Below are 55,787 nucleotides of genomic sequence, written 5' to 3'. Positions count from 1 at the left end.
GTGGGTGCGCGTAGCGCTCCGCTGGTTGAGCCGTCATTCGTCTGACGGTTGTGTGTGGTTGCTCGCGCCCACGCGGCGGAGCCGCATATTGATACAGCCCCGCGCCCCTTGGTTGGCTGCATGAAGCCTTTCTGAGAAGCCTCAGCCAGCCGCCCTGAACGGCCTTTACATCGGGCATACAGCCTTCTGCCGGGCTTCTCAGGCGGTGCTCAGGAAGCTCTCATGATCGGGCGACAAGCTCATTTCCATGACCGAGAGCTTCCGCCGCAGCGGCGACTACGACAACCCGTACCAGGGCGCTCCCGTGAACCCGGAGTGGCCGCCCCCGCCCGCGCACCAGCCGACGGCACCGACCGCTCTTCTCGCCGAACCCGTCGCCCAGCCGAGGGCACGGCGGCGGCCCCGTGGTCCCGTCGCTCTCATCGCGGCCGTGGCGATCGTCGCCGCCGCGATCGGGGGCGGCACGGCGTACGGCATACAGGAGCTGACCGGCAACGACACCGTCGCGGCCTCCAGTTCCACCAGCACCAACGTCGTCCCCTCCAGCCAGAAGGGCACGGTCTCCGGGGTCGCCAAGGCGGTCAGCCCGAGCATCGTCGAGATCAACGCGACCTCGAACGCCGGGTCCTCCACCGGCTCCGGCGTGATCATCACCGGTGACGGCGAGATCGTCACCAACAACCACGTCGTCTCCGGCGCGACCTCGGTCAAGGTGACCACCAGCGACGGCAAGACGTTCACCGCCGAGGTCGTCGGCACCGACAGCGGCAAGGACCTCGCGCTGATCAAGCTCCAGAACGCCTCCGGGCTGACGGCGGCCACGCTCGGCGACTCCTCCGGCGTCCAGGTCGGCGACCAGGTCGTGGCGATCGGCTCCCCCGAGGGCCTGACCGGCACCGTCACCAGCGGCATCGTGTCCGCGCTCAACCGTGACGTGACCGTCTCGACGGACGAGAGCCAGGGTCAGCAACAGCAGCAGGGCGGCGGCGGTTGGCCGTTCGAGTTCGGCGGCCAGCAGTTCAACGGCGACACCGGGTCGTCGACGACGACGTACAAGGCGATCCAGACGGACGCGTCCCTGAACCCCGGCAACTCCGGCGGCGCGCTGATCGACATGAACGGCAACATCATCGGCATCAACTCCGCGATGTACTCGGCCGCCGGCTCGGGTTCGTCCGACGCGGGCAGCGTGGGCCTCGGCTTCGCCATCCCGATCAACACCGTCAAGTCCGACCTGGCGAAGCTGCGGTCGGGTTCGCAGACCTGACTTCGTAGCGCCCTGAGCTGAAGGAGTACGTCATGATCCAGCAGGTTGAGCACACCGCGACGGGTGCCGGCGCGGCCGACATCGCCCTCGCCCTGGCCGTCGCCGGCGCCCTGCACGCGCCCACGGCCCCGTCCCGGGCGCCGGAGCTGGCGACCGCCCGCCCGGGCGCGGGCCGCAGGGCCGGTGCCGCCCGCGGCCGTCGCCGTACCGTACGAGGCTGACCAGGCCGAGAATCATGCGAGGCTGAAGGCGTTGAGCCGCTCAGCCCACCGTCCCACCGCACCCCGAGGATCCCGAGCCCATGAGCCCCGCCGATGGCGACCGTGACCCGCAGCGCATCCTGATCGTCGACGACGAGCCGGCGGTGCGTGAAGCACTCCAGCGCAGCCTCGCCTTCGAGGGGTACGACACCGAGGTCGCGGTCGACGGCGCCGACGCCCTGGAGAAGGCGATCGCCTACCGGCCCGACCTGGTCGTCCTGGACATCCAGATGCCCCGCATGGACGGCCTGACCGCCGCCCGCCGCATCCGTGGCGCCGGGGACACGACGCCGATCCTCATGCTGACCGCCCGCGACACGGTCGGCGACCGCGTGACCGGGCTGGACGCCGGGGCCGACGACTACCTGGTCAAGCCCTTCGAACTCGACGAGCTCTTCGCCCGGGTCCGCGCGCTGCTGCGACGCAGCTCGTACGCGGCGGCGGGCGCCGGTCCGGCGGAGGACGACGAGGCGCTGACCTTCGCCGACCTGCGCATGGACCTCGCCACACGGGAGGTCATGCGGGGCGGGCGGCCGGTGGAGCTGACCCGTACGGAGTTCACGCTGCTGGAGATGTTCATGGCGCATCCGCGCCAGGTGCTGACCCGTGAGCAGATCCTCAAGGCGGTCTGGGGCTTCGACTTCGAGCCGTCGTCCAACTCCCTCGACGTGTACGTCATGTACCTGCGCCGCAAGACCGAGGCGGGCGGCGAGCCACGGCTCGTCCACACGGTGCGGGGCGTGGGGTATGTGCTGCGGCAGGGTGGGGCGGAGTGAACAGGGTTCTGCGCCGGTTCCGGTCGCTGCCCATCCGGTCACGGCTGGCGCTGCTGGTGGCGGCGGCGGTGGCGTTCGCGGTGGCGGCGGTTTCGGTGACGTGCTGGTTCATCGTGCAGGGGAAGCTGTACGAGCAGGTGGACGAGGACCTGAAGAGGGTCGCGGCCATCAAAGGGCCGCAGCAGATCGCGCAGATCGGGGACGCGTACACCGAGTGCACGCAGACTCCGCAGCAGACACTCAACAACTTCCGGACCACCTACTCACAGGTGGTCAAGGCTGACGGAACCCCCTGCCTCCTCCCGAACTCGCTGGGCGTCGTCAACGTCACGCAGTCCGACCAGGACGCGATCAAGAGGGATGGCGACGGCTTCTTCCGCAACGGCACCAACGAGGACGGCGACGACCTACGTGTCCTGACGTTCCCCATCACCCTCAGGGACTCGGTCACCGGGGCCGAGTCGGACGCCGCCCTCGTGGTGGGCGTACCCCTGAAGGGCACCCAGGCCACCCTCAACGACCTCGCCCTGATCCTCCTCCTCGTCTCCGGCATCGGAGTAGTCGGCGCCGGAGCAGCCGGCCTCGCAGTAGCCCGCGCCGGGCTCCGCCCCGTCGACAAGCTGACCGAGGCCGTCGAACACGTAGCCCGTACCGAGGACCTGAGCGTCCGGATCCCGGTGGAGGACGAGAGCGAGGACGAGGTCGCCCGTCTCTCCCGCTCCTTCAACTCCATGACCTCCGCCCTGACCAGCTCCCGCGAACTCCAGCAGCAGCTCATCGCCGACGCCGGCCACGAACTCCGCACCCCCCTCACCTCCCTGCGCACCAACATCGAGCTCCTCACCCGCAGCGAGGAGACCGGCCGCCCCATCCCCGAGGCCGACCGCAAGGCCCTCCTCGCCTCGGTGAAGGCGCAGATGACCGAACTGGCGGCGCTGATCGGCGACTTGCAGGAACTGTCCCGCTCGGAGGGCCAGCGCGGCGAACGCGTCCAGGTGATCTCGCTGGAGGACACGGTGGAGTCGGCCCTGCGCCGGGCCCGCCTCCGCGGCCCGGAACTGACGATCACGGCCGACCTCCAGCCCTGGTACGTTCGCGCGGAACCGGCGGCACTGGAGCGCGCCGTGGTCAACGTCCTGGACAACGCGGTGAAGTTCAGCCCCGAGGGCAGCACGATCGAGGTCGCCCTGCACAACGGCGTCCTCACCGTCCGCGACCACGGCCCCGGCATCCCCGCCGACGAGCTCCCCCACGTCTTCGACCGCTTCTGGCGCTCCCCGAGCGCGCGTGCGCTGCCGGGTTCGGGGCTGGGCCTGTCGATCGTGGCTCGTACGGTCGAGCAGGCGGGCGGTCAGGTGACGCTGGCGCGGGCGGAGGGCGGGGGGACGGTGGCTACGGTGCGGTTGCCGGGGGCGCCTACGCCTCCGCCGGAGGCAGCGTAAGAGGCTCGGCTTCTTGCCAGAAGACCTCTTCGACCACGATCGTCGGATCGGGTTCCGCAGCGTGTGCAGCCATGATCGGTGTCCGCCTTCGACGCGCCGTGTCCACGACCACAGCCGCACTCATGAGATCACCGTGGCCGAGCCGAACCCATTTCCGTCCAGGTTTCCCGCCCGCTTCAATCGATGGCGTTACGCCTCGTCCCAGCGGAACAGGCGGGCGGCGAGCAGGGTCAGGACGGCGGCGAAGGCGAGCAGGCCGGCGATGACGGGCAGGGCCGCGGACCAGCCTTCCCCGCGGGACAGGACGCCCTGCAGCGCCTCGCCGAGATGCTTGAGCGGCAGGAACTGCGACACCGTACGAAGCCACTGCGGTGCGGAGTCGAGCGGGAAGAAGGAGCCGGAGAGGAAGGCCATCGGGAGGACGACGAGCTGGGCCATGCCGTTGGCGGCCTCCTCGGACTTCGCCCGGGCGCCGACGACCAGTCCGATGGACATGAAGGCCAGCGTGCCGCTCAGGATCAGCGGGAAGGACAGCCACCAGTAGCCGGTCAGTCGCAGGCCGAAGTAGGGCAGGGTGGCCACTCCCAGGAAGATCGCGGTCTGGGCGAGGGCCAGCGCCAGGTTCACGCCGATGCGGGCGCCGATCACCGAGCCGGCGTTGACGGGCGCGAGCCACAGTCGGCGCAGGATGCGTTTCTTGCGCCAGCTGACCAGGTTGAGCGCGGTGCCGAACACCGCGCCCATGGCCACGGCCCAGCCGAGCAGGCCGGGGGTGAGGAACTGGATCGGCTTGGTCGACTCGTCCTCGACCTGCCCCGACGTCAGCGTGTACGCGGGCGGCCGGCCGGTCGCGGCCTGGTTGGCCCGTTCGACGATCGATCCCAGGATGCCCCGCACGTTGCCCGCCCGTACCAGGTCGGCCGCCGAGAAGCGCAGTTCGACCTTTCCCCCGGTCTGGGTGACCGCGGCGTCGGCGTCGCCCTTGCGGACCTTCTCCAGGGCGTCCGCGCGGGCTGCCGCCGAGCCGTCCGTCTTCTCGATCCGCAGCACGTCACGGAGTTGCTCGCGTTCGCTGTCGGGCATCTTGTCCAGGACGGCGACATCGCCGACCTGGATCACCTTCGACTCGGAGACTCCGGCGTCCTTGAGGAGGGTGCCGAGCAACAACAGGAACATCAAAGGGAAGATCAGCATGAAGAAGACGGCTGTCCGGTCGCGCAACAGGCCCAGCGTCATGGCCCTGGTGAGGCTGCGGAAGGACTGAGTCCCCGCCCCCTTCCTCGTCCTCACTCGCGGTACTCCCGTCCGGTCAGCTGGAGGAAGACGTCCTCCAGGGAGTCGACCCCCAGCTCGCGTATCAGGTCGCCGGGCGGGCCGACTCGCAGGACTCGACCGTGGTCCATCACCGCCACCCGGTCGCACAGCGTCTCGGCCTCGTCCATGTAGTGGGTGGTCAGGACGACGGTGCGGCCGTCGGCGTTGATGGCGCGCAGGAGATCCCACAGGTTCCGGCGTGCCTGCGGGTCGAGGCCGGTGGTCGGCTCGTCGAGGAAGACCAGCTCCGGGTCGTGGACGAGCGCGCAGGCGATGGAGAGCCGTTGCATCTGGCCGCCGGAGAGCTTTTCGGCGCGAACGCCGGCCTTCTCGGTCAGGCCGACCTTCTCCAGCATCGCGTCGGCGCGGGCCCCGGGGACGCCGTAGAGCGAGGCGAAGGTGTGGATCTGCTCGCGCGCGGTGAGCCGCTCGAAGAAGGCGGACGACTGGAGTTGGACGCCGATCCGCGGCAACAGGGCCTGGTTGCGCGGCCAGGACGCCTCGCCGAGCACGGTGACGGTGCCGTCGTCGGGCTCACGCAGTCCCTCGATGATCTCCAGGGTGGTCGTCTTGCCCGCGCCGTTCGGTCCGAGAATGCCGTAGAACTCGCCGCGCTCGACCTCGAACGAGACCCCGTCGACCGCCTGGACATCCCCGTACCGCTTGCGCAGTCCTTCGACTGTGATCGCATCGGTGGCCATAACGACCGACGTTAACCCGGAATGATCGGCTCAGGTGGGGAGCGGAGGGTTCCGGTTGGGGATTACGCGGTCTCCTTCACGCCGCGCAGGAACGCGGACCAGGAGGCCGCCGAGAGGATCAGGGGGCGGGCGGTCGGGGTCTTGCTGTCGCGGACGGGGACGACGCCGGGGTAGCCGTCGGCGACCTCGACGCAGTTCGACGCTCCCCCGTCGCTGTAAGTCGACTTGCGCCACACGGCGGTGGCCAGGTCGGGGGTCACACGGATCCCTTCACTCCACGCACAAACGCGGACCAGGACGACGCCGACAGGATCAGCGGGCGGGCGGTCGGGGTCTTGCTGTCGCGGACGGGGACGACGCCCGGGTGGCCGTCGGCTACCTCGACGCAGTTGTTGGCTCCCCCGTCGCTGTAGCTCGACTTGCGCCAGACAGCGGTGCTGAGGTCGGGGGTGTGCTTCATGATCTGTGCTCCTCCAGTACGTCCCGGATGAACGCGAGCGAGTCCAACGGGGACAACGCCAGGTCCCGGAGCCGATCGTAGGACAAACGGTGCCGCAGGACGCCGTCCGGTTCCTCGATCAACTGGCCCCAGTCGTTGCCTTCCGAGTAGGCAACACCGCTTCCGTCCTTCTGCCACAGCAGGGTCAGCGAAGCGCTCATGTGGTGGTGAACGCCTGCCGCGAAGGGCAACACCTGAAGTGTCACGTTCGGCCACATCGCCACGGCCTCAACGCGGAGCAGTTGGTCCTCCCATGTCTTCGGGAGAGCCGCGGTACGCCGGAACGCGTACTCGTCCATGATGATGCGGACGTTGGGCTCCGGCTTCTGCCGCAGTAGGTACTGCCGCCCGATACGAGCCGCCACCTGTTCCTCGACCAGATCGACGTCCTCAGGTGTTGTCTGAGGCCCAGACAACACCTCCCGGGCAAATTCCTCGGTCTGCAAGAGGCCCGGCACACCAGGCGTGAACATCCACATGATCCGAGCCGTCGTCTCCAGCCCCATGAACCGCTTGTACTGGTCCTTGAACGCGTCCAGCCGAGCCGCCTTCCAGTGACTTAAGAGCAGGTCACCGGTGCCGTAGTACCCATCCAGGTCCTCCATGACCGTCACCTTGGACAGCCGCTCCCCGGACTCCAGCCGGCTCAGATAGCTCTTCTCGTACCCGGTTTCGTCGGCCAACTGCCCCAGTGACTTACCGGCCTTCTCCCGCAGAACCTTCAGCGTCTGCCCCAACATCGCCCGCCCGGAAACCGGCTCACCGTCAACCTTTTCGCCCACGTCACCCCTCCCCGTTGCCTGCGCGCCAGACAACACCAAACCTCTTCCGCAGCGTACGCCGAACCTGTGACGATCGAGCCACGAACGGTAATCACCGCTCGTCAGACCCCCGCCATGCCAAAACCCCCGCAGCCGATGCACCTCGGCCCGGGGGCGTGGCCGACGCGTAAAACCCCAAGGAGCGCCGACATGCGCGAACGTACCGCCGGACTCATGAAATCGCTACTGATCGCACTCGTACGAGTACTGCTGCCCAGCCGGGGACGGCATCGAGCGGCCCTGCCCCAACCCCCGCTCATTGAACGGCGGTTGCCCGCACCACCCCACCACCCCGTCCATCCATGCCGCTGCGAGCGCGAACGCATCCTGCAGCGTCGCCGCGCCCTCTGGGCCGTCGCCTACGGCATCGACGCCGGCCCGCGCCGCAACCACGGCGAGGAGGTCTCTGCATGAGCACTGAACTCCGCCTCCTCCCCTGGACCACCCCCGACGGCAAAGTCTGCTACCTCAGCGCCGACAGCGAAGACAGCAGACTCTCCCGGCTCGCCGACGACATGGAGGCGGCCCAGCTGGACTCGGGCGAACAGGTACTCGCCGGAGCCAGGGCCGTCCTCTCCGACGCCAAGGCAGGAGAGCGCGCGGTGCGCTTCGCGCTCACTCGTGCCACGGAGTCCCTGGAGGACGTACTCCGTATCGCGGTCAGCCGTGGTGAACGCATCGAGGCGGGTGAGAGGTGACCCGCCCGGCCCTGCATCGCCGTCCGGACTGGCTGCAGGCCTTCCGAGCAGGACTGGCTCAGCGCGGCGGCCGACTTCGATCAGGCGGCGCTCGGCGCCGTGACCGACAAGTGGTTCCCCTTCGCCTGCGCCTGCGCCACGCCCGGCTATCTGGACGAGGTGGAGATGACGGTCAGGCGGGTGACCGAGGGCCACACCGAAGGCATGGTTCCGTGACGCGGACGGGAATGCCTACGACGCCGACAACCGGCCGATCGACGCGGGCAGGTGTGGGTGAGCGCCCAACCGCCACGTCGTGATCAACGTCAGTAGCTGCTTTCGGTCAGGCCCGGGCTCTCGCAGGTCGCCAAAGCTTCAAGCGGACCGAAGGACAGCGGCTCCCGTAAAGTGCCCGAATGATCGCCGTACCGGAGACGTTCGCGCGCAGCACCATCGAACGCGAGGGGGATCCCGGAGCGGGCTGGATCGCCGAACTGCCCGCCATCGTCGGCGGGTTGCTGGCCCGCTGGGACTGCGTACCGGACGGGGACGTGATGCACGGCGGCGTCGGCGTCATCGTCCCGGTCCGGCACGAGGGCCATGCCGCCGCCGTACTGAAGGTGTCGTTCCCGCACCCCGGAAACGTCCATGAGCCGGACGCGTTCGCGGTGTGGGGCGGGCGCGGGGCCGTGCTGCTGCACAAGCGCGACGACAAGCGGTTCGCGATGCTGCTCGAACGGGCACACACTTCGACCCTGGCCGAGATCGAGGACAGCGACGAGGTCGTGGCCGTCGCCGGTCGGCTCAGTCACCGGCTGGCCATCCCCGCACCGCCCGAGCTGCACGGACTGCCCCGGCTGCGGGAGCGGGCCGGGGCCTGGGAGGAGGAGTTGCTCAGGGACGCCGGGGAACTGGCCCACGTCTTGCCGGGGCGGGTACTGGACGCGGCTGTGGCGACGGCGCGCGAGCTGGGCCGCGAGCGGCTGGAGACCGTCATCCACGGCGATCTGCACGCCCGGAACATCCTGCGCGGCGACCGCGAGCCCTGGCTGGCGGTGGACCCCAAGGGGCTGGTGGGCGATCCGGCCTACGACGGCGGCACCCTGCTCAAGTCCCGCGCGCCGGCCCTCCTCCAGGCGGACGACCTGGAGAAGGCGGTTCACCGCGTCCTGGACGTCTTCGCCGAGTTCGCCGTTCTTGATCGCGAACGGGTACGGCGCTGGGCGCAGTTCCATGCCGTGCAGGCCGCGTTCCATGGTCGCCGTCACGGGTTCCGGGCCGCCCGCGGAGGAGCACGGCGGGACTGGCTCGTCGAATTCGCGGACCGGTTGGCGGAGTTGCTCACGTAAGCACGCCACATGGATATAAGGCATCAAATGGCGTCAGACACTCCCTGAAAAGCTGTCGATGTCCTGTCATCCTCACCTGATTCCGCCCCCTACCCGTGAGTTCTCTGAAATCTTCCTGGCTGTCAGACAGGCAGGTGCCTGCCGGCGCCTGTGCACAGACCACAGGAGTGAGCCACCCCCATGCGACTCATTCGCACTTCGACAACATCGGTGCTCAAGAAGAGCGCCCTGAGCATCGCCTCCGCCGCCCTCGCCATATCCGGCGTGCTGGCGGGTGCCGGTTCCGCCCAGGCGGCCGGTCCCGGAGGCGCCCAGAACGTCCGGGGCGTCGACCCCGGCAACACCGACCTGATGATCGAGCGGCTCTGCAGCCAGGAGGGCAGCCTGACGGGCGTCTACGGCGCCCTCAACGTCGACACCGGCGAGTTCAAGACCCGTGACGAGTACCTGCGGGACGTCGTCGGCCTGTGGCTGCCCGCCGGGCCGTGGGAGCTGTTCCGCGGCTGGTGCGGGTACGCCGAGGCCTCGACCTGGTCCATCAAGGGCGAGCCGGTCCGCACGTCCCGGTGGATCGGCAACCGGGGCTCGGCGGACGACAAGGAGACGTTCGTCAGCAGCTACGGCACCAAGACGTTCGCCAAGAAGAGCGTCGGGGGCACCATCAGCCTCTCCCTCGCCAAGAGCATCTTCTCGGGCAGCGTGGGCGGCAGCGCCGGTTACGAGTGGGGCTGGGAGAAGGAGTCCAGGTTCGAGACCCGCAGCGAGAAGACCATCCCCCCGTGCCGACAGGTGGCCGTGACCTGGACGCCGTACCAGCGCGTGGTGCGCGTGAACCCGGTCTTCTACGTCGAGGACTACCAGTGGAACAAGGGTGACGGCGACGTCACCGCCCACACCTGGCGCGGCCGGGACGCGAGCTGGAAGACGATCTACTCGTACGGGTACTACATCGACGGCGTCTCCGACAAGCTCCTGCCCAACGGCCAGCCCGACGGCCGCGAGGACAAGATCGAGGAGAAGCTGGACCCCAACACCTGCACCAAGTAGGCGAGTAGGGCACTCAAAGGCGGCAACCATTCCGTGCGGGGCGGCGACTGGTCCCCGGATCATCCCCCCGCACGGAACGGATCGCCGCATGAGTGAGCAGCACAGCAAGGCCCGGCCCCGGCACCGCAGAAGCCACAAGGCCCTGGCGGTCGGGGTCCCCCTCGCCCTGACCGCCGCCGGCACCCTCGCCTACGGCACTGACCTCGGCCTTCTCGGCGCCGACGCCCAGCAGCAGGCGTCCGCCGCGACCTCCTCCGCCCCCGCCTGGGCCACCGCCACCGCCGACGGCTTCGCCTCCGTCAACTCCCTCGGACAGAACGGCACTTACGGTGGGCGGGACGGGCAGATCGTCACCGTAAAGACGCAGGCCGACCTGGAGAAGTACGCGACGGCCGCCGAGCCGTACGTCATCGTCGTCGCCGGGACCATCAACATGAACCCGGTCGGGAAAGAGATCAAGGTCCGGTCGGACAAGACCATCGTCGGGGCCGGGACGTCAGGGCACATCGTCGGGGGCGGCTTCTTCCTCGGCCAAGGGGTCCACAACGTCATCATCCGGAACCTGACCATCCGGGACGCGTACCAGGGCATCTGGAACGACAAGGACCACGACTTCGACGCGATCCAGATGGACGGCGCCCACCATGTGTGGATCGACCACAACGACCTGCGCCACATGGCCGACGGGCTCATCGACGTGCGCAAGGACAGCACGAACGTGACCGTGTCCTGGAACAAGCTGAGCCAGAACAACAAGACCTTCGGCATCGGCTGGACCGAGAACGTCAGGACGGACATCACGATCCACCACAACTGGATCCGCGAGACCGAGCAGCGCAATCCGTCCACCGACAACGCCGCCCACGCGCACCTCTACAACAACTTCCTGGAGGACGTGGCGGGGACGGACATCAAGTCGTCGTACGGCAACTACTCGCGGGGCAGGACCAAGATGGTCCTGGAGAACTCCTACTTCCAGGGCATGAACAACCCCGTCACCAAGGACGGCACGGCCGCCCTGGTGCAGAGGGGCAACACGTTCGTCGGGACCAGCGGGCGCAACGAGAGCGGTGGCACGGCCTTCGACCCGAAGAGCTTCTACGGCTACACCCTCGACAAGACGGCCGATGTGCCGTCTCTGCTCAAGTCGGGTGCGGGGCCGCGTAGTTCCATCGGCACGACGGCCACGGCCAAGGCGGCCGCCACGACCCTCACCGTGGCCAAGGACGGCAGCGGGCAGTACTCGACCGTGCAGGCCGCAGTGAACGCCGTACCCGCGAACAACGCCTCCCGGGTCGTGATCGCCGTCAAGCCGGGCACGTACCGGGAGACAGTCAAGGTGCCTTCCAACAAGCCGCACGTCACCATCCAGGGCACCGGAGGCAGCCGCAAGGACACGGTGATCGTCTACAACAACGCGGCCGGGACGCCGAAGCCGGGCGGCGGCACCTACGGCACCGGCGGCAGCGCCACCGTCGCCGTCGAGGCCGACGACTTCCAGGCCCGCAACCTGACCATCTCCAACGACTTCGACGAGAGGGCGAACCAGAACCTGAGCGGCCATCAGGCCGTGGCCCTGCGCACCGCCGCCGACAAGGTGTTCCTGGACGGCATCATCACCGAGGGCGACCAGGACACGCTGCTGCTGGACACGGCCGCGAAGGACAGGCTCGGCCGGGTGTACGTCAGGAACTCCTACGTCATCGGCAACGTCGACTTCATCTTCGGCCGGGCGTCGGCCGTGATCGACAGGTCCGTCATCACGCTGAAGAAGCGCTGGGACGGCACCTCGGCCGGCTATGTGACCGCCCCCAGCACGGCCGCGAACCGCAAGGGCATCCTGATCGCCAACTCGACCGTGAACGGCGACGTCTCCGCGTCCAGCTTCTACCTGGGCCGCCCCTGGCACGCGGGCGGCGACGCGACCCTCGACCCCCAGACGACGGTCCGCAACACGACCCTCAGCGCGGCGGTCAAGTCCACGCCCTGGACGGACATGAGCGGCTTCTCCTGGAAGGACGACCGGTTCGCCGAGTACAAGAACACCGGCCCGGGTTCCGGTGCGGCCGGCTCCAACCGTCCGCATCTGACCGACGCGCAGGCCGCCGGGCAGGAGGTCGCGGACTGGCTGGGCGACTGGACACCCACGGCTTCCTGAGCTCTGCGAGCCGCCGTTCGCCCGTTCAACGTCAAGGCGGACGCGGGGAATCGTCAAGAACGGTCAATCGATCGATCATGAGTTCTCCGCGCCCGCCCATGATTCAGCAAGGTGAAATTCTGGTTCGAATTCCGGGCGTACGTTCCACTCCGTGAACTCTGACAGAGCCAAGCGGCTCGCCCATCCTTCTCCCGCCCGCCGCGCACTCCTGCGGTTCGGGCTCACCGGGACCGCGGCGCTGGGGGCCACCGCCGCCCTCGGCGCCGTTCCCGCCTCCGCGACCCCCACCGCCCCCAGGCGTCACCGCCCCGGCACGCCCGAGGAGGCCCTGCGCGAGCTCGCTGCGGGCAACCGGCGCTGGCGCACCTTCCGTGAACGGCACCCCGACGAGTCGCCCGCCGTGCGGCAGGCCCTGACGACGGGTCAGCACCCCTTCGCCGTCGTCCTCGGCTGCATAGACTCCCGGGTCCCGCCGGAGCTGGTCTTCGACCAGGGGCTCGGCGACCTGTTCGTCGTGCGATCCGCCGGCGAGGTCCTGGACGAGGCCGTCCTCGGCAGCATCGCCTACGGTCCGCTGGAGCTCGGGACACCGTTGATCGTGGTGCTGGGACACCAGTCGTGCGGCGCCGTGACCGCCGCCGTCAAGGCGGACGAGACCGGTGAGCGGCTGCCGGCGCACATCCAGTACCTCGCGGACCAGATCGCCCCCAACATCGATCACACGAAGGAGGGCGACGCCCGCATCGTCTCCACGATCGACGCCAACGTGCGAGCCGTCCGCGCCCGCCTCGCCGCGGAGCCCGACCTCGCCGCGATGGTCGACAAGGGCAAGCTGGCCGTCGTGGGCGCGCGCTACGACCTGACCACGCAGCGGGTCAACCGGGTCGTCTGACCCCGAGAGGGCCGGGGCCGACCGGGCGTGGCGGTCAGCGTCGGAGGACCGGCGTCTCCTCCGTCCACGCCGCCGCCCCAGCCCCCGCTGGAACCGGAATTCACACAGGTCTTATTTCCGAACCCACCGGACCTATTTCCCGCCGATCGCCAGCCCCGTCCCCTCCAACCGCACCCTGATCCCGTCCTCCTCCACCCGCACGTCCCGCAACCGCACCTGCCCGCTCGGCGGTTCCGGGAGGCGGAAGCCCAGGGAGAGCTGGTCGGCGAGGACCGGGCGGGTGAGGCGGGGCAGCGCGTCGAGGAGGGCGGGGTCGAAGCCAAGGAGCCCCAGGAGCTGGGGGTGGTCGAGGGCCAGGTCGATGAGGTTCAGCCGCATGGCCTGGTGGATGAAGCGCGGGGTGCCGGTCAGGTCGGTCAGCTTGGACTCGTTGCGCAGGGCCGCGCGGACGACCGAGTCAGGCACTCCGAGGCGCCGTACGACCGACGGGATCGACAGGAGCGCCTTCGCCTTGCGGGTCTCGTGGGCGAGGCGGGCCGCCGACTTCCGGCTCAGGTGCAGGCCCTCCGACGTGCGGGCGCCGGGGCGGTACGTGGCCAGGTCGCCGATGTCCAGGCGCATGCCGCCGATGTGCGTGGCGATGCCGCGGTCGCCGTTGCGCACGATCCGGGCCTCGGCACGCAGGCTGAGGTCGTGCCCGGCGACCGACAGGGTGCCGCGCGCCCGGACCCGGTCGTGGCCCTCGCCGGTGAACGTCACCTGGGAGGCGCCGAGTTCACGGTTCAGGTCGGCGAAGGAGAGCAGGACGTCGCCCTCCAGATGGGGGACGTCGGCGCCGCGCACCGAGGTCGGGCCGTCGGTGTCGAGGCGTACGTCCCGTGCCGTCGCCGTCACCTGGGCGAGCGAGACCCGGTCGGCGGCCACGTCGGGGACGGTCACCTTCACCGAGTCCAGCCGCTCGTCGACGACCTGGGTGAGGAAGGGAAAGCCGTCGATCTGGACCTCGGGGGCGGCCGCCAGGTTCAGGCGGTCCTTGAGGGTGTCCGCGGCTCTGCGCTCGGCGTAGAGGAGGGCCCAGCGGTCGGCGAGGGTGAGGAAGGCGGCGAGGACGAGGACGCCGACCACTGCCTTCATCGCGAGCGAAAGCCCCGAGAAACGGCCTCGGCGCCGGCGACGGCCGTTACGGCGGTGGTTGGGCGGGGCCCAGGGATCGTCCTGGGCCTCCGCACCGTCCCGCTCGTCCGGCTCTTCCCGTATGTCCTCGTGAAGGAACTCGTCCAGCGGGCTGTCGCCCAGCGGACCGTCGGTCATCGGGCCGTCGGTCGTCGGACCGTCGTCCAGTCTGCCGAGCTCCTCGTAGGGGTTTGTATAGGGATGCGTCGTTATGTGGTGGGGGGAACGCATCGGCCCATCCGACCATGCGCACACCCCCCACCCGCAACCTCTACCGGGGGTTTGCGATCTAGTTCACGCCGGTTCACAAATTACTGCGTTGAACTACTGCACGACCGTGATCCGGTTCGCCGCCGGCGGCGTAATCGGGCTGGTGGCCGAGGAGTTGGCCGTCAGGTACTTCTCCAGCGCCGTCAGGTCGTCCGAGCCGACCAGGTCGTTCGTGCCCTGGCCCAGCGTCGGGAAACCGTCGCCGCCACCCGCGAGGAAGCTGTTCGTGGCGACACGGTAGGTGGCCGTCGGGTCGATCGCCGCACCGTTCAGCTTGATCGAGTCCGCCACCACCCGGTCGGCGCCGGACTTCGTCAGGTCCAGCGTGTACGTCAGACCCGACGACACCTGCAGGACCTTAGGCGAGGCCGCGTTCGTGCCGCTGACCTGCTCCTTGAGCACCTGGATCAGCTGTGCGCCGGTGAAGTCCTGAAGGTTCACGGTGTTGGAGAACGGCTGCACGGTGAAGCCCTCGGCGTACGTCACCACTCCGTCGCCCTCGCTGCCCTTGGCCGCGTAGGTCAGCGGTGCCCGGATGCCGCCGGGGTTCATCAGTGCGAGGTCGGTCTCCGGGTCCAGCTCCTTGCCGTGCGCGAGCTGCGCGTCCGCGATCAGGTCACCGATCGGCGACTCCGTCCCGGTGTTGCCGATGTCACCGGATATGTACCCGATGGCGCGGTTGCCGATGGGCGCCGCGAGGGTGTTCCACCGGTCGATCAGCGCCGTCATGTCGGGCGCCTTGGGGACGTCCCGGGTGACCACGTGGTTCGCGGACTTCACGGCCGTACGGGCGATGTCGCCGGTGAAGCGGTCGTACGTCAGCGTGGTGTCGGTGTAGAGGCGGCCGAAGGACGCGGCCGACGTCACCATGCGGGGCTTGCCCGCCGGGTCGTCGATCGTGCAGACGTACGCGGCGTGCGTGTGGCCGGTGACCAGCGCGTCGACCTGCGGCGTGATGTTCTTGGCGATGTCGACGATCGGGCCGGAGATGCCGTCGCCCGCGCCGGGCGCGTCACAGTCGTAGTTGTACGAGGAGGAGGCCGGGGCCCCGCCCTCGTGGATGAGGGCGACGATCGACTTCACGCCCTGGCGCTGGAGCACCTTGGCGTACTTGTTGATCGTCTCGACCTCGTCCTTGAACTTCAGGCCCTTGACGCCCTCGGCGGAGACGACACCCGGGGTGTCCTCCAGGGTCACGCCGATGAAGCCGACCTTGACGTCCTTCTTCTTCCACACCCAGTAGGGCTTGAGGATCGGCTTGCCGGTCTTCTCGTCGAGGACGTTCGCGGCGAGGTAGGGGAAGTCGGCCCCCTTGAACTTCTTGTCCGTGTAGCAGCCGGCCGTGGGGTGGCAGCCGCCGTTCTGGAGGCGCGCCAGTTCCTTGGCCCCCTCGTCGAACTCGTGGTTGCCGACGCTCGTCACGTCCAGGTCGAGCTTGTTCAGCGCCTCGATGGTGGGCTCGTCGTGGAAGAGGCCCGAGATGAGCGGGGAGGCGCCGACCATGTCACCGCCGGCCGCGGTGATGGAGTACTTGTTCCCCTCCCGGGCCTGGCGCAGATGGGTGGCCAGGTACTCCACACCACCGGCGTCGATGGTCTTCGTCGTGCCGTCGTGCTGCACCTCGGTGACCCGGCCGGAGGAACCGGACGGCGGCTCCAGGTTGCCGTGCAGGTCGTTGAAGGACAGCAGCTGGACGTCCCGGTAGCGGTCGAAGTGGTGTCCGTGGCCGCCCTTGGCCGAGCTCTCCGGCGTCGCCGTCGCGGGGAGCGCCGCGGCCAGCGCGCCGACGGTGGCGAGTCCGGCGGCGGTGGCGACGAGCGCGTACGTACGGCGTCTGCGGTGCTGCTGGTGGGATGTGGCTGACATCCGCCCCCCTGTGAGTCGTGGATGACACGTCGGTCCTGAGCGGCCTGCGTGTCGTGAGTGACATGGCCCCGTCGGGCGGCAGCCTAGAGTCAACGCGCGTAGCGCGACAGGGGGTTCCTGGTTACAGCCTGGTTGCTTCTGTGCCGGGACTTTGCCGGAGGCGCCCCTTACCCTCATACGCATGACCAGCGACGACACCGCACACCCCCTCCCGACCCGTGCCATCGAGACCCGCGCCACGCTCACCCCGGAGCAGACCGAGGCCGTACTGGAGCTGCTCGCGGAGGCCACCCGGACCGACGGGCAGCAGGCGGTGTCCGAGCAGGGCCGGCTCCAGCTGCGCGGTGGGGAGCGCGAGGGCGTCTCGCATCTGCTGCTGACCGTCGCCGGCGAACTGGTCGGCTACGCCCAGCTGGAGGACACCGACCCGGTCGAGGCCCCGGCCGCCGAGCTGGTCGTCCACCCCGCGCACCGCGGCCACGGGCACGGCCGCGCACTGGGCTCGGCCCTCCTCGCCGCGTCCGGCAAGCGGCTGCGGGTGTGGGCCCACGGCGGCCATGCCGCGGCCCGCCACCTCTCCCAGGTCCTCGGCCTCACCCTGTTCCGCGAACTGCGCCAGATGCGCCGCCCGTTGGCGGACCTGTCGCTGCCGGACCCGGTGCTCCCCGAGGGCGTCACGGTCCGCGCCTTCGTGCCCGGCCAGGACGACGCGGCCTGGCTCGCGGTGAACGCCGCCGCCTTCGCCCACCACCCCGAGCAGGGCTCGCTCACCCAGCGCGACCTCGACGACCGCAAGGCCGAGCCGTGGTTCGACCCGGCCGGGTTCTTCCTGGCGGAACGGGACGGCGAGCTCGTCGGCTTCCACTGGACGAAGGTCCACGCCGAGGAGGGACTCGGCGAGGTGTACGTCCTCGGCGTACGCCCCGGCGCCCAGGGCGGCGGCCTCGGCAAGGCCCTGACGACCATCGGACTACGCCACCTGTCCGCCCAGGGGCTCCCCACGGCGATGCTCTACGTCGACGCCGACAACAAGGCGGCCGTGTCGGTGTACGAGCGCCTCGGCTTCACGACGTACGAGACGGACCTGATGTACCGCACGGAGACGTGAACACCCCACGGAACGCGAAGGGCCGGGTGCCCTGAGGGCGCGCGGGACCGCCCTCCCCTTCCCTCACAGGCACCGTGGACCGCCCGTCCCAACGGGCGCGGGGAACTGCGCGACCAGCCACGACGGCGCAGCAGACGACCGACAACCCCTCCGACTTGACTTCCCGGGCCCCTTCCACCACCCTTTCACTACTCAATTAGTGAAAGGGTGGTGGAACGGAATGGTCGACTACCGCATCGACCGACGCTCCGGCGTAGCCACCTACGTGCAGATCGTCCAGCAGACCAAGCAGGCCCTGCGCCTGGGCCTGCTGGAGCCCGGCGACAAGCTGCCCACGGCCCGCGAGGTCGTCGAGGCGACCGCCATCAACCCCAACACCGTGCTCAAGGCCTACCGCGAACTGGAACGCGAGGGCCTGGTCGAGGCACGCCGCGGGCTCGGGACGTTCGTGCGGCGCGGTCTGAACACCGCGCCCGCGGAGTCCCCCCTGCGCACCGAGTTGGAGGCATGGGCCGTGCGGGCCCGCGAGGCCGGGCTGGACCACGACGACGTGGCGGCGCTCTTCACCGCAGTACTGGACACGCACTTCAAGGGGGACGAGTCATGACCGGGACCGCCATCGAGGCGGCCGCGCTCAGCAAGAGGTTCGGGCGACGGCGCAAGCAGGCCCTGGACGGCTGCTCATTCCGACTCCCGGCGGGCAGCGTCTGCGCCGTCGTCGGCCCGAACGGCGCCGGCAAGTCCACCCTGCTCTCCCTCGCCGCCGGACTGCTGCGCCCCACCGACGGCACGATCACCGTCCTCGGCGCCGCCCCGGCCGCGGTCCGCGAACGCCTCGCGTACGTCGCCCAGGACAAGCCCCTGCACCCTCAGCTCACGGTCGCCGACACCCTGCGCTACGGCCGCGAACTGAACCCCGGCCGCTGGGACGACCGGGTCGCCGAGCGGATCGTCGCCGAGGGCGGCCTCGCAGCGGACGCCAGGATCCGCACGCTCTCCGGCGGCCAGCGCACCCGCGTCGCCCTCGCGCTCGCCCTCGGCAAGCGCCCCGAACTGCTGCTCCTGGACGAGCCGATGGCCGACCTCGACCCGCTGGCCCGGCATCAGCTGATGGCCACGCTCATGGCCGACGCGGCCGAACACGGCACCACGGTTGTCATGTCCTCGCACGTCGTGGCCGAACTGGACGGCGCCTGCGACCACCTCCTGCTGCTCGGCGCCGGCCGGGTCCGCCTCGCCGGCCCGCTGGACGACCTGCTCGCCACGCACCGCCTCGTCACCGGCCGGGCCGACGGCTCACTCGACCCGCACACCGTCGTCGAGTCCCGTACGACGGGACGTCAGGTCACCGCGCTCGTACGGCCCGAGGGCCCCCTCGGCGAGGCCTGGCAGTCCGCCGCCCCGACCCTGGAGGAGCTGGTCCTGGCCCACCTGCGCGCCCCCGAGGCCCCGGCCCTGCTGCTCGACGACGTGCGGGAGGCCGCCGTATGAACGCCGTGACGACCCTCGACACGTCCACCGCCGTCACCTCTCCCCGAGGGCCGCGCGGACTGCTCTGGGCGATGCTGCGGCTGCACAGCTGGGCGCTGCGGTTCTGGCTGCTGCTGGTGGCCGTCGGCGCGGGAACGCTGCTGTGGGCGTACGGTCCCGGCGCGGACGCCGCCTGGGCCCAGTACCACGAGATGGGGTGCGACTCGACGCGGGTACCCGGCCTGGGCTGCGACGGCATCGGCCCCGCCTACACCCGGTACGCCACGGCCCTCCGCATCGGCACCGGAGTCCTCGGCCTCGTGCCGTTCCTCACCGCCGCCTGGGCGGGCGCCGCACTCATCGGGCGCGAACTGGAGAGCGGGACCGCCCAGCTGGCATGGACGCAGTCCGTCTCCCCGGCCCGCTGGCTGGCCGCCAAGCTCGCCGTCCCGGCCGTCCTGCTCGTCTCCGGCACGCTCGTGCTCACGCTGCTGCACCGCTTGCTGTGGTCGGCGGACCGTCCCCTGGAGCTGGCGATGGTCTCGTGGGACTGGCACGAGGGCACCATCTTCGAAGCCAACGGCACCCTCGCCACCTCCTACGCCCTCCTCGGCCTCACCGTCGGCCTCCTGGCGGGCCTGCTCCAGCGCCGCGCCCTGCCCGCGCTCGGCACGGCGGTCGTCGGCCTCGCACTCCTGACGACCGTGCTCGGCACCGTGCGTCCGTACCTGTGGCCGCTGAAGACGCTCACGGACAAGCACGAGTACCCGCCGTACATCGGCATGGTCGTCGACGAGGGAGCCCTCACCTCCACCGGCGCCCGCGTCGCGGACCCCATCTGCGTGCACAACGCCAAGTGCCTCGCCGAGCACGACATCGTCGGCTTCTACCGCGACTACCACCCCTCCTCCCACTTCTGGCCCCTCCAACTGGTGGAGACCGGCATCGTCCTCGCCGTCACCGCCCTGGCGGTCCTGATCGCCTTCCAGCTGCTGAAGCGCCGTACCGGAGCCGCCGTATGACCACCGCGCTGTCCGCCACGACGGCCCCCACCACCGGTCGGCCACCCCGCGGCCCCCGCGGCCTGACCTGGACCGTTCTGCGGCTGCACCGCTCGACGCTGATCGTGTGGGCCGTCGTCGTCCTCAGCGGCGCGGCGGTGCTGCTGTGGGCCTACGGACCAGGTGCCCACGCGGCACAGGCGGAGTGGGACAGGGTGTGCGCCGGCCGCGAGGCCTGCGTGTGGGGCGACCCGATCTACGACTTCGACCGCGTCTTCAGAGCCGCCGGGTATGGACTGACCTGGCTCCCCGCGCTCGTCGCCGCGTGGACGGGCGGCGCCCTCGTCGGCCGCGAGCTGGAGAACGGCACCGCGCGTCTCGCCTGGACCCAGGGCATCACCCCCACCCGCTGGCTGGCCACCAAGCTCGCCGTCCCGGCGGTCCTGCTCACGGCCGGCACGACCGTCCTCGTCCTCCTGCACCACCTGGTCTCCGACGCGCACCCCCTCCCGCTGGAGCGGTGGTCCTGGTACACCGACGACAACATCCGGGCCAACGGCACCGCCGCCATCGCCGCACCCCTGCTAGGCCTCGCCATCGGCGCCCTCGCGGGCCTGATCCTGCGCCGCGCGCTCCCGGCGCTCGCCGTCACCCTGGCCGCCACCTATGCGCTGCTGACGCTCGCCACTGTCGCGAGCCGCAACCTGGTGCCCGGGCAGACCATGATCGGCACCCTGGAGTCCGGCCACCAGCTACCGACGCACTACATCTTCGGCGAGTCGGGCGCCCTCACCTCCACGGGCGCCCGCGTCCCCGACCCCCTGTGCGGCGACGACGACGCCAAGTGCCTCGCGGCCCACGACATCGTCGGCTACTACACCGACTACCACCCCGCCGCGCACTTCTGGCCGCTCCATCTCGTCGAGACCGGCCTCCTGCTGGGCACCGCCGCGCTGGCCACCGCCGCCGCCTTCTGGCTGCTGCGCCGCCGCACCCCCTGAGAACCCACCCGTACGTCCCTCCACGGGGGGAGGGACGTACGGGCCGGGCCGACGGACCGTCACCTGGACGCCCGCGAGCCGCCCCCCGCTATCCCACACGCCATGTCTCCGTAACCGTTGGTTCAGACGGGCTTGCGACGCTCGGCCAATGACGCCCGCCGTGCCAGAGCCTTCGCCGCCCCCCGAGGGGACCGCGGGGAACGGGGACGCCCGACGCCTCCCGGTCACGCTCCCGCCCGCAGCTTCCGACGCGCCCGTAATGCTCGCAACGCGGAACAATGGGCACATGAGCCAGCCTTCCAACGCCCAGGCACAGGTCCAGCACGCGCAGCCCTCCGTGGGCTCCATTGCGGCGCACCGCCCGCACACGGTGTCGGCGGTCGTCTCCGATCTGGAGCCCGACATCGACGCCGACCTCGACGCGTACGAGGTCACCGAGATCGAAGGTGTCCAGCTGCCCCAGGGCCGGTTCCTGGACCGGGAGCGCAGCTGGCTCGCGTTCAACGAGCGCGTCCTCGAACTCGCCGAGGACCCGAACACCCCGCTCCTCGAACGGGCGAACTTCCTGGCGATCTTCGCCAGCAACCTGGACGAGTTCTTCATGGTCCGGGTGGCCGGTCTGAAGCGCCGTATCGCCACCGGCGTCGCCACCCGCTCCGCCTCCGGCCTGCAGCCCCGCGAGGTCCTGGAGATGATCTGGGCCCGCTCCCGCGAGCTGATGGCCCGGCACGCCGCCTGCTACCACGAGGACGTCGCCCCCGCGCTCGCGGAGGAGGGCATCCACCTGGTCCGCTGGAACGAGCTGACGGAGAAGGAGCAGGCCCGCCTCTTCACGCTCTTCCGGCACCAGATCTTCCCGGTCCTGACCCCGCTGGCGGTCGACCCGGCCCACCCGTTCCCGTACATCTCCGGGCTCTCCCTGAACCTGGCCGTGCGCGTACGGAACCCCGTCACCGGCACCCCGCACTTCGCCCGCGTCAAGGTGCCCCCGCTGCTCTCCCGCTTCCTGGAGGCCTCCCCCGGCCGCTTCGTCCCCCTTGAGGACGTCATCGCGGCCCACCTGGAGGAGCTGTTCCCCGGCATGGAGGTCCTGGAGCACCACGCCTTCCGGGTGACCCGCAACGAGGACCTGGAGGTCGAGGAGGACGACGCGGAGAACCTCCTCCAGGCCCTGGAGAAGGAGCTCATGCGGCGCCGCTTCGGGCCGCCGGTGCGCCTGGAGGTCGAGGAGAACATCAACCAGGAGGTCCTGGACCTGCTGGTGCGCGAGCTGAAGATCAGCGAGGCCGAGGTCTACCCGCTGACCGGCCCCCTGGACCTCACGGGGCTCTTCCGCATCGCCTCGATCGACCGGCCCGAGCTGAAGTACCCGAAGTTCGTCGCGGGCACGCACAGGGACCTGGCCGAGGTGGAGTCGGCGTCCGCGCCCGACATCTTCGCGGCCCTCCGTAACCGCGACGTCCTCCTGCACCACCCGTACGACTCCTTCTCCACCTCCGTGCAGGCGTTCCTGGAGCAGGCGGCCGACGACCCGGACGTCCTCGCGATCAAGCAGACCCTGTACCGGACCTCCGGCGACTCGCCCATAGTCAACGCGCTCATCGACGCCGCCGAGGCAGGCAAGCAGGTCCTCGTCCTGGTCGAGATCAAGGCCCGCTTCGACGAGCACGCCAACATCAAGTGGGCGCGCAAGCTGGAGGAGGCCGGCTGCCACGTGGTCTACGGCCTGGTCGGCCTCAAGACCCACTGCAAGCTGTCCCTCGTCGTCCGCCAGGAGGGCGAGACGCTACGGCGCTACAGCCACGTCGGCACCGGCAACTACCATCCGAAGACGGCACGGCTGTACGAGGACCTGGGCCTGCTGACGGCCGACCCGCAGGTCGGCGCGGACCTCTCGGACCTCTTCAACCGCCTGTCCGGCTACTCGCGCCGCGAGACCTACCGCCGCCTGCTGGTGGCTCCGAAATCCCTGCGCGACGGCCTGGTCTCGCGGATCAACAAGGAGGCCCAGCACCACCGTGCCGGGCGTCCGGCCTACGTCCGCATCAAGGTCAACTCCATGGTCGACGAGGCGATCATCGACGCCTGCTACGGCGCGTCACGGGCGGGCGTGCCGGTCGACATCTGGGTCCGCGGCATCTGCGCGATCCGCCCTGGCGTGACCGGACTGTCGGAGAACATCCGCGTCCGCTCGGTCCTCGGCCGCTTCCTCGAACACTCCCGGGTCTTCGCCTTCGGCAACGGCGGCGAGCCCGAGGTGTGGTTCGGCAGCGCCGACATGATGCACCGCAACCTCGACCGCCGTATCGAAGCCCTGGTCAGGGTCACCGACCCGGCCCACCGCGCCGCGCTCAACCGGCTCCTGGAGACCGGTATGTCCGACACCACCGCGTCCTGGCACCTCGGCCCGGACGGCGAGTGGACCCGGCACGCGACGGACACGGAGGGCCAGCCCTTGCGCAATGTCCAGGAGATGCTCATAGACGCCCGGAGGCGCCGGCGTGGCACAGCAACACCTTGACCCGACGGACCCCACGGCCGGGGCGGTGACCGGGGACGCCCTCGCGGGCTACCTGCGAGCCCAGGCCACGGAGTTCCTCCGCGCCCTGCGGCTGCACCGGGAGACCGGGGGCGGCGCGTCCAACGGCACGGAGGAGTCCGTCGACGCGGCCCGCGCCCTGCGCCGCTCGGCCCGCCGCATCAGCGCCAGCCTGCACACCTTCCGCCCCTTGCTGGACACCGACTGGTCGGAGGCCATCCGCCCGGAACTGGCCTGGCTCTCCGGCACCCTGGCCCTGGAACACGCCTACGCGGCCCGCCTGGAACGCCTGCTCCTGGCCCTGCACCGGCTGTCCGGAGCACCGGTACTGCCGGCCCAGACGCCGACGCCCGATGTGCTGGGGGCGCGTGCGGGGGGCGGTCCGGCGAGGGTGACCGCGGGAAGTCGCAGCGACCTGTCGGGGGCGAGCGGTCACGCGGCGGCGTCGGGGGACCGCAACGACGCCGCGACGGGCGACCGTCGCGACGCGAGGGCGGGCAGGCTTGGCGACGCGACGGCGGTGAGTCGTGCCGAGGCGGCGGCGGGCGACGTGGGCGACACAGCGGCAGGCAGTCGTGCGGACGCGACGGCGGGCGACCGTGGCGACGCGGCCGTGAGCAGCCGGGCCCACACAGCCGCAAACAGCAGCGCCGACGCAGCCGTCAGCAGCCGTGTCGACGCGGCGGCGAGCAGCCGGGCCGATGCAGCCGCGGCGAGCAGTGCCGACTCAGCCGCAGGCAGCCGTGCCAACGTCGCCGCAGGCAACCGCGCCAACGCAGGCGCGCTCGGCCGGGCCGACCTGGCCACGGGCAGTCGTACCGGCGTAGCTGCGGGCAGCCGGACCGCTGGGGCGGCGACCGTCCCGAAGAGAGCGGCACCCGGCAGCACCGGCTCCCCGACCAACCCCGCGCCCACCCCGGACCGCGGCAACCTGACAGTAGGCGCGGCCAAAGCAGGCGCCCTGCTGGACCGCCAGCTCACCCTCGCCCGGACCCGGGCTCACTCCAGCGCCCTCCAGGCCCTGGGGAGCAGCCGCTTCCACGCCGTCGCGGACAGCATCGCCGTACTGGCCAGCGAGGTCCCCCTCACCCCCGCCGCGGCCACCACCGACCTGCACCCCCTCGCGGCCGCCGCCGAGGAACGCCTCACCGACGCGGTGGCTGCGCTCCCGCTGGTGACCGCCGGCCACCCCTACAACGCGGAGGCCCTGATCCACGGCCTCTCCCCGGACCCGTCCCCGCACCCGCAGGACGCACCCTGGCACCAGGTCCGCCTGCTGCTGCGCCTGCACCGCTACGCCCGCGAGGTCCTGTACGGCGACAGTGACCCGGTGGACGTACGGCTGCTGGCGGCCGGCCAGTCCCTGAACCGGCACCGCGACGCCTCCGAGGCGGCGGCCGCCGCGGCCCAGGCGGCCCGCACCCCGCGCATCGCCCCGGCGACGGCGTACGCCCTCGGTGTGCTGCACGCCGACCAGCGGCACGAGGTGGAGGCGGCACGGTTCGCGTTCCAGCAGTCCTGGCAGCGCCAGACGGTGGGCACGCCCTAGGTGTGTTGTCCGGAGAGGTTGGTGACGCGGCTGGCTGGGGTGTGGCCGCTGATTCCGGTGTGGGGGCGGTGGTAGTTGTACCAGTCCAGCCAGTCGGGGAATGCGGCCTGCCGTTCGGTGTCTGAGGTGTAGGGCCGGTGGTAGGCCCATTCGTCGAGCAGGGTGCGGTGGAAGCGTTCGACCTTGCCGTTGGTCTGCGGCCGCCAGGGCCGGGTCCAGCGGGGGCTGGTGCCCAGCTGGTGGCAGGTGTCGCGCCAGGTGTTCTTGGTACAGGCCCAGGCGTTGTCTGTCAGGACCCGCTCGATGGTCACGCCGCGCGCGGCGGTCAGCGACGCTCACGGTCGACGTCCCCTCCCAGCGGAGCGCTCTTGCTGCTCCGGCATCACAGCCCCCTCGCGTCTCCGCCCTTACCGATGGCGACGAGCGCGACAGGGATCAGATCCCGGTCCCTCTCATGCGTGAGTCGTTCACGGGCGGCGTCGGGCGTGAGCCAGACAAGATCGCTGACCTCCTCGTTCGGCTCGAAGGCACCCTCCCTTGCCTCCGCCACCCAGTAGGAGACCTCTTTGAGGCGCCCCTGATGGTCGGTGTACCGGGATGACGGGAGCCTCGCCCCCAGACGGCACGTGTAGCCGGTCTCTTCCAGCACCTCACGGCGTGCCCCCGCTTCGGCCGCTTCCCCGCGCTTGAGCTTGCCTTTCGGCCAGGACCAGTCAGCCCACTTCGGCCGGTAGACCAGCGCCAGCTCCAGCCCAGCCGACGAGCGACGCCACAACAGGCAGCCCGCGGCACGAACGACATACGGTCGACTCATGTGGTCCATGGTGCCGCCAAGGCCGTGAAGGTGCCCTGACCAGCGACTTTTTTCACCGGTGAACCAAGACGAGGACCACCTGGCCGGCGCGCTGCGCGAGGTCGAGGAGGAGACGGGGCACTCCGCCCGGAGCCGTCTGACCCGGCCAAGAGACCGCCCACTCGTGGACGCCCTGCCGGAGTCGCTTCGGCCGGCATAGTCCGCACCATCTCCGCACAAAGTCTCGGGACGCTCCCGTGTCCTCAACGTAAGCGTTCCGTGACCTCACCGCACCGTCCCCAGGGGTTCACCCCTCGTTCATTTACGCCCATCGGCGGCTTCACCTGTTCTGCCTAATTTCGGCCTTGCACGATGACGGACCGCGCCCCGGGGGGACGGTCCCGCATCACCCATTCTTCGCACGCCGCCGAATTCAGGACGGCGGCTCCTGGAAGGAACTCCCTCAGTGAAGCTTCAGCGCAAGAACCGGCGGGCTCTCGCTCTCGGCGCTCTCGCCGTCTCCGGCGCCCTGGCCCTCACGGCGTGCGGCTCCGACGACACCGGCACCAGCAGCAACGGGGGCGCCTCCAGCGCAGCGGCCGGCAACATCAAGTGCGACGACGCCTCGGGCCAGCTGCTCGCCGACGGCTCCTCCGCGCAGAAGAACGCGATCGACGCCTGGGTCGCGCAGTTCACCGCCGCGTGCAGGGACGTGCAGCTCAACTACAAGGGCGGCGGCTCCGGCGCCGGCGTGACCGCGTTCACCCAGGGCCAGGTCGCCTTCGCCGGTTCCGACTCCGCGCTGAAGCCCGAAGAGGTCACCGCCTCCAAGAAGATCTGCTCCGGCGGCCAGGGCATCAACCTCCCGATGGTCGGCGGCCCGATCGCCGTCGGCTACAACGTCTCCGGCGTCGACAACCTGGTCCTGGACGCCTCGACGATCGCCAAGATCTTCGACAGCAAGATCACCAACTGGAACGACCCGGCGATCAAGAAGCTGAACCCCGACGCGAAGCTCCCCGACCTCAAGATCCAGGCGTTCCACCGCTCGGACGAGTCCGGCACGACGGACAACTTCACCAAGTACCTGATCGCCACCGCCAAGAAGGACTTCCCCTACGAGGGCGGCAAGGCCTGGCAGGCCAAGGGCGGCCAGTCCGCTCCGCAGTCCTCCGGCGTGGCCCAGCAGGTGAAGCAGACCAACGGCGCCATCGGCTACTTCGAGCTGTCCTACGTCAAGGACAACATCAAGGCGGCCAAGCTCGACACCGGCGCCTCCGCCCCGGTCGAGGCCAACGTCGCCAACGCCACCAAGGCCATCGCGGCCGCCAAGCGTGTCGGCACCGGCAACGACTACGCGCTCGAGCTGGACTACAACACCAAGGCCGACGGTGCGTACCCGATGGTCCTGGTGACGTACGAGATCGTCTGCGACAAGGGCAACAAGGCGGCCACCCTGCCCGGCACGAAGGCGTTCCTGACCTACATCGCCTCCGAGGACGGCCAGAAGATCCTCACGGAGAACGACTACGCCCCGATGCCCGAGGAGATCATCACCGAGGTTCGCAAGACCATCTCGAACCTGAGCTGACCCGAATGCGGTCCGGTCCAGGGCCTGAGAAACCCCGGACCGGACCGCATCGTCCGGTGCACCGCCGCCCGGAGCCGTCGCCGATCGCGTACGGCTCCACCGAGCCGCCGCAGACCGTGTGCGGCTCCGCAGACCGGAGAACGTGATGGACACATCTACACAGACGCCTCAAGCCCCTCTCCCCACCCCACGGCCGCCGGCAGCCGAGCAGCAGCGCGCGGCCCGCGGCGCCACCCGACCCGGCGACCGGATCTTCCTCGGCCTCTCCCGCGGCTCGGGCATCCTGCTGCTGGTGATCATGGCCGCCATCGCGGTCTTCCTCACTTACCGCGCCGTCCTCGCGATCAGCGAGGACGAGGGCAACTTCCTCACCACCTTCGAGTGGGACACCAACACGGTCCCGCCGGTCTTCGGTATCGCCGTCCTGGCCTTCGGCACGATCGTCTCCTCGATCATCGCCATGGTCATCGCGGTCCCGATCGCGGTGGCCATCGCGCTGTTCCTCACGCACTACGCCCCGCGCAGACTCCGGGGCCCCATCGCGTACGTGATCGACCTGCTCGCCGCCGTGCCGTCCATCGTGTACGGCCTGTGGGGCGCCATGATCCTCGTACCGCACCTGACCGGCCTCTTCGGCTGGCTGGACGAGTACCTCGGCTGGACCGGCATCTTCTCCTGGGAGGGCGGCGCCCCCCGCTCGATGTTCACGGTCGGCATCCTGCTCGCGATCATGATCCTGCCGATCATCACCAACGTCAGCCGCGAGGTCTTCCGGCAGGTCCCGCAGACGCACGAGGAGGCGGCCCTGGCGCTCGGCGCCACCCGCTGGGAGGTCATCCGCATGGCGGTCCTCCCGTTCGGCCGCTCCGGCGTGATCTCCGCCTCGATGCTCGGCCTCGGCCGCGCCCTCGGCGAGACGATGGCCGTGGCCACCGTGCTCTCCCCCGACTTCATCATCCACGGCAGCCTGCTCAACCCGGGCGGTGGAACCTTCGCCCAGAACATCGCCAGCAAGTTCAGCGAGGCCACCGAGTTCGGCCGGGACGCGCTGATCGCCTCCGGTCTGGTCCTGTTCGTCATCACCCTGCTGGTCAACGGCGCGGCCCGCGCGATCATCGCCCGCCGCAAGGAGTACTCGGGGGCCAACGCATGAGCAACGCCACCATCGCCGACAAGCGCCCCAGCAGCCTGCGCGGCGCCCGCCTGCCCAAGTGGTCCCCCTACGCCATCGCGGCCGGCTCGGTGGCCGTCGCGGTCGGCATCGGCCTGGGCGCCGGCCTCGGCAGCCGCGTCCAGTGGGGCCTGATCGCGGGTCTCCTCTACGTGTTCGGTTCGTACGTCATCGCCGCCCGCGTCGAGGGCCGGCGCCAGGCCAAGGACCGCGTCGCGACCTCCCTGGTCTGGGTCGCCTTCCTGCTGGCGGTCGTCCCGCTGGTCTCCCTGGTCTGGACGACCATCGCCCGCGGTGTGAAGGTCCTGGACGTCTACTTCCTGACCCACTCCATGGGCGTGGTCGCCGACTCCCAGCCGGGCGGCGGCATCTACCACGCCATCCTCGGCAGCCTGGAGCAGGTCGGTCTCGCCACCCTGATCGCCGCGCCGATCGGTGTACTCACCGCGATCTACCTGGTGGAGTACGGGCGTGGCAGCCTCGCCCGGTCCGTCACCTTCTTCGTCGACGTCATGACCGGTATCCCGTCGATCGTCGCCGGCCTGTTCATCCTCAGCCTCATGCTGATGTTCGACATGCAGCCCTTCGGCTTCGCCGGCTCGCTGGCCCTGGCGATCCTGATGATGCCGGTCGTCGTCCGCTCCACCGAGGAGATGCTCAAGCTCGTCCCGAACGAGCTGCGCGAGGCCTCCCTGGCGCTCGGCGTGCCCAAGTGGCGCACCATCCTGAAGGTGGTCCTGCCGACCTCGATCGGCGGCATCACCACCGGCATCATGCTGGCCATCGCCCGTATCGCCGGTGAGACCGCGCCCGTGCTGCTGCTGGTGTTCGGCAGCAAGTTCATCAACGCCAACCCCTTCGAGGGGGCGCAGGCGTCGCTGCCGCTGTACATCTACCAGCAGTACGGTTCCGGCGAGACCCCGGCGTACGACCGCGCCTGGGCGGCATCACTCACGCTGATCGCCTTCGTGATGATCCTCAACATGCTGGCCCGCGGGATCGCCCGCTGGAAGGCCCCGAAGACCGGTCGCTAAAGCATCGACCTGCGGCTACCGCCGCGCGGGGCCACACAGCGACCAACTGATTCTGGAAGTGAAGTAGAGACATGGCCAAGCGAATCGACGTAAGCGGGCTCACCGCCTACTACGGCTCCCACAAGGCGATCGAGGACATCTCGATGACGGTCGAGCCGCGCTCGGTGACGGCCTTCATCGGCCCGTCCGGCTGCGGCAAGTCGACGTTCCTGCGCACGCTGAACCGTATGCACGAGGTGACGTCGGGCGGTCGGGTGGAGGGCAAGGTCCTCCTCGACGACGAGGACCTGTACGGCCCCGGCATCGACCCGGTGTCGGTGCGCCGTGAGGTCGGCATGGTGTTCCAGCGCCCGAACCCCTTCCCCACCATGTCGATCTTCGACAACGTGGCGGCGGGCCTGCGCCTCAACGGCAACTACAAGAAGAGCGAGCTCCAGGACGTCGTCGAGAAGTCCCTGAAGGGCGCGAACCTCTGGAACGAGGTGAAGGATCGCCTGAACAAGCCCGGTTCGGGTCTCTCGGGCGGTCAGCAGCAGCGCCTCTGCATCGCCCGCGCGATCGCGGTGGAACCGAAGGTCCTGCTGATGGACGAGCCCTGCTCCGCCCTGGACCCCATCTCCACCCTCGCCATCGAGGACCTGATCGGTGAGCTGAAGGAGCGCTTCACGATCGTCATCGTGACGCACAACATGCAGCAGGCGGCCCGTGTCTCCGACCGCACGGCCTTCTTCAACCTCGCCGCCGTCGGCCAGCCCGGCAAGCTGATCGAGATCGACGACACGGAGCGCATCTTCTCCAACCCGTCGGTCCAGGCCACGGAGGACTACATCTCCGGCCGCTTCGGCTGACAGACCCCTCGCGGTGCTGCATGGCGGTGCCACTGCGAGGCAGATAAAGGGCCCGCCCCCTGGCTCCCGGGGGGCGGGCCCGTCTTGTTTCACCTCGTCCCCTCGCCGCCGTACGCGGCGCCGCGGCGCCGTGCGGGGCGGCGTCAGCCTGTTGTGTGCCCTTCCGCGTCCGCCCGCGCCAGGCTGCGGGCGCGTCTGGCCGGGCCGTGCCAGCCGCAGGTGCAGCGGGCCGTGCAGAAGCGGCCCTTCTCCACTGTTGTCGTGCGGTGTTCCGCGGGGTCGTCAGGTTTTGCGGGGGAGGTTGGTCCGTCCTGCTGTGCCACATCGACAACGTTACCCAGGGCAAGTAAACGCGACGCCTCCGGTGTGCGTGACGGGGGCACTTACTCGTCGTTAACCGGAACGACAGGGGGCCCGTGACGGACGTACCGGCTGGGGGTAGGCAGGCGATGACGGAGCGGCAGCAGCAGCGCAGGCAGAGGCGTGGGGCGGGCGTTGCGGCGGGAGTCCTGTGTGCCTGTCTGACGGGCAGCGGGTGTGTGGCGGAGAGCGGTGCCGCTGTGGGGGACTCGCGGGACGGGGACGCCGTGCGGGTGGTGCGGCGGGCCGCCGATGCGCTGGTCGGGGCCCGGAGTTCCAAGGCGCGGACGTCGATGGAGATGGCGACGGGTGGGACGCGCGTCACCATTCGCGGTGAGGGTGTCTACGACTTCCAGAAGCGGCGCGGGCGGCTGAAGGTGCTGTTGCCGCAGGATCCGGCGGGCGCCGCCGCGCAGCGGCCGATCATGGAGTTGCTCGCGCCGGGGGCGTTGTTCATGAAGAACCGCGGTGCCGGTGTGCCCGCGGACAAGTGGGTCCGGGTCGATACGCGGTCGCTGTCCGACGGGAACCTGGTCACCGGCGGGGCCACCGATCCGTACGCCGCCGCCGAGGTGCTGCGCGGGGCGCGGACGGCGACGTATGTGGGGAAGACGGACGTCGCCGGTACGGCGGTGCGGCACTACCGGGGGACCGCTGACCTGGCGACTGCCGCGCGGGAGGCCTCCGAGGGGAATTCGGAAGCGCTTGCGGCGGCGGCGAAAGGGTTCGCCACGGACGAGGTCCCGTTCGACGTGTACCTCGACGACGACGGGCGGATCCGGAAGGTCCGGCATCGGTTCAGCTTCGTCAACGGGCAGCAGAAGGACGCCGTCGCCGTGGCCTCGACGACCTTGCTGTACGACTTCGGGGCCCCCGTCGACGTACGGCTGCCGGACGGTGACGACATCTACGCGGGGAAGATCGCCGAGTAGTGAGCGTCGGGGTGTGCGGGCGTGACGGGCGTCAAGAACTAGCCCGTCCGTGCCATGCGCAGTGTGTAGGCCGCTCCCTACTCTAGGAAGTCGGTAACGGCAGAGAAGAGGTGATGCACGTGGCTCCGGTCGGCGGTACGGCAGTTCAGGACCACGTGGCCCTCGCCGAGATCGAGCTGTGCGGAGAGCTCATCATCGCGGCCTCGACCGCCCGCGAGGACCGGCTCAGTCTGGAAAGCATCGACGAGGTGCTGAGGGTCGCGGAGGAGCGGGACGCCGAGGGGGAATGATTTCGGCCACTGGGGCCGTGGCCCTCAGGTGCGCAGCAGCCGGCCGATCGCCTTCGTCGCCTCCGCCACCTTTTCGTCGACCTCCGCACCGCCCTTGAGGGCCGCGTCGGCGACACAGTGCCGCAGGTGCTCCTCCAGCAGTTGCAGGGCGAAGGACTGCAGGGCCTTGGTGGAGGCGGAGACCTGCGTGAGTATGTCGATGCAGTAGACGTCCTCGTCGACCATGCGCTGAAGGCCGCGGATCTGGCCCTCGATCCGGCGCAGGCGCTTGAGGTGCTCGTCCTTCTGCTTGTGGTAGCCGTGGACACCGCGGTCGTGGTCGGTCACGACGGCGGGGGTGCCCTCCGCCTCGGAGGGCGCGGCCGCGCCGGCCTCGGTGGTCGTCATCGCGTCCTCCAGACGTAAACCGCTTCATATACCCCTACTGGGTATATCGTACCGAACTTTGCTGGGTATAGGGCCCTGTGGCCGAACCGCCAACGGCCGTTGGACTGGACCACTGGGCAGCCCCCGTGCCGACCACTGTGCCTGATGGGCGACACTGGAGGACGGCCCATTAGCCGTGGCCGGATGATGCGCCTAGCATCAGCCTGACCGAACCGACGCTTCCTGAGGACCCTCACGTGCGCTTTCGTCTGACCCCCCGGGAGACGAGCTTCTACGACATGTTCGCCGCATCCGCGGACAACATCGTCACGGGCTCGAAGCTCCTGATGGAACTGCTCGGGGCGGACACCGCCGGCCGGGCCGAGATCGCAGAGCGTATGCGGGCCGCGGAACACGCAGGTGACGACGCCACGCACGCGATCTTCCACCAGCTGAACTCCTCGTTCATCACACCGTTCGACCGCGAGGACATCTACAACCTCGCGTCCTGCCTCGACGACATCATGGACTTCATGGAGGAGGCCGTCGACCTGGTCGTCCTCTACAACGTCGAGGAACTGCCCAAGGGCGTCGAGCAGCAGATCGAGGTGCTGGCGCGGGCCGCGGAACTCACGGCCGAGGCCATGCCGAACCTGCGCACGATGGACAACCTCACCGAGTACTGGATCGAGGTCAACCGCCTCGAGAACCAGGCCGACCAGATACACCGCAAGCTTCTCGCGCACCTCTTCAACGGCAAGTACGACGCGATCGAGGTCCTCAAGCTCAAGCAGATCGTGGATGTGCTGGAGGAAGCGGCCGACGCATTCGAGCATGTGGCGAACACGGTGGAGACCATCGCCGTCAAGGAGTCCTGAGACCCTCACATGGACACCTTCGCTCTGGTCGTGACCATCGCGGTCGCGCTCTTCTTCACGTACACCAACGGCTTCCACGACTCGGCGAACGCCATCGCCACGTCCGTCTCGACGCGGGCGCTGACGCCGCGGGCCGCGCTGGCGATGGCCGCGGTCATGAATCTCGGCGGTGCCTTTCTGGGGTCCGGTGTCGCCAAGACCGTCAGTGAGGGGGTGATCCAGACGCCGGAAGGCTCGAAGGGGATGGGGATCCTCTTCGCGGCGTTGGTGGGCGCGATCACCTGGAACCTGGTCACCTGGTACTTCGGGCTGCCGTCCTCCTCCTCGCACGCGCTGTTCGGCGGCATGGTGGGGGCGGCATTGGCCGGCGGGACCACGGTGTACTGGAGCGGGGTCCTGGAGAAGATCGTCATCCCGATGTTCGTGTCGCCGATCGTCGGGCTGTGCGCGGGGTATCTGGTGATGACCGCGATCATGTGGATCTTCCGGCGGGCCAATCCGCACAAGGCCAAGCGCGGGTTCCGGATCGCGCAGACCGTGTCGGCTGCCGGGATGGCGCTCGGGCACGGTCTTCAGGACGCCCAGAAGACGATGGGCATCGTGGTCATGGCGCTGGTCATCGCCGATGTCGAGGACTACGGCGATCCGATTCCGGTGTGGGTGAAGATCGTCTGTGCGGTGATGTTGTCGCTGGGGACGTATGCCGGTGGGTGGCGGATCATGCGGACGTTGGGGCGGAAGATCATTGAGCTTGATCCGCCTCAGGGGTTCGCCGCGGAGACCACGGGGGCGTCGATCATGTTCACCACGGCGTTTCTGTTCAAGGCGCCGATCTCCACGACGCATGTGATCACTTCGGCGATCATGGGTGTGGGGGCTACCAAGCGGGTGAACGCCGTGCGGTGGGGTGTGGCCAAGAACATCGTCCTTGGGTGGTTCATCACGATGCCTGCGGCCGCGGTGGTGGCGGCTGCCGCGTTCGGGGTCGTACACCTGGCGTTCCTCTGACTTGCTCCTCGGGCTGAAGCCCGAGGATTCTGGCCTTCCGTTCCTGCCGTGCCGCTACGCGGCACGGCATTCGGTCGGGAATCCGTGGCTTCCTGTTTCTTCGCGCTGTGCCGGGATCGCTCCTGGTCTTACCGGCGCTCCGCAGGCCGATACCGCCAGTCCGGCGGCCGTCTTCACGTTGATCGCGGCGTTGGTGTCCCGGTCGTGGACAGTGCCGCGGGCGGTGCAGGTCCATTCCCGGGCATTCAGGAGTTTGGGCCCGTTGCCCCGTCCTCAAGCACCGGACGGGGCTGAGTCACGCGGACCGGGGATCGTGCATCCCCACGGGGGCAAAGTACAGGTCAAGGAGCCACCGACATCTGGAACCCGGACCGCGGCCTTCCCGTCTCGTTCCAAGAACCCTTCGTACTGACTGCGCGGGAGTGTCTCCTGTTGCCAGGCCCAGTGCTCAGCCGCGGTCACAACATTTCGACGCGAGAACGTCCGTGCCCGCGCCGTAGCTGCCGCGCTCACTGGCAACGTGCAGCAGCTCACAATTTCCAGGAGGCGACATGGAACGGCGTACCTTCATCGGCGGCACCGCAGCAGCCCTCACCGCCCTGACGGCAACCGCCTGCGACGGCACCAAAGACACCAACTCCGGCACCGGCACCCGCACCAGCACCCGAACCACCGCCACCGGCAACACCGCCGCCTCCGCCCCAGCCAACTGGACCGCCCTCGCCAAGGACCTCGACGGCCGCCTCATCCGCCCGGGCGACGCCGACTGGAAGTCCGCCCGCCTGCTCTACAACACCCGCTTCGACAACCTGAAGCCCACCGCGGTCGCCTACGTCGCCCACCCCGACGACATCCGCACCACCCTCGCCTACGCCCGAGCCCACAACCTCCACGTGGCCATCCGCAACGGCGGCCACTCCTACGCCGGCTGGTCCTCCGGCAACAACCGCCTGATCATCGACGTCTCCAAGCTCAACCGCATCCGAGCCGGCGGCAACACCGCCGTGGTCGGCGCCGGCTCCAAACTCATCGACGTCTACCGGGCCCTCGCCGCCAAGGGCGTCACCATCCCCGCCGGCTCCTGCCCCAGCGTCGGCGTCTCCGGCCTCACCCTCGGCGGCGGCCACGGCGTCACCTCCCGCGCCTACGGCCTGACCTGCGACAGCCTCACCCAGGCCACCCTGATCACCGCCGACGGCAAGCAGCTCACCGCCAACGCCACCACCAACAAGGACCTCTTCTGGGCCCTGCGCGGCGCCGGCAACGGCAACTTCGGCGTCGTCACCGAGCTCCAGTTCAGGACCCACCCCGCCCCGCAGGCCGTCACGGCGTACATGACCTGGCCCTGGTCGAAGGCGGCCAAGCTGATCAAGGCGTGGCAGGAGTGGGGCCCGACCCAGCCCGACGAGATCTGGTCGGCCCTGAGCATCTCGAACCACGCGGGCGGCAACCCGACCATCACGGTCGCGGCGTTCTCGCTGGGCACCTACAACGAGCTCAAGAACGCGGTGGACCGCCTGGCCGACCGCCCCGGCGGCCCCGGCCCCGCGAGCAACGTCGCGATCAAGCGCCGCTCGTACAAGGAGTCGATGGAGCTGTACGCCGGCTGCTCGTCCTTCACCTCGGACGCCCAGTGCCACCTCCCCGGCTCCACCCCGGGCCGTTCCCCGCAGGGCGCGCTGAGCCGCGAGACGTACTCCGCGAAGTCGGACTTCTTCGACCGTTCGCTCTCACCGGCGGGCATCCAGACCCTGATGCGGCAGATGCAGTCGGTCCGCGGCGGCTCCGGCAGCGTCGCCCTCACGGCCCTCGGCGGAGCCGTCAACCGCGTCTCCCCCACCGCCACGGCCTTCGTGCACCGCCGCTCCCGCATCCTGGCCCAGTACATCGCCTCCTGGCGGGCCGGCACGTCCGGCTCCACCGCCCAGTCCTGGCTGACGTCGGCCCACTACGCGATGCGGCCGTACGCCTCGGGTGCCGCGTACCAGAACTACACGGACCCGACGCTGAAGGACTGGCGCAAGGCGTACTACGGGGACGCGGCGACGCGCCTGACGAAGCTGAAGAAGCAGTACGACCCGGAGGGTTTCTTCACGTACCCGCAGGCGCTGTAGCCCTCACGGCTTCCGCCCCCGGTCAGGGACTAGGCCGCGAGGTCCCGCTCCTCGGCGCCCGCGCCCGCGGCCTCTTTCCGGGCACCCGGAATCACGGCCTTCTGCCCGCCCTCGCGGGAGCCTCCCCGCGCTTTGATCAGCCACCCGCCCCTGGGCGACCGCTCGATGGCGGACATCACGGGCGTCAGCAGAGCCATGGCCAGCGGCGACAGCAGCAGCGCGACAGCGGTACCGAGCGCGAACCCGCCCACGACATCGGTCGGATAGTGCACGCCCATGTAGACCCGGCAGAACCCGCCGAGCAGCGCGAGCCCGATCCCGACCAGCCCGAACTTCCGGTTGGCGACGAACAGCCCGACGCCGAGGGCCATGACGATCGTCGCGTGGTCGCTCACGAAGGAGTAGTCGGTCTTGCCGCTCACCAGGACCTCGAGCCCCTGGTGATCGAGGAACGGCCGTGGCCGCTCGACGAACCCGCGGATCGGCACGTTCACCAGGACCGCGATCCCCGCGGCCAGCGGCGCCCACACGAGCGCGGCGACGGACGAGGCGGCGTCCTCGTCGCCCCGGCGTCGCACCGACCACCAGCACCACACGACGAGCAGCACCAGGGCGAGCACGACCCCGTACTCACCGACGTACTCCATGACCCGGTCGAACCAGTGCGGGGCGTCCTTGGCCAGGCCATTGACGTCGAAGAGCAGGTCGACGTCGGGGTTCGACCCGGAATCTGCGAGTCCAGCCATGATGCTGCGGCCCCTTCGTCGTCTCTTGGCTCGGCGCAACTTGCGTACGCCGCTCCGCCCACCCCCGTGGTTGTAGATCCGGCTACGTCACCAGGAACGCACGGCCCCTGTTGATACGTTCCACACTCCACTGAATGATCACTCAGACGTTATCGAAGAGAGACCCATCACCGCAGCTCAGGGGGTGGGTTCACGCTCCGTCTACACGGTCGTGGGCAGCGCTTTCGCGCCATCTTCGGTCACCCGGGTGGCTCCGAAGTAGTCCGGGGTGTCGATCGGGTCGAACCGGATCACAGCACCCGTTCTCGGCGCGTCGATCATGTACCCGCCACCCACATAAATCCCGACATGCCGGATGGCCCGTGAGTTGGTGAGGTCGTCCGAGAAGAACACCAGATCCCCCGGCAACAACTCGTCCCTGTCCGGATGCGGCCCCGCGTTGTACTGATCGTTGGCCACCCGCGGCAACGAGATCCCCACCGTCTCGTACGCGGCCTGAGTCAACCCCGAACAGTCGAACCGCCCACCGTCCGCGGCACTGCCCTCCCCACCCCAGAGATAGGGCGTGCCCAGCTTCTTCTGGGCGTAGTAGATGGCGCCGGCGGCTTGTTTGGAGGGGTCAACCCTGCTGACCGGCGCGGCGAAGCTCTGCTCCAGAGTCGTGATCGTCTTCACGTAGTTCTGGGTCTCCTTGTACGGCGGCACACCCCCGTACTTGATGACCGCGTACGCCCCCGCGTTGTAGGACGCGAGCATGTTCTTCGTCGGGTCGCCCGGTACGTCCTTCACATAGGAGGCGAGCTTGCAGTCGTAGGACGCAGCCGACGGAATCGCGTCATTCGGGTCCCATACGTCGCGGTCGCCGTCCCCGTCGCCGTCCAGCCCGTGCGTGGCCCACGTCCCAGGAATGAACTGCGCGATGCCCTGCGCCGCCGCCGGGCTCTGGGCCTTCGGGTTGAACCCACTCTCCTGATACAGCTGGGCGGCGAGCAAGGCGGGGTTGATGGCGGGACACAGGTTGCCCCACTTCTGCACGAGCGCCGAGTATGCGGCTGGCACGGCCCCCTTGGCCAGCGACTTGGACGCTCCGCCCACGCCGCCCGCGAGGTTTCCGGCGACGACGTAGACCCCGACGACGAGCAGCATCACGAAGCTGAGCCCCGCCGCGACAGCGGCGCCCGCCACGATCCATGCCTTACGCACCGTCAATCGCCCCTCGCCTGACAGGATTCCGCTCGCGCCAGTTTAGGAGCTTCCCACGTGGAAGCCGTCGCAACCGATGCTCTCGTAATCCGTCGGGCTGCCGTTGACGTGGTAGAAGACGACCGTCCAGTCACCTGGGTCGTTGGTGACGGGAATGGCCTCGTAGGTGTCGCCGTCCGCCGAGTGCCCCTGGAAGTCGTCCGGGTACACCAGGTCGACGAACCCTCCGTCCTTCCAGTGCTTGAAGATGTCCTGCGGCTTGCTCGTGTAGCCGACGCCCAGGTTCGGGGACTTGTTCGGCATGCCCGTGTCCAGATCGATGTCGTGCGGCGACTTCACACCGACCGAGACGTAGTAGGGATCGGGCTTCTTGGTCTGCGCGTCCGCGTACTTGAAGCGGAAGGAGATCTTCGCCCGCTGCCGGACGTTCCCGCCGTCGGCGCCATCGGCGTCGGTCGCGCTGTACTGAAGCTCCATCGGCGCTTGGGCCGCGCCCACCTGCTTGCACTCACCGCGCCCCGCCTCCGCCTCGAACGGGTCCTTGGAAAGAGTCCAGTTGTCGACGGATCTTCTGTTGTTCACGATATGGTCCGGGACTTTCGTCGACGCGGACGCGTCACTTCCGGACGGTGACGACGAAGCCGACGACCCGTCGCCCTGCGCCTGCGACCCGCTGCCCTCCTCTCCCTGCCCGTCCAGCATCCGCAGGGTCACAGCGGACGCCGTCCCCACCACCACCGCGACGGCGAGGGCCACGATCCAGGGCGTACGACGCGACCGGCCCTTCTCCGGTACGGCCGTCGGCGCCGACGGCGCGAGCGTCGGTACGTACGCCGGAACGGCCGTCGGCACATAGCCGGGCCCCGCGGTCGGCGGATACGCCGGCGGCGTCGGCGCCCCGTGCCCCGGCGGCACCAGCCCGGCCGCCACCGCCGCCCCGAGGTCCTGGGGCACGGCCTCGGCATCGCTGCTGAGCCGCCCGTAGAACGGGTCCTCGGCCAGCGCGGAGGACACCGCGCAGCGGGTGACGACGGCGTCGAGCCCAGGCCGCCGCACAGGGTCCTTCGCCACGCACTCCCGTATCAGCTCGGCCAGTTCGGGAACGACGCCGTCGACGTCGATGTCCTCGTGCACCACGCGATACGACACCGCGTGCGTGGGTCCGGAGCCGAACGGCGGCCGACCGGTCGCGGCATACGCGAGGGTCGCGCCCAGTGCGAACACATCCGCCGCCGGGCCGACCTGATTGCTGATCAGCACCTCGGGTGCGGTGTACCCGGGCGTACCCGGAGCGAGGCCGGTCTGCGTCAGAGCGGTGTCGGCCGCACCGCGGGCGATCCCGAAGTCGATGAGCTGCGGCCCCTGCGGAGAGAGGATCACGTTCTGCGGTTTGAGGTCCCGGTGCGTCACTCCGTAGCCGTGCACACTCGCCAGCGCCTCCGCCAGACCCGCGAACAGCCGCCGGGCACTGTCGGCCGGGAACGCCCCCCGCTCCCCCACCGCCCGACCCAATGTCGGCCCCGAAACATACTCGGTAGCCAGCCAGTACGGCGCCGCATCCAGCGACGCATCGATCAGGTTGGCCGTATACGCACTACGCACCGCCCGCACCGTCTCGACCTCACGCCGAAACCGCGCCAACGCCTCCGGATGATCCGTGATCTCGTCCCGGATCACCTTGATCGCGACCAGCCGCCCACCCGGCGACCGAGCGAGATAGACCTGTCCCATACCGCCCGCCCCGAGCCGAGCGAGCAGCGTGTAGGCGCCTATGTGCGCCGGATCCCGATCCTTCAGTGCGTCCACTGAACTGACCTTGCCACAGAGATCAGTTCACCGGGGGCCCTCGTTCCCCCTCCACCTCACCCCCGTTCCTCTAGTCCCCCGTTCTCTCCCCCCGCTCCGCCTCCCGATACAACTGCTCCGCCTCCACCCCGAACACCACACTGAACGACACGTCAGCAGTGGCCCCACCCCCGTCATGTCCGCCGAGCACGCCCACGACCTCCCCGTCCCCGTTGACCCAGGGACTGCCGCTGGTCCCGCCGCTGAAGCCGGGACACTCGACGCGCTGCTGGAGACGACTGTGCGGCGTCGGCTTGTCGGTGCACACGATCGGGGCCTGCCGGGCGTTGGGGTACCCGGTCACGGTCACCGCCGTGGCCCCGGTGGCCATCCCCGCGACGAACCGGTTGCCACCGACGACGTCCTCGACCCGGCCGCCCTTCCCATCCCGCCCCGCAGCCACCACCGCGAACGCCACGTCACTGTCCTCGTCCCGCCCGTGCACCCACCCCTCCGGCAGAAACCGCCGCCCGAGTTTCCACACCCCGTACGGCGCCTTCCCGTTCCGGTACCCGGGCACGAACTCGATGTCCGCGTCCCCGGTCCGGTCCAGGCAGTGCGCCGCGGTGACGAGGAGGTCGTGCCGCGGACTGTGCACGACGGAGGCGGTGCAGAAGCGCCGGCCGCCCGCGAACAAGGCCCCGACACGAGCCGTCCGCAGAGTGGCCGCGGCGACGGTGGTGACGCCGAAGGGGCCCGCCCCGTCGTCGGCGGCCGCGCCCGAGGCCGAGGTGACGGAGGCGACGGCGAACAGAACGGCGACGGCCTGGAGGGCGGAATGTGAGGTGCGTTTCATCGGATCCCACCGTTCCCCATGAAGGTGAGAAAAGAGTCAGGCTGCCGGGACGAAGAGGGTCAGGGAAGTCGTCGGCCCATCTTCGCCGACCTCCGGTTGTAACCCTTCGTTTCCCACCACTCCTCCAAATGGGCATGGACGAGATGCACGAGCTGCCGCATTCGGTCGGGAGGGGGCGCGGGCGAGGTGAGTACATCCGCCCAGGATTTGTCCTCCCAGGGCAGAGTGACCACCCAATGCTCGTCCGGGTGGCCCTGGCGGCCCACAGTCAGCCAGTACGTGAATAGCGCGCTGCGGTCCGGACGGTGCTCGACCGACATTTTGTTTACGTCGAAACGAATTCCGTCCGCCGTGGCATACGAGCGACTGAGGATCTGCTCAGCCGGTGTCTGTTCCTCCACGGAAACTCATCGCCCTTCATCGCCCTTCATCGCCTTCATCACGCTTCCGCCTCGGCCCACGCCCCGACCCCGGCCCCGACCTCGCCCTGCCCCCGACCTCGCCGCCCCTACGACTAGCAGCGAACAGCGGCCGCAGCGGCCCTCTGGTCCACCTTGTAGGCCGTCAGCAGGTCGTTGGTCCCCGCCGGGGTACCAATGATGGTGCGGAACTTCTCCACCCGTGGGCACTGGTTGGCGTAGGTGGAGTAACCGCCGCGGCCGTTGGGATCCCCGGACCATATGGCGGCGTCGATCTTCCGGTCCATCGTGCTGTTCCAGCCGTGCCGCGCCTTGATGTGCTTCCAGCCCCACGTGCTGGTACCACAGCGCAGGGTGAAGAACTGGGGCCCGCGGTAGTACTTCTTCAGAACGTAGTTCCGGCTGTGACTCCTGCACTTGGCGTCAAAGCTGTCGGCCCGTACGGAGGCGGCCTTCGCAGCGGCCGCGGATTCCGAGGACGACGCCGGAGAATCCGCGTAAGCGGAACCGGCGGCAGGCATTACCAGTGCCGAAATGGCGACAGCGCCACACAGCGCCGTCTTGACAGAAGTGTTGCGAAGCATGTGTTCCCCTCGTGTTCTCCCCGTGGTCAGCGGGGAGTTGGTGTGAAACGCATCGTCGATGACGCCGTTTCACCGTTTCATCGCCGATCGCACGCCGTCAACCAAGAACAACTAAGGTCGTCCTGACGCGTTTTTCACCATAGGCCACCCCACTGACAATCACCCGGAGCCCAACCGCCGGACCTCAGCAGGTCAGTTCCGTCTGCGGCGGCACACCGGAGACCGGGCCCTGCCGGATGTACCACTCCGTCGCGAACACTCCGAGCAGGCTCGGCATCGACGCGCCCGGCGCGGCCGGCACCTTCGCCATCCCGATCGATCCACCATCCCCGGCTCCGACCACCCACCTGAGTACGCATACTCAGGCACAGCCCAGTCCGCGACGGCAAACTGTGCCCCGACCACACAGCTGACTCGGCTGACTCGGCTGACTCGGCTGGCTCGGCCGACTCAACTGACCGAGCTGGCTTACGACTTCAGGGGGAACGAACGTGAGACGAACCAGCCGCGCCCTGGCCATGACGGCACTGGCGGCCTGCGGACTGACCGGCCTGGGGGCGGCACCCGCCACCGCGTCGACCGATGTCCTGCTGCCCCATCCCGGCCCGGAGGGTCTGGTGTGGGTGCCGGAGCACACCGGAGACGGAGGCGTCGCGTCCGGTGGCGCATGGGACAGACTGCCGACCGTGCTCACCGTGGCGTGCGAGGGCGGCGGCGACGTACGGGTGACGATGTCGCAGGAGTCGCAGATCGCCGCGTTCTCTGTCGACTGTCCGGCCGACGAGGCCGGAGTGGGCTCCGTCACCATGGATCCCGGCGTGGTCCGCCCCGGGTCCTTCGTGATCGGCGTCGACGCGTCGGCGGACAACATCCGCTGGGCCCTTACGGTGACCCAGCCGGAGTCCTGACCTGACCGAACCCTGCCCCAGCCCTGGTCCTGACCCGACCGGGGCCCTGACCTGGTCGGCCCTGGCCGGTGCTCCGAGCCGGCCAGGTCGCCCTACCGCTCGACCGCCACCCGGTCGACGCCACCCCCGCCCCCGACCTCAGCCTCCCCCAACGGCCGGCCAACCCCCGTCAGTTCCTCCGAAACCGTCCACAACCGCCGCGCCACCCCCGCGTCACTCGCCGCCACAGACCGCCCCACCAACGTCGGCCCACCCCGCATCTCGCCCAACCCGTCGGGTCCGACGTAGCTCGCGCCGGGCAGGTCCTGTGTCGCGGCGTACAGCGTCGGCAGCGCGCCCGCCCGGTCGTCCTGGGCGAAGAACCGGTTGCCGATCTTCATGAACCCACGCATCACCGCACTCCCCGCGTGGCTCTGCAGGTTGGTCGCGGCATAGCCGGGGTGCGCGGCCAGGGCGCGGACCGGGGAGCCGGACGCCGTCAGACGGCGCTGGAGTTCCAGCGTGAACAGCAGGTTGGCCAGCTTCGACTGGGCGTACGCGCGGTTCGGGTCATAGCCGGACGTCCAGTTCAGGTCCTCGAAGCGGATCCGGGCGTTGAACCACCGGTGCGCACCGGACGACAAGGTCACGACCCGGTCGGTGACGTACGGCAGGAGCAGGTTCGTCAGCGCGAAGTGGCCCAGATGGTTCGTGCCGAACTGCATCTCGAAGCCGTCCGCCGTCCGCTGCTCCGGCACCATCATCACGCCGGCGTTGTTGATCAGCAGATCCAGCGGCCGTCCCTGCCACGCGTCCGCGAACTCCCGCACGGACGACAGATCCGCCAGATCCAGGCGCCGCACCTCCGTGCTGCCGTTCACCGTCGCGGCCGCCGCCCGCCCACGCTCCGGATCCCGTACGGCGAACACGACGTGCGCGCCCACCCGCGCCAGCGCGTCAGCCGCCCGGAGGCCGATCCCGCTGTTGGCGCCGGTGACGACGGCGGTGCGGCCGGCGAGGTCGGGGAGGCTCGTGGCGTCCCATGTCTGTTTGGCCATCTCGGTCATCTCCTCATTCGACCCTGCGGCGTGATCCGCACCGCAGCCATGCCTCGAATGTAGGCGCCGACAACAATGCTGTCAATGACAACAATGATGGCGGCGCCAACAAAGATGGCACCGCCAACATCAAGCTACGATGAGCCCATGCCCGAGACCCGCCCCTACCACCACGGAGATCTGCGCGCCGCCCTGCTCGCCGCAGCGGAACGCACCCTGCGTGACAAGGGCGCCGCCGCCCTCTCGCTGCGCGAACTGGCCCGCGAGGTCGGCGTCAGCCACGCCGCCCCCGGCCGACACTTCAAGGACAAGCAGGCCCTGCTCAACGCCCTGGCCCTGGCCGGGTACGAGCGGCTCGCCCAGGCACTGAGCGCCGCCGAGGACCCCGCGCTCCCCCTGGAGCCGCGCCTCACCGCCCTCGCCCGGGCCTACCTCGGCTTCGCCATCGACAACGCCGCGCTGCTGGAGCTGATGTACGCCCGCAAGCACGAGCCGGACGCCTCCGAGCAGATGGCCGCAGCGGTCGAGGAGACGGTGGGGAGCCTCGTACGGGTTCTGGCGGACGCCCAGCAGAGGGGCGAGATCATCGACGGCGACCCGGAGGAGCTCAACCTCGTCACCGGCGCCGCCCTGCACGGCGTGGCCGCCTTCATCTCCGCCGGCTGGCTGACGCCGGAGGCCGCGCTGGCGGGCGTGGAGGGCCTGGTGCACCATCTGCTGCACGGGCTGAAGCCCCGCTGAGCCCTGCTGAGCCCTGCTGACGATCAGCTTTGGCGCCGTGCCCGGCGCGGCCGAGGTCCGTATTCGATCAAGGCCGGACATCCAGCGCACGCTCACCCGAGCGCCGCGGGGCGATGACCCGGTAGTGGTTGTCGAACGACAGAACCGTCGGCCGTTGAAGACGCCAGGCGAGGCACGCGTTGACGGCATCGGTCAGACCGATCTGCGGCCTGCCCCATGTAGTCACGCTGGATCTTCTCCGCTTCCCCAAGAAGTTTCGCGTCCACGGCTGGTACGCGTGCCTATCCAGCGGAGACAAGCGCACGCAGGCGGCATACCGCCTCTACGGCTTCCTTCTCCGAGGCCTGCTGATGCAGGAGGTAGTCCAGCTCAGCGGGAACGAGCGGGGACAGGACGGGGATCCTGGCCGTCCCGAAAGCGTCGATCCCATCCTGGTGCCGCCGGTCACGGCGATTGAAGGCGGCGAGCAGGACGCTGGTGTCGGCCACGGCAAGATGGACCGGGGCGGTCACGCAGCGCTCCCGCCCCGCAGGTATTCATGCACACCGCTCGCGAGATCCGGCGGCCCGTCGAAGGGGCCCCAGCCGTCGACCCCCTGCCTCCGTCCCCCGAAACCCCCGCCTGACCCCCGCCCCTGTCGGACCGTCAGCTCACACACCCCACCGACGCCCGTTCACCACAGCCGGATACCCTCACCCGCAGAACACCGGCACGACCCCTCACCCGACCGGCCGTCAGAAACGGCACCCGGCGTGAAGAGGCTTAACGACGCAACCACACGACAGGTTCCGCTCAGGCCTCATTGCCCGGCGTGACCTGCCGTGATACACAGAGTGACCATACGAGGTATTCGTACGAATCCCGCCCATCAATGACGCCAAGTCGACATACGACAGCGCCATTGTCGGCGAGAATGAGGCCTGACCTCTGCGCACCGCAGGGGGACTGCGGAACTACCCAACAGGGGCGGTGACTTACATGCTCTTTGCGGCCGATAAGGGCGACATCAACACCATCATCGGCGGGATCGCTCCGGACTGGGGTCCCTTCGGCGCACTGGGGAACGAAGCGAAGACGATGATCCAGGTCGTCATGGCTGTCGCCATCCTGCTCTGCCTCGGCATCGCCATCTGGGGCGCGGCCAAACAGCGCATCGGCGCGACCGCCCTGCGCGACACCTTCAGCGCCGAGCAGGGCAAGGGGCTGATCATCGCCGGTCTGACGGGCGTCTTCATCATCGGCTCACTGGGCACGCTGTTCACCATCGTGTACGGCATGGCCGTCTAGCCGGCTCCGCCCCGCCCGCCCGCTCCGGGCACTCCCGGTCACCCTCGTCCCCCACCCATCCCGTCGTGCCCACCGGCTGAGGTTGCGTTTCCCTGATGTCGAGTCACCACACCGCGCCCATGCGGGAACCAGCACGGCTACCGTCGTACTCCTACGTGTGTCCGTCCGACGTCGAGGGGGCGTACGCGGAATGAGTCTCGGAGACGAGCGGGAGTCCTCCGGCGAATACGGAGGCACGGGCCAGACCCGCACACGGCTGCCCGACAGCGGCGGTGACGTGTACGGCGGCGCGCGGCGAGGCGGCCGTTCCTCCTCCCGCAGCCTGGTCACCGTCGTCGGCGTGGTCGTCCTCCTCATCGCCGCGATCGCCTTCGCGAACCGTGGAGGCGATGACTCCGGTTCCTCGGCGGGGGACGAAAACCAGCCGAAATCGTCGACTACGGCGGCGAGTGGGACGCGGCCGGTGGACGGGAAGGCGGCGGGGATTCCCGCGAAGTTCGCTCACGACGAGCAGGGGGCGCAGTCGGCAGCTGCGAACTACTCGGTGGCGCTCGGCTCGACCGGCATGTTCCGGACGGACACCCGGCATGCCATCGTCGACACCCTCTACACCTCCGACGCCGCGGCCAAGCTGAAGGGCCCGATGGACCAGGCCTACTCGACCGACTTCCTCAGCAAGCTCGGGCTGGACGAGAACGGCAACCCGCCGGAGGGCAGCACCTTCGTCTCCCGCGTGGTCCCGGTGGGCACGACGACCCAGCACTACGACGGCGACAGCGCCAAGGTCGCGGTCTGGTACATGGGCCTCATCGGCATGTCGGGGGAGAAGTCGACCGACCCCGTCTCCTCGACGTGGAAGACCTGGACGTTCGACCTGCGGTGGACCAACGGCGACTGGAAGATCGTCGCGGACTCCCAGAAGGACGGCCCCGCCCCGGTCCCCGGGGACGACAGAGCCGCCGCCTCCGACGAGATCAGCAAGGCCATCGAGGAGTACGGAGGGTTCACGTATGCGCGCTAACCGCCGCTTCCTCAAGCTCACCGCGGCCTTCGCCGCCGTACAGGCCGGCACAGTCCTGCTGGCCACACGTGCCGTCGCCGCACCCACGCCCACCCCCACGCCGACGGGCAGCAACAACCCCTGCGACCTCATCGTCGGCGAGGCCAAGAAGTACTGCGAAAAGGACAACGGCGGCACCGGCGGCACGGGCGGCGGCTCCACCCTCGACGACCCCACCGCCACCCTCGACCCCCTCTCCTCCCTCGCCAAGGGCTGCGCCGAAGCCGCCGCCTGGACCGTCGACAAGCTCAGCGAGGCCGTGAAGGAGACCGCCAACGTCGACTTCACGAACCCCAAGTTCCTCCAGCAGTACGCCGTCGTCTTCGCGGCGTCGACGATCCTGACCCTCCTCCTCTGGCTCCTGGCCGTCGCCAAGCGAGCCGTCCGAGGAGTCCCCCTCAGCACCGCCATCTCCGAGGCCATCGGCTTCCTCTGGCTGACGGTGCTGGCGTCGGCGTTCACCCCGCTGATCCTCTACACCGTCGTATCGGCCACCGACGGCGTCACGGACGTCCTCGCGAAGACGACGGGCGACCAGACGGACACGTTCTTCGGCACGTTCTCCGGCGCCCTGGAGAAGGGCCAGGACATCGGCGGCGGCCCGATCATGCTGATCGTGGTGTCCCTGGTCTCCATCCTCGCCGCGGGCGTCCTCTGGCTGGAGCTCGTCATCCGAGCCGCCCTGCTCTACGTCGGCGCTCTCCTCGGCACCGTCGTCTACGCGGGACTGGTCGACAAGAACCTGTGGGGCCACGTCCGCCGCTGGGCGGGCATCATGATCGCCGTCATCCTCGTGAAGCCGGTCATCGTCATAGTGCTCGGCCTGGCCGGCGCCCTGTCCGCCGACGACGGCCCGAACGCCTTCTCGGCCGTCGTCTCCGGCCTGGCCATCATCCTGCTCGCCATCTTCGCGAGCGCGATGATCTACCGCTTCGTGCCCGGCTTCGGCGACGAACTCGCCGGCTCCCGCAACAACCGCATCATGCGCGGCGCCGAAGGCAAGGCCGCCGCCGTGATCAGCTCCCCGGCGACCCTCGTCGCCCAGGGCATCAAGACCCACAGCTCCCGCGCGGACAACCAGGGCGGATCGGGCCAGGGCGGCTCCGGCGCCCGTCCCTCCAACCCCGCCTCCGGCGGCGTCGCCGCGCACAGCTCACGCGCCTCGAACGGGGGCGGCGGATCTGTCCCCTCCGCCGCACCCGCACCCCGCTCGGGCAGCCCGGTGAGCACCCCCCACGCCAGCAACACCCGCAACAGCAATCGTTCAGGAGGTGACGGGCGTTGACGACCGAGTCCCACGTGTCCCACGCGGTCACGCCCCGCCGTTCATATCTGATCGGCCGCGCCCGGCCGAACGCGATCGTCGGCCGCAACCGCGAGACCGGCGAGATCACGCTGATCATCGGGGGCGCGTTCCTCGGCATGATGTGCGGGCTCCTCGTCCCCGTCCTGTCCCTGCGCATCGTGCTGCTGATGGGCTTCCCGCTGATCGCGCTGGCCGCGGTCTACGTGCCGTACAAGCACCGGACCTTCTACAAGTGGTTCGAGATCAACCGCAGCTACAAGCGCACCCTGCGCCGGGGCACCGCTTACCGCTCCGGCGCCGTCGAGGCCGGCACCCACCTCGACGGCCGCGAGGTCGAGGTCGGCCCGCCGCCTGGCATCGGCCGCATCACCTGGCTGGCCGCCCCCTTCGGGCCCGACGAGATCGCTGTACTGCTCCACGCGGACCGGCGCACCGTCACGGCCGCCATCGAGATCGAGGGCCCCGGCGTCGGCCTGCGCGACTCCGAGGACCAGGAAGCCCTCGTCGACCGCTTCGGCACCCTGCTGAAGCATGTCGCCAACGGCGACGGCTTCGTCACCCGCCTCCAGATGCTCGCCCGCACCCTCCCCGCCGACCCGGACGCCCACGCCAAGGACGTCGCCCAACGAGGCGACGACCGGGCCCTGGGATGGCTCCAGCAGTCGTACGACCAGCTCCAGTCCATGGTGTCGACGAGCAGCGAGCAGCACCGCGCGTACCTCGTCGCCTGTATGCACTTCACCCGCGAACTGGCCGCCGAGGCCCAGGCGATGGCCCGCGCGGCCCGCCCGCACGGCGGCAAGGTCGACCGGGACGCGGGTCTCGCGGTCGTCATGGCCCGCGAGCTGACCGACATCTGCTCGCGCCTCCAGGAGGCCGACATCCGCGTACGCCAGCCCCTCGGCCAGGGCCGCCTCGCCTCCCTCATCCACTCCATGTACGACCCGGACCACCCGATCGACCACATCCAGGCGATGACGAAGCGCAACGCCTGGCCGGCCGAACTGGACGCCATGGAGCCCACGTTCCTGCAGGCCAAGACCCGGGAGTCGTCCACTCGCGCGCCCTGGTGCCACGCCACCGCCTGGGTGAAGGAGTGGCCGATGACCCCGGTCGGCGTCAACTTCCTGGCGCCGCTCCTCGTCCACACCCCGGACGTCATCCGAACGGTCGCCGTGACGATGGACCTCGAACCCACCGAGGTCGCCATCGAACGCATGCTGACCGAGAAGACCAACGACGAGGCGGAGGCCAGCCGCGCCGCCAAGATGAACCGCACCGTCGACCCGCGCGACATCGCCGCCCACAACCGTCTCGACCAGCGAGGCGAAGACCTCGCGAGCGGCGCCGCCGGCGTCAACCTGGTCGGCTACATCACCGTCTCCTCCCGCTCCCCCGAGGCCCTGGCCCGCGACAAGCGGACCATCCGGGCGTCGGCCGGAAAGTCGTATCTGAAGCTGGAATGGTGCGACCGCGAGCACCACCGGGCATTCGTGAACACACTCCCCTTCGCCACCGGCATTCGGAGGTAGGACCTGATGCGGGACCCGCTGTCCGTCCTCACCGACGCCTTCACGTCCTTCCTCTTCGGGAAGGTCGAGACGACCCGGCTCCCGGTGCGCACGTCGACGGGCCAGGCCCAGGCGGTCTACCTCCCGACCGCCGCCCCCGGTCTCGGCGACTCGGGCGTCATCATCGGCCGCGAGGTGTACTCCGGGAAGGGCTACATCTACGACCCCTTCCAGCTGTACGGCCAGCAGCTCCCCGCGCCCCACTGGCTGGTCCTCGGCGAGTCCGGCAACGGCAAGTCCGCGCTGGAGAAGACGTACGTCCTGCGCCAGCTGCGCTTCCGCGACCGCCAGGTCGTCGTCCTGGACGCGCAGGGCGAGGACGGCGTCGGCGAGTGGAACCTCATCGCGCAGGAGCTGGGGATAACCCCCATCCGCCTGGACCCGATGGCCGCCCTCGACATGGGCATCCGCCTCAACCCGCTCGACCCCGCGATCACCACGACGGGCCAGCTCGCCCTGCTCCGCACGATCATCGAGGTCGCGATGGGCCACGGCCTCGACGAGCGCTCGGGCTTCGCCCTGAAGGTCGCGCACTCCTACGTCAACGAGACCATCCTCGACCGCCAGCCCGTCCTCACCGACATCGTCGAACAGCTACGGCACCCCGAGCCGGAGTCGGCCGAGGCGATGAACGTCGCCATAGACGACGTACGCGCCTGGGGCCTGGACGTCGCACTGGTGCTGGACCGCCTGGTCGACGGTGACCTGCGCGGCATGTTCGACGGCCCCACCACGGTCGGCATCGACCTCGACGCGCCGCTCATTGTGTTCGATTTGTCCCACATCGACCGCAACTCGATCGCCATGCCGATCCTGATGGCGATCGTGGGCGTATGGCTGGAGCACACCTGGATCCGCCCCGACCGGAAGAAGCGCATCTTCCTGGTCGAGGAGGCCTGGCACATCATCAACAGCCCGTTCGTGGCCCAGCTCTTCCAGCGCCTGCTGAAGTTCGGCCGCCGCCTCGGCCTGTCCTTCGTCGCCGTCGTCCACCACCTGTCCGACGTCGTCGACGGCGCGGCGGCGAAGGAGGCGGCCGCGATCCTAAAAATGGCGTCGACCAGGACGATCTACGCCCAGAAGGCCGACGAGGCCAGGGCCACGGGCCGCGTACTCGGCCTCCCACGCTGGGCCGTGGAGATCATCCCGTCCCTCACCCCCGGCATCGCGGTCTGGGACGTCAACGGCAACGTCCAGGTCGTCAAACACCTGGTCACCGAGACGGAACGCCCCCTGGTCTTCACCGACCGCGCGATGACGGAGTCCTCCGCCGACCGCGACCTGGCCGACGACGCCCTGCGCGCCGCCGAACTGGAGGCGGAGGAACGGGCGGCGGCCTTCGTGGAACAGCACCTCGGCGACTCCGAATCGACGGTGGCATAAGCCGGCGCAGGGCAGGGAGGCAGAGTGAGACCGGACGACCGCCGAGCACACCGGGACCACCGGGACGGCCAAGGGGGCATCCCCGACGGCCTGCTCATCGGCATACTCGCCTTCCTCCTCGGCATGACCCTGCTGGTCTGGACGGCCACGGGCCTCGCCGCCCTGCTCGCCCACGGCTCCTGGCCCTCCGGCGTCACCTTCACCCGCACCCCCCTGGCCATGCGCTCCCTGATCGCCCACCCGAACGACATCCCGGGCGCCTGGCCGGAGACACCGAGCGAGCAGCTCTCCGGCTACGGCCTGGTCTGGGGGCTGTTCATCGGCCAGCTGATGGTCCTGATCGTGCTGACCGTGTTCGTGCTGGGCACAGTGGCCCGGTGGCGGGCGGTCAGGGCGGGGCGGCGCGAGGCGAAGGCGACAGCGCCGCCGATACCGCATGAGGCCAGGGCACCGCACGATGTGGTCGCACCGCACGTCGTACCCGCGCCCAGAACGGAACCGGAACCGCAGCCGCAGCCGCAGCCGCAGCCGACGGGCCTTTCCGACGCCGACCGGCAGACGACGGCCACCACGCCCACGGATCTCAGCAAACCGACGGCACCCGGAGCCGACCCCCGAGCGTCTCGGATCCCCGAACGGGTGGGTGGTTGGGAAAGGCTTGTCGTAGCCCCAAGGGAAAGCCGCCAATCAACCGCAACCCAGGCAGTACACGACGCGGAGGGCGCCACCCTCGTAGTCACGTCAAACCCGGCCCTCTGGCAGGACACCAAGGACGCCCGCGCAAAACTCGGCCCCGTCCTCCTCTACGACCCCACCCACCTCTGCGACACCCCGTCCCGCCTCCACTGGTCCCCCACCACAGGCTGCGAGGACAAACAGACAGCGGTCTCCAGAGCCACCGCCCTCCTGACCCCGGTCCGCCCCACCTCCCGCCTCGACCAGGCGGTCAGCGACACCGCCGAAACGCTCCTCCGCAGCTACCTCCACGCCGCCGCCATCGACGGCCGCACGATCCGCCACGTCCACCGCTGGTCCCAGGGCGCCCAGATCCAGGACGCCGTACGCGTCCTCCGTACGAACCCGAAGGCGGCCCCGGGCGCGGCGGGCGAACTCGAAGCCGCCCTCACAGCGCACCCTGAACGCCGGGACATGGCACAGGAATTGACCACCAGAGCCCTCTTGGCGCTCTCCACGGTCAACATCCGGGAGTCCTGCAACCCAAACCGAACTGATGCCCTCACCTTGGATTCCTTCGTCCACGAAGCGGGCACGCTTTATGTGGTGGGTGAATCCATCGAGGACCCCAGAGCCAACCCGGGCGCCATGCCACTCCTGACGGCCCTTGCCGCAAGCGTGGTCGAGCGCGGCCGGCGCATGGCCGAACGGTCATCCTCCGGTCGCCTCGACCCACCACTGACGCTCGTCCTGGACGACGTCGCCGCCGTGGCTCCGCTTCCCCAACTGCCGGAGCTGCTGGCCACCGGAGCGGACCGGGGCATCCCGACCCTGGCCCTGCTCCGGTCCCGGGAACAGGCCCGCTCCCGCTGGCCGCACGACGAACTCCCGGTCTGAACCGACGAGTCAGCCCCGAGCGGCCGGCTCGTCAGGGCCGCTCGATGACGAACTCCAACTCGATGTCGTCCGGCTCCTCGCCCAGCGACACGGTCACCCCGCTCGGCACGAACCCGGCCCTCCGGTAGAACCGCTGCGCCCGTCCGTTCTCCTCGTGCACGATGAGCCGCACCCGCTCGACGCCTCGCGACCACGCCCACTCCAGCCCGGCGTCGAACAGCACATCGGTCAGCCCGCTCCCCCGCTCCTCGGGCTGTACGAACACACCGACGACATGCCCCTGCTTCCGCTCCACCACGGACCCGGCCCAGTCGGTCTCCCCCGGCTCCTCGACCAGCACGGTCAACGTCCCGACCCACACCCCGTCCGGCCCCTCGGCAATGATCTGCTGCGCCCGGTCGGCCCCCTCGCAGGCGTCGGCAGCCCGCTCCTGCCAGAAGGAGTCCGGCCGGGCCACGGCCTGCTCGTAGGTTTCCAGAAAGGCAAGCGGCGCGATGGGATCCCGCAGCGCGGCAAGCCGCAACTCCTTCGCGGCGGCCCACTCGTCGGCACGTATCGACCGGATGACATAGGCCCCGGGGCTCGTGGTGCTCATGGCCGCAACCGTAGTACCTGGGTACGACGTCGCTCACCGTAAATACGGCCTACGGACCCTGTGCCACCTGCCGAAAACCCCGCACGATGGACTCCGTGACGCAAGAGCGAGCGCCGCAAGAACGGGCGCCGGAACCCCTCACCCAGCACGTCCAACGCATCACCCGACGGGTGCGCGCCTTCGACCGACGCCATCCCCTCGTCTGGGACCTGCACCTGACCGGCTTCTGGGTGACGGCGGCCCTGATCGACTACTACGGCGGCGGCTGGCTCAACGTGGCCCGCGACCGCGACAACCCGGGCTGGCTCGTCCTCACCCTGAGCCTCGGCCTCTCCGTCCCCCTCCTCCTGCGCCGCACCCACCCCCGGGCCGTGCTCCTCGCCATCACGCCCTTCGCCCTCGTCAACGCCTGGACAGGCATCGCCCTCCAAGCCTTCCTGCTCCAACTCCTGGTCGTCTTCCACCTCGCCCTGCGCCGCCCGCACCGCAACCTGTGGTGGGCCACAGCCCTGATCCTCACCCCCATCTCCGTGCTGGCCGCCCGCCACCCACAGGGCAGCCCGGACCAGGACATCGTCCCCGTACTGATGTCCATCGTCGTGGCGACAGCCATCGGCATCACCGTCCGCACCCGCCGCGACCACACCGAGGCCCTCGAGGACCGCGCCCGCCGCCTGGAGATCGAACGCGACCAGCAGGCCCAGCTCGCCGCCGCGGCCGAACGCGCCCGTATCGCCCGCGAGATGCACGACATCATCGGCCACAACCTCTCCGTCATCACCGGCCTCGCCGACGGCGGCAAGTACGCGGCCGCCAAGTCCCCCGAACGCGCCACCCAGGCCCTGCACGCCATCGCCACCACCAGCCGCCAGGCCCTCGGTGAACTACGCCGCCTGCTCGACGTCCTCCGCGACGAGGACCACCCCCGAGCCCCCCAACCGGAACTGACCCCCCAGCCCACCCTCACCGACATAGCCCAGCTCCTGGAAGGCGTACGAGCCGCGGGCCTCCCCGTCCACACCACCACCCACGGCACCCCCACCCTCCCCCCGGGCCGCCAACTCACCGTTTACCGCGTCATCCAGGAAGCCCTCACCAACACCCTCAAACACGCCGGCCCCGGCACCACAGCGGCCATAGAGCTCTCCTACGAGGCCAAGGGCGCCGTCACCGTCACGGTGACCGACACCGGCAGGACAAGCCCCGCCCACCCCCCGCAACCCTCCGGCGGCCGCGGCCTGCCCGGAATGCGCGAGCGAACCGCGCTGTACGGCGGCACACTTGAGGCCGGCCCACGCCCACATCCCGAACAGGGCTGGCGCGTCCACCTGCACCTCCCGGAGGAATCCCCGCAGTGACCACCGTCCTCATAGCCGACGACCAGCCCCTCCAGCGCTTCGGCTTCCGGATGCTCCTGGAAAGCCAGGACGACATGACCGTGCTCGGCGAAGCGGCCAACGGCAGTGAGGCGATCCGCATGACCGCGGAACTGAGCCCCGACGTGGTCCTGATGGACGTCCGCATGCCCGGCCTCGACGGCATCGAGGCCACCCGCCGCATCACCGCCTCCGGCGACCGCACCCGGGTCCTGATCCTCACGACCTTCGACCTGGACGAGTACGCCTACGCCGGCCTCCGCGCGGGAGCCTCCGGCTTCCTCGTCAAGGACGCCCAGCCGGAGGAGCTCCTCTCAGGCATCCGCGCGGTGGCCACGGGCGACGCGGTGGTAGCCCCCAGCCTCACCCGCCGCCTCCTCGACGCATACGCCCACCATCTACCGGCCAACTCCCCTGCCGGCAGCCCGGCCTCGACGTCCCCGGACCCCCGCCTCACACCCCTCACCGACCGCGAACGCGAGATCCTCAAGGTGATCGGCCAGGGCTGGACCAACACGGAGATAGCCACGCGCCTCCACCTGGCCGAGTCCACCGTGAAGACCCACGTGGGCCGCGTCCTCGCGAAGACCGGATCCCGGGACCGAATTCAAGCGGTGATTCTGGCGTACGACACGGGCCTGGTGCAGCCCTCCTGAAACGCGAAAAGGCCCACACCGTAAGGTGTGGGCCTTTTCTAAAATTTGTTCGGCGGCGTCCTACTCTCCCACAGGGTCCCCCCTGCAGTACCATCGGCGCTGTAAGGCTTAGCTTCCGGGTTCGGAATGTAACCGGG

The 55,787-nt window shown here is 69.6% G+C and carries 57 protein-coding genes, 1 rRNA gene and 1 pseudogene (1 of these 59 running past the window's edge); 37 read left to right on the top strand and 22 right to left on the bottom strand.

Going from position 1 to position 55,787, the window contains the following annotated elements:
* The 5 genes from ACZ4UU_RS43775 to ACZ4UU_RS43755 form a co-directional block, all read left to right on the top strand.
* Positions 1-14: the end of a LacI family DNA-binding transcriptional regulator gene (locus ACZ4UU_RS43775; protein ID WP_471909031.1), read on the top strand. Its footprint begins 1,009 nt before the window's first position; the window shows 14 of its 1,023 coding nt (coding positions 1,010-1,023); its start codon lies off the left edge, out of view; its stop codon occupies positions 12-14.
* Between the two features lie 233 nt (positions 15-247).
* On the top strand, positions 248-1,267 hold the full coding sequence (locus ACZ4UU_RS43770; RefSeq protein WP_471909030.1) for a S1C family serine protease: 1,020 nt from the start codon (positions 248-250) through the stop codon (positions 1,265-1,267).
* Between the two features lie 32 nt (positions 1,268-1,299).
* The gene (locus ACZ4UU_RS43765; protein WP_471909029.1) at positions 1,300-1,488 is read left to right on the top strand and encodes a hypothetical protein; all 189 of its coding nucleotides are present in this window, start codon (positions 1,300-1,302) and stop codon (positions 1,486-1,488) included.
* An 80-nt stretch (positions 1,489-1,568) separates the two neighbouring features.
* Entirely contained in the window at positions 1,569-2,303 is a 735-nt protein-coding gene (locus ACZ4UU_RS43760) for a response regulator transcription factor (RefSeq protein WP_471909028.1), read from the top strand.
* On the top strand, positions 2,300-3,745 hold the full coding sequence (locus ACZ4UU_RS43755; RefSeq protein WP_471909027.1) for a HAMP domain-containing sensor histidine kinase: 1,446 nt from the start codon (positions 2,300-2,302) through the stop codon (positions 3,743-3,745). Before ACZ4UU_RS43760 ends, ACZ4UU_RS43755 begins: the two co-directional genes overlap by 4 nt.
* A gap of 189 nt (positions 3,746-3,934) precedes the next feature.
* Here ACZ4UU_RS43755 and ACZ4UU_RS43750 read toward each other — a convergent pair whose 3' ends face one another.
* The 5 genes from ACZ4UU_RS43750 to ACZ4UU_RS43730 all read right to left on the bottom strand — a co-directional run bounded on the left by ACZ4UU_RS43750 (position 3,935) and on the right by ACZ4UU_RS43730 (position 7,041).
* Positions 3,935-5,035, bottom strand: coding sequence for an ABC transporter permease (locus ACZ4UU_RS43750; protein WP_471909026.1), 1,101 nt, complete (start codon positions 5,033-5,035; stop codon positions 3,935-3,937).
* Positions 5,032-5,760, bottom strand: a complete 729-nt coding sequence (locus ACZ4UU_RS43745; RefSeq protein ID WP_471909025.1) for an ABC transporter ATP-binding protein — start codon at positions 5,758-5,760, stop codon at positions 5,032-5,034. Before ACZ4UU_RS43745 ends, ACZ4UU_RS43750 begins: the two co-directional genes overlap by 4 nt.
* Before the next feature lie 62 nt (positions 5,761-5,822).
* The gene (locus ACZ4UU_RS43740; RefSeq protein WP_471909024.1) at positions 5,823-6,020 is read right to left on the bottom strand and encodes a DUF397 domain-containing protein; all 198 of its coding nucleotides are present in this window, start codon (positions 6,018-6,020) and stop codon (positions 5,823-5,825) included.
* Positions 6,017-6,220 (bottom strand): DUF397 domain-containing protein, encoded by a 204-nt coding sequence (locus ACZ4UU_RS43735; RefSeq protein WP_471909023.1) that lies wholly within the window; start codon positions 6,218-6,220, stop codon positions 6,017-6,019. Before ACZ4UU_RS43735 ends, ACZ4UU_RS43740 begins: the two co-directional genes overlap by 4 nt.
* Positions 6,217-7,041 (bottom strand): helix-turn-helix domain-containing protein, encoded by an 825-nt coding sequence (locus ACZ4UU_RS43730; protein ID WP_471909022.1) that lies wholly within the window; start codon positions 7,039-7,041, stop codon positions 6,217-6,219. Before ACZ4UU_RS43730 ends, ACZ4UU_RS43735 begins: the two co-directional genes overlap by 4 nt.
* Positions 7,042-7,230: 189 nt before the next feature.
* Between ACZ4UU_RS43730 and ACZ4UU_RS43725 the strand changes: the two genes are divergently transcribed.
* From ACZ4UU_RS43725 to ACZ4UU_RS43700, 6 genes are all read left to right on the top strand, one after another.
* Positions 7,231-7,494, top strand: coding sequence for a hypothetical protein (locus ACZ4UU_RS43725; protein WP_471909021.1), 264 nt, complete (start codon positions 7,231-7,233; stop codon positions 7,492-7,494).
* Entirely contained in the window at positions 7,491-7,778 is a 288-nt protein-coding gene (locus ACZ4UU_RS43720; protein WP_471909020.1) for a hypothetical protein, read from the top strand. The genes ACZ4UU_RS43725 and ACZ4UU_RS43720 overlap by 4 nt, the downstream gene beginning before the upstream one ends.
* Before the next feature lie 395 nt (positions 7,779-8,173).
* Complete coding sequence (locus tag ACZ4UU_RS43715) at positions 8,174-9,106, top strand: aminoglycoside phosphotransferase family protein (protein ID WP_471909019.1); 933 nt, start codon at positions 8,174-8,176, stop codon at positions 9,104-9,106.
* Positions 9,107-9,286: 180 nt separating this feature from the next.
* Entirely contained in the window at positions 9,287-10,153 is an 867-nt protein-coding gene (locus ACZ4UU_RS43710) for a hypothetical protein (RefSeq protein ID WP_471909018.1), read from the top strand.
* An 88-nt stretch (positions 10,154-10,241) separates the two neighbouring features.
* Entirely contained in the window at positions 10,242-12,311 is a 2,070-nt protein-coding gene (locus ACZ4UU_RS43705; RefSeq protein WP_471909017.1) for a pectinesterase family protein, read from the top strand.
* Between the two features lie 151 nt (positions 12,312-12,462).
* Positions 12,463-13,203, top strand: coding sequence for a carbonic anhydrase (locus ACZ4UU_RS43700; RefSeq protein WP_471909016.1), 741 nt, complete (start codon positions 12,463-12,465; stop codon positions 13,201-13,203).
* Positions 13,204-13,335: 132 nt separating this feature from the next.
* Here the strand turns inward: ACZ4UU_RS43700 and ACZ4UU_RS43695 are convergent, their stop codons facing one another.
* Together ACZ4UU_RS43695 and ACZ4UU_RS43690 are read right to left on the bottom strand one after the other, a co-directional pair.
* Positions 13,336-14,607 (bottom strand): LmeA family phospholipid-binding protein, encoded by a 1,272-nt coding sequence (locus ACZ4UU_RS43695; RefSeq protein WP_471909015.1) that lies wholly within the window; start codon positions 14,605-14,607, stop codon positions 13,336-13,338.
* Between the two features lie 93 nt (positions 14,608-14,700).
* Positions 14,701-16,512, bottom strand: coding sequence for a bifunctional metallophosphatase/5'-nucleotidase (locus ACZ4UU_RS43690; protein WP_471909014.1), 1,812 nt, complete (start codon positions 16,510-16,512; stop codon positions 14,701-14,703).
* Positions 16,513-16,693: 181 nt separating this feature from the next.
* Between ACZ4UU_RS43690 and mshD the strand changes: the two genes are divergently transcribed.
* The 7 genes from mshD (at position 16,694) to ACZ4UU_RS43655 (ending at position 25,180) form a co-directional block, all read left to right on the top strand.
* On the top strand, positions 16,694-17,620 hold the full coding sequence (mshD, locus tag ACZ4UU_RS43685; protein ID WP_471909013.1) for a mycothiol synthase: 927 nt from the start codon (positions 16,694-16,696) through the stop codon (positions 17,618-17,620).
* A gap of 220 nt (positions 17,621-17,840) precedes the next feature.
* Positions 17,841-18,227: a GntR family transcriptional regulator gene (locus ACZ4UU_RS43680; RefSeq protein ID WP_471909012.1), complete on the top strand. Its 387-nt coding sequence runs from the start codon at positions 17,841-17,843 to the stop codon at positions 18,225-18,227.
* Complete coding sequence (locus ACZ4UU_RS43675; protein ID WP_471909011.1) at positions 18,224-19,111, top strand: ABC transporter ATP-binding protein; 888 nt, start codon at positions 18,224-18,226, stop codon at positions 19,109-19,111. The genes ACZ4UU_RS43680 and ACZ4UU_RS43675 overlap by 4 nt, the downstream gene beginning before the upstream one ends.
* Complete coding sequence (locus ACZ4UU_RS43670) at positions 19,108-20,112, top strand: ABC transporter permease (RefSeq protein ID WP_471909010.1); 1,005 nt, start codon at positions 19,108-19,110, stop codon at positions 20,110-20,112. The genes ACZ4UU_RS43675 and ACZ4UU_RS43670 overlap by 4 nt, the downstream gene beginning before the upstream one ends.
* Positions 20,109-21,092, top strand: coding sequence for a hypothetical protein (locus tag ACZ4UU_RS43665; RefSeq protein ID WP_471909009.1), 984 nt, complete (start codon positions 20,109-20,111; stop codon positions 21,090-21,092). Before ACZ4UU_RS43670 ends, ACZ4UU_RS43665 begins: the two co-directional genes overlap by 4 nt.
* A 286-nt stretch (positions 21,093-21,378) precedes the next feature.
* Positions 21,379-23,613 (top strand): RNA degradosome polyphosphate kinase, encoded by a 2,235-nt coding sequence (locus ACZ4UU_RS43660; RefSeq protein WP_471909008.1) that lies wholly within the window; start codon positions 21,379-21,381, stop codon positions 23,611-23,613.
* A gap of 538 nt (positions 23,614-24,151) precedes the next feature.
* On the top strand, positions 24,152-25,180 hold the full coding sequence (locus ACZ4UU_RS43655) for a CHAD domain-containing protein (RefSeq protein ID WP_471909037.1): 1,029 nt from the start codon (positions 24,152-24,154) through the stop codon (positions 25,178-25,180).
* Here ACZ4UU_RS43655 and ACZ4UU_RS43650 read toward each other — a convergent pair.
* Together ACZ4UU_RS43650 and ACZ4UU_RS43645 are read right to left on the bottom strand one after the other, a co-directional pair.
* A pseudogene (locus ACZ4UU_RS43650) lies at positions 25,177-25,494 on the bottom strand (integrase core domain-containing protein); the annotation flags it as partial. The gene ACZ4UU_RS43655 and the pseudogene ACZ4UU_RS43650 overlap by 4 nt on opposite strands.
* 68 nt (positions 25,495-25,562) lie before the next feature.
* Positions 25,563-26,003 (bottom strand): NUDIX hydrolase, encoded by a 441-nt coding sequence (locus ACZ4UU_RS43645; protein WP_471909007.1) that lies wholly within the window; start codon positions 26,001-26,003, stop codon positions 25,563-25,565.
* Positions 26,004-26,439: 436 nt separating this feature from the next.
* Between ACZ4UU_RS43645 and pstS the strand changes: the two genes are divergently transcribed.
* The 6 genes from pstS to ACZ4UU_RS43615 all read left to right on the top strand — a co-directional run bounded on the left by pstS (position 26,440) and on the right by ACZ4UU_RS43615 (position 32,199).
* Complete coding sequence (gene pstS, locus ACZ4UU_RS43640) at positions 26,440-27,564, top strand: phosphate ABC transporter substrate-binding protein PstS (RefSeq protein ID WP_471909006.1); 1,125 nt, start codon at positions 26,440-26,442, stop codon at positions 27,562-27,564.
* 145 nt (positions 27,565-27,709) lie between these two features.
* On the top strand, positions 27,710-28,717 hold the full coding sequence (gene pstC, locus ACZ4UU_RS43635; RefSeq protein ID WP_471909005.1) for a phosphate ABC transporter permease subunit PstC: 1,008 nt from the start codon (positions 27,710-27,712) through the stop codon (positions 28,715-28,717).
* On the top strand, positions 28,714-29,769 hold the full coding sequence (gene pstA / locus ACZ4UU_RS43630) for a phosphate ABC transporter permease PstA (RefSeq protein ID WP_471909004.1): 1,056 nt from the start codon (positions 28,714-28,716) through the stop codon (positions 29,767-29,769). The genes pstC and pstA overlap by 4 nt, the downstream gene beginning before the upstream one ends.
* 71 nt (positions 29,770-29,840) lie before the next feature.
* Positions 29,841-30,617: a phosphate ABC transporter ATP-binding protein PstB gene (pstB, locus tag ACZ4UU_RS43625; protein WP_471909003.1), complete on the top strand. Its 777-nt coding sequence runs from the start codon at positions 29,841-29,843 to the stop codon at positions 30,615-30,617.
* 449 nt (positions 30,618-31,066) lie between these two features.
* Positions 31,067-31,909, top strand: a complete 843-nt coding sequence (locus tag ACZ4UU_RS43620) for an SCO4651 family lipoprotein (RefSeq protein WP_471909002.1) — start codon at positions 31,067-31,069, stop codon at positions 31,907-31,909.
* 113 nt (positions 31,910-32,022) lie between these two features.
* Entirely contained in the window at positions 32,023-32,199 is a 177-nt protein-coding gene (locus ACZ4UU_RS43615; protein ID WP_471909001.1) for a hypothetical protein, read from the top strand.
* A gap of 24 nt (positions 32,200-32,223) precedes the next feature.
* Here ACZ4UU_RS43615 and ACZ4UU_RS43610 read toward each other — a convergent pair whose 3' ends face one another.
* The gene (locus ACZ4UU_RS43610; RefSeq protein WP_471909000.1) at positions 32,224-32,586 is read right to left on the bottom strand and encodes a metal-sensitive transcriptional regulator; all 363 of its coding nucleotides are present in this window, start codon (positions 32,584-32,586) and stop codon (positions 32,224-32,226) included.
* 236 nt (positions 32,587-32,822) lie between these two features.
* Here ACZ4UU_RS43610 and ACZ4UU_RS43605 point away from each other — a divergent pair, with 236 nt between their 5' ends.
* Together ACZ4UU_RS43605 and ACZ4UU_RS43600 are read left to right on the top strand one after the other, a co-directional pair.
* Positions 32,823-33,443 (top strand): DUF47 domain-containing protein, encoded by a 621-nt coding sequence (locus ACZ4UU_RS43605; RefSeq protein WP_048585568.1) that lies wholly within the window; start codon positions 32,823-32,825, stop codon positions 33,441-33,443.
* Positions 33,444-33,452: 9 nt separating this feature from the next.
* Positions 33,453-34,451 carry an inorganic phosphate transporter gene (locus ACZ4UU_RS43600; RefSeq protein WP_471908999.1) on the top strand — a complete coding sequence of 333 codons (999 nt, stop codon included), beginning with the start codon at positions 33,453-33,455 and terminating at the stop codon, positions 34,449-34,451.
* Positions 34,452-34,505: 54 nt separating this feature from the next.
* Here the strand turns inward: ACZ4UU_RS43600 and ACZ4UU_RS43595 are convergent, their stop codons facing one another.
* Positions 34,506-34,700 (bottom strand): hypothetical protein, encoded by a 195-nt coding sequence (locus ACZ4UU_RS43595; protein WP_471909036.1) that lies wholly within the window; start codon positions 34,698-34,700, stop codon positions 34,506-34,508.
* A gap of 302 nt (positions 34,701-35,002) precedes the next feature.
* On the opposite strand from ACZ4UU_RS43595, the gene ACZ4UU_RS43590 reads away from it, so the two are divergent.
* A complete protein-coding gene (locus tag ACZ4UU_RS43590; RefSeq protein ID WP_471908998.1) occupies positions 35,003-36,565 on the top strand; it encodes an FAD-binding oxidoreductase in 1,563 nt (520 codons plus the stop codon).
* 29 nt (positions 36,566-36,594) lie between these two features.
* Here ACZ4UU_RS43590 and ACZ4UU_RS43585 read toward each other — a convergent pair whose 3' ends face one another.
* The 7 genes from ACZ4UU_RS43585 to ACZ4UU_RS43555 form a co-directional block, all read right to left on the bottom strand.
* Positions 36,595-37,311, bottom strand: a complete 717-nt coding sequence (locus ACZ4UU_RS43585) for a phosphatase PAP2 family protein (protein ID WP_471908997.1) — start codon at positions 37,309-37,311, stop codon at positions 36,595-36,597.
* 201 nt (positions 37,312-37,512) lie between these two features.
* Positions 37,513-38,457, bottom strand: coding sequence for a C40 family peptidase (locus ACZ4UU_RS43580; RefSeq protein WP_471909035.1), 945 nt, complete (start codon positions 38,455-38,457; stop codon positions 37,513-37,515).
* Positions 38,458-38,556: 99 nt separating this feature from the next.
* Positions 38,557-40,320, bottom strand: a complete 1,764-nt coding sequence (locus tag ACZ4UU_RS43575; RefSeq protein ID WP_471908996.1) for a serine/threonine-protein kinase — start codon at positions 40,318-40,320, stop codon at positions 38,557-38,559.
* Positions 40,321-40,390: 70 nt separating this feature from the next.
* On the bottom strand, positions 40,391-41,155 hold the full coding sequence (locus tag ACZ4UU_RS43570; RefSeq protein ID WP_471908995.1) for a trypsin-like serine peptidase: 765 nt from the start codon (positions 41,153-41,155) through the stop codon (positions 40,391-40,393).
* A 59-nt stretch (positions 41,156-41,214) separates the two neighbouring features.
* Positions 41,215-41,556 carry a hypothetical protein gene (locus tag ACZ4UU_RS43565; protein ID WP_471908994.1) on the bottom strand — a complete coding sequence of 114 codons (342 nt, stop codon included), beginning with the start codon at positions 41,554-41,556 and terminating at the stop codon, positions 41,215-41,217.
* Positions 41,557-41,669: 113 nt separating this feature from the next.
* Entirely contained in the window at positions 41,670-42,158 is a 489-nt protein-coding gene (locus ACZ4UU_RS43560; protein ID WP_471908993.1) for a hypothetical protein, read from the bottom strand.
* 184 nt (positions 42,159-42,342) lie between these two features.
* Entirely contained in the window at positions 42,343-42,468 is a 126-nt protein-coding gene (locus ACZ4UU_RS43555; RefSeq protein ID WP_471908992.1) for a hypothetical protein, read from the bottom strand.
* A gap of 181 nt (positions 42,469-42,649) precedes the next feature.
* On the opposite strand from ACZ4UU_RS43555, the gene ACZ4UU_RS43550 reads away from it, so the two are divergent.
* On the top strand, positions 42,650-43,066 hold the full coding sequence (locus ACZ4UU_RS43550; protein WP_471908991.1) for a hypothetical protein: 417 nt from the start codon (positions 42,650-42,652) through the stop codon (positions 43,064-43,066).
* Positions 43,067-43,158: 92 nt separating this feature from the next.
* Here ACZ4UU_RS43550 and ACZ4UU_RS43545 read toward each other — a convergent pair whose 3' ends face one another.
* Positions 43,159-44,112 carry an oxidoreductase gene (locus tag ACZ4UU_RS43545; RefSeq protein WP_471908990.1) on the bottom strand — a complete coding sequence of 318 codons (954 nt, stop codon included), beginning with the start codon at positions 44,110-44,112 and terminating at the stop codon, positions 43,159-43,161.
* A gap of 138 nt (positions 44,113-44,250) precedes the next feature.
* Between ACZ4UU_RS43545 and ACZ4UU_RS43540 the strand changes: the two genes are divergently transcribed.
* Positions 44,251-44,844 carry a TetR/AcrR family transcriptional regulator gene (locus tag ACZ4UU_RS43540; protein WP_471908989.1) on the top strand — a complete coding sequence of 198 codons (594 nt, stop codon included), beginning with the start codon at positions 44,251-44,253 and terminating at the stop codon, positions 44,842-44,844.
* Between the two features lie 281 nt (positions 44,845-45,125).
* Here the strand turns inward: ACZ4UU_RS43540 and ACZ4UU_RS43535 are convergent, their stop codons facing one another.
* Complete coding sequence (locus ACZ4UU_RS43535) at positions 45,126-45,356, bottom strand: hypothetical protein (protein WP_471908988.1); 231 nt, start codon at positions 45,354-45,356, stop codon at positions 45,126-45,128.
* 466 nt (positions 45,357-45,822) lie between these two features.
* On the opposite strand from ACZ4UU_RS43535, the gene ACZ4UU_RS43530 reads away from it, so the two are divergent.
* From ACZ4UU_RS43530 to ACZ4UU_RS43505, 6 genes are all read left to right on the top strand, one after another.
* Positions 45,823-46,131, top strand: coding sequence for a hypothetical protein (locus ACZ4UU_RS43530; RefSeq protein WP_062723864.1), 309 nt, complete (start codon positions 45,823-45,825; stop codon positions 46,129-46,131).
* A 190-nt stretch (positions 46,132-46,321) separates the two neighbouring features.
* The gene (locus ACZ4UU_RS43525) at positions 46,322-47,152 is read left to right on the top strand and encodes a hypothetical protein (RefSeq protein ID WP_471908987.1); all 831 of its coding nucleotides are present in this window, start codon (positions 46,322-46,324) and stop codon (positions 47,150-47,152) included.
* Complete coding sequence (locus tag ACZ4UU_RS43520; RefSeq protein ID WP_471908986.1) at positions 47,142-48,476, top strand: hypothetical protein; 1,335 nt, start codon at positions 47,142-47,144, stop codon at positions 48,474-48,476. Before ACZ4UU_RS43525 ends, ACZ4UU_RS43520 begins: the two co-directional genes overlap by 11 nt.
* Positions 48,473-50,029 (top strand): SCO6880 family protein, encoded by a 1,557-nt coding sequence (locus ACZ4UU_RS43515; protein WP_471908985.1) that lies wholly within the window; start codon positions 48,473-48,475, stop codon positions 50,027-50,029. The genes ACZ4UU_RS43520 and ACZ4UU_RS43515 overlap by 4 nt, the downstream gene beginning before the upstream one ends.
* A 6-nt stretch (positions 50,030-50,035) precedes the next feature.
* Positions 50,036-51,451: an ATP-binding protein gene (locus ACZ4UU_RS43510; RefSeq protein ID WP_471908984.1), complete on the top strand. Its 1,416-nt coding sequence runs from the start codon at positions 50,036-50,038 to the stop codon at positions 51,449-51,451.
* A gap of 24 nt (positions 51,452-51,475) precedes the next feature.
* Positions 51,476-53,023 (top strand): type IV secretory system conjugative DNA transfer family protein, encoded by a 1,548-nt coding sequence (locus tag ACZ4UU_RS43505; protein ID WP_471908983.1) that lies wholly within the window; start codon positions 51,476-51,478, stop codon positions 53,021-53,023.
* Positions 53,024-53,054: 31 nt separating this feature from the next.
* Here ACZ4UU_RS43505 and ACZ4UU_RS43500 read toward each other — a convergent pair whose 3' ends face one another.
* Complete coding sequence (locus ACZ4UU_RS43500) at positions 53,055-53,618, bottom strand: GNAT family N-acetyltransferase (RefSeq protein ID WP_471908982.1); 564 nt, start codon at positions 53,616-53,618, stop codon at positions 53,055-53,057.
* 86 nt (positions 53,619-53,704) lie between these two features.
* Here ACZ4UU_RS43500 and ACZ4UU_RS43495 point away from each other — a divergent pair, with 86 nt between their 5' ends.
* On the top strand, positions 53,705-54,976 hold the full coding sequence (locus tag ACZ4UU_RS43495; protein WP_471908981.1) for a sensor histidine kinase: 1,272 nt from the start codon (positions 53,705-53,707) through the stop codon (positions 54,974-54,976).
* Positions 54,973-55,650 (top strand): response regulator, encoded by a 678-nt coding sequence (locus ACZ4UU_RS43490; RefSeq protein WP_471908980.1) that lies wholly within the window; start codon positions 54,973-54,975, stop codon positions 55,648-55,650. The genes ACZ4UU_RS43495 and ACZ4UU_RS43490 overlap by 4 nt, the downstream gene beginning before the upstream one ends.
* A 47-nt stretch (positions 55,651-55,697) precedes the next feature.
* On the opposite strand, the gene rrf is transcribed toward ACZ4UU_RS43490, so the two are convergent.
* A 5S ribosomal RNA gene (gene rrf / locus ACZ4UU_RS43485) occupies positions 55,698-55,787 on the bottom strand; the annotation flags it as partial.

This window comes from Streptomyces sp. NPDC028907, from assembly GCF_055564995.1.
This window is presented reverse-complemented; position numbering and strand designations above follow the sequence as displayed.

Bases quoted from the DNA above. Each gene is read 5' to 3' on its own strand.
- ACZ4UU_RS43770 (WP_471909030.1), top strand. From the start codon at position 248: ATGACCGAGAGCTTCCGCCGCAGCGGCGACTACGACAACCCGTACCAG.
- ACZ4UU_RS43765 (WP_471909029.1), top strand. From the start codon at position 1,300: ATGATCCAGCAGGTTGAGCACACCGCGACGGGTGCCGGCGCGGCCGAC.
- ACZ4UU_RS43760 (WP_471909028.1), top strand. From the start codon at position 1,569: ATGAGCCCCGCCGATGGCGACCGTGACCCGCAGCGCATCCTGATCGTC.
- ACZ4UU_RS43745 (WP_471909025.1), bottom strand. From the start codon at position 5,760: ATGGCCACCGATGCGATCACAGTCGAAGGACTGCGCAAGCGGTACGGG.
- ACZ4UU_RS43735 (WP_471909023.1), bottom strand. From the start codon at position 6,220: ATGAAGCACACCCCCGACCTCAGCACCGCTGTCTGGCGCAAGTCGAGC.
- ACZ4UU_RS43725 (WP_471909021.1), top strand. From the start codon at position 7,231: ATGCGCGAACGTACCGCCGGACTCATGAAATCGCTACTGATCGCACTC.
- ACZ4UU_RS43720 (WP_471909020.1), top strand. From the start codon at position 7,491: ATGAGCACTGAACTCCGCCTCCTCCCCTGGACCACCCCCGACGGCAAA.
- ACZ4UU_RS43715 (WP_471909019.1), top strand. From the start codon at position 8,174: ATGATCGCCGTACCGGAGACGTTCGCGCGCAGCACCATCGAACGCGAG.
- ACZ4UU_RS43710 (WP_471909018.1), top strand. From the start codon at position 9,287: ATGCGACTCATTCGCACTTCGACAACATCGGTGCTCAAGAAGAGCGCC.
- ACZ4UU_RS43705 (WP_471909017.1), top strand. From the start codon at position 10,242: ATGAGTGAGCAGCACAGCAAGGCCCGGCCCCGGCACCGCAGAAGCCAC.
- ACZ4UU_RS43695 (WP_471909015.1), bottom strand. From the start codon at position 14,607: ATGCGTTCCCCCCACCACATAACGACGCATCCCTATACAAACCCCTAC.
- ACZ4UU_RS43690 (WP_471909014.1), bottom strand. From the start codon at position 16,512: ATGTCAGCCACATCCCACCAGCAGCACCGCAGACGCCGTACGTACGCG.
- mshD (WP_471909013.1), top strand. From the start codon at position 16,694: ATGACCAGCGACGACACCGCACACCCCCTCCCGACCCGTGCCATCGAG.
- ACZ4UU_RS43680 (WP_471909012.1), top strand. From the start codon at position 17,841: ATGGTCGACTACCGCATCGACCGACGCTCCGGCGTAGCCACCTACGTG.
- ACZ4UU_RS43675 (WP_471909011.1), top strand. From the start codon at position 18,224: ATGACCGGGACCGCCATCGAGGCGGCCGCGCTCAGCAAGAGGTTCGGG.
- ACZ4UU_RS43670 (WP_471909010.1), top strand. From the start codon at position 19,108: ATGAACGCCGTGACGACCCTCGACACGTCCACCGCCGTCACCTCTCCC.
- ACZ4UU_RS43665 (WP_471909009.1), top strand. From the start codon at position 20,109: ATGACCACCGCGCTGTCCGCCACGACGGCCCCCACCACCGGTCGGCCA.
- ACZ4UU_RS43660 (WP_471909008.1), top strand. From the start codon at position 21,379: ATGAGCCAGCCTTCCAACGCCCAGGCACAGGTCCAGCACGCGCAGCCC.
- ACZ4UU_RS43645 (WP_471909007.1), bottom strand. From the start codon at position 26,003: ATGGACCACATGAGTCGACCGTATGTCGTTCGTGCCGCGGGCTGCCTG.
- pstC (WP_471909005.1), top strand. From the start codon at position 27,710: ATGGACACATCTACACAGACGCCTCAAGCCCCTCTCCCCACCCCACGG.
- pstA (WP_471909004.1), top strand. From the start codon at position 28,714: ATGAGCAACGCCACCATCGCCGACAAGCGCCCCAGCAGCCTGCGCGGC.
- pstB (WP_471909003.1), top strand. From the start codon at position 29,841: ATGGCCAAGCGAATCGACGTAAGCGGGCTCACCGCCTACTACGGCTCC.
- ACZ4UU_RS43620 (WP_471909002.1), top strand. From the start codon at position 31,067: ATGACGGAGCGGCAGCAGCAGCGCAGGCAGAGGCGTGGGGCGGGCGTT.
- ACZ4UU_RS43615 (WP_471909001.1), top strand. From the start codon at position 32,023: ATGCACGTGGCTCCGGTCGGCGGTACGGCAGTTCAGGACCACGTGGCC.
- ACZ4UU_RS43610 (WP_471909000.1), bottom strand. From the start codon at position 32,586: ATGACGACCACCGAGGCCGGCGCGGCCGCGCCCTCCGAGGCGGAGGGC.
- ACZ4UU_RS43600 (WP_471908999.1), top strand. From the start codon at position 33,453: ATGGACACCTTCGCTCTGGTCGTGACCATCGCGGTCGCGCTCTTCTTC.
- ACZ4UU_RS43590 (WP_471908998.1), top strand. From the start codon at position 35,003: ATGGAACGGCGTACCTTCATCGGCGGCACCGCAGCAGCCCTCACCGCC.
- ACZ4UU_RS43585 (WP_471908997.1), bottom strand. From the start codon at position 37,311: ATGGCTGGACTCGCAGATTCCGGGTCGAACCCCGACGTCGACCTGCTC.
- ACZ4UU_RS43580 (WP_471909035.1), bottom strand. From the start codon at position 38,457: ATGCTGCTCGTCGTCGGGGTCTACGTCGTCGCCGGAAACCTCGCGGGC.
- ACZ4UU_RS43570 (WP_471908995.1), bottom strand. From the start codon at position 41,155: ATGAAACGCACCTCACATTCCGCCCTCCAGGCCGTCGCCGTTCTGTTC.
- ACZ4UU_RS43560 (WP_471908993.1), bottom strand. From the start codon at position 42,158: ATGCTTCGCAACACTTCTGTCAAGACGGCGCTGTGTGGCGCTGTCGCC.
- ACZ4UU_RS43555 (WP_471908992.1), bottom strand. From the start codon at position 42,468: ATGGCGAAGGTGCCGGCCGCGCCGGGCGCGTCGATGCCGAGCCTGCTC.
- ACZ4UU_RS43545 (WP_471908990.1), bottom strand. From the start codon at position 44,112: ATGACCGAGATGGCCAAACAGACATGGGACGCCACGAGCCTCCCCGAC.
- ACZ4UU_RS43540 (WP_471908989.1), top strand. From the start codon at position 44,251: ATGCCCGAGACCCGCCCCTACCACCACGGAGATCTGCGCGCCGCCCTG.
- ACZ4UU_RS43530 (WP_062723864.1), top strand. From the start codon at position 45,823: ATGCTCTTTGCGGCCGATAAGGGCGACATCAACACCATCATCGGCGGG.
- ACZ4UU_RS43525 (WP_471908987.1), top strand. From the start codon at position 46,322: ATGAGTCTCGGAGACGAGCGGGAGTCCTCCGGCGAATACGGAGGCACG.
- ACZ4UU_RS43520 (WP_471908986.1), top strand. From the start codon at position 47,142: ATGCGCGCTAACCGCCGCTTCCTCAAGCTCACCGCGGCCTTCGCCGCC.
- ACZ4UU_RS43510 (WP_471908984.1), top strand. From the start codon at position 50,036: ATGCGGGACCCGCTGTCCGTCCTCACCGACGCCTTCACGTCCTTCCTC.
- ACZ4UU_RS43500 (WP_471908982.1), bottom strand. From the start codon at position 53,618: ATGAGCACCACGAGCCCCGGGGCCTATGTCATCCGGTCGATACGTGCC.
- ACZ4UU_RS43495 (WP_471908981.1), top strand. From the start codon at position 53,705: ATGGACTCCGTGACGCAAGAGCGAGCGCCGCAAGAACGGGCGCCGGAA.